Consider the following 55,585-nt stretch of genomic DNA (forward strand, 5'->3'; position numbering starts at 1 on the left):
GCGCGGTCGTCTGGGGGTCGGGGTTGCCCGGCCGCGGGCTCCCGGGGGCGCTCGCCGCGCGCGCCCGCCGAGCGCGCGACGGCGCGACGGCGGCGCAGCTCGCCGACGCGGCCGCCGAGCTGTGCCGGGCGGCCGAGCTGGACACCTTCGGTCGGCCGCGCTACCAGCTGCTGGTCGTCGAGCTGACCGGCCCGGCGGGCGCCCGCGTGCTGGCCTGCCGGGGAACCGGCGCGAACGCGCTCACCGGCGCGGCAGTCGCCCTCGGCGCCCTGGCGGTCGCCGCCGGCGACGTGCCACCGGGCGTGCACCACCTGGCCGAGGCGGTGGACCCGGCCTGGGCGGTGGACGTGCTGCGCACGAGTCCGGCGGTCACGTCGCTGCGCGTCGAGGACGGCCCGCTGGGGTCGTACGACCTGATCGAGGAGGGGGTGGCGTGAAACCGAGAGTGCTGGTCGCCGGCACCAAGTTCGGCCAGGTGTACCTGCAGGCGTTCCGGCAGCCGGACTTTCCGTTCGAGCTGGCCGGGATCCTCGCCGGGGGCAGCGCGCGGTCGGTGGCCTGTGCCCGGCACTACGGGGTGCCGCTGTGGACCGACGTAGCCCAGGTCCCCGAGGACGTGACGCTGGCCTGCGTGGTCATCCGTGGTGGCCTGCTGGGCGGGCCGGGCGGCGAGGTGGCCCGGGCGCTGATGCGGCGCGGCCTGCACGTGCTGCAGGAGCATCCGTTGCACCACGACGAGCTGGTCGAGTGCCTGCGCACCGCCGGCCGGGCCGGGGTCGTCTACCACCTGAACTCGTTCTACGTGCACACCGCGCCGGTGCGCCGGTTCCTCGCCGCCGCCCGGGCGCTGCTGGCCCGGCAACCGGCCCGCTACGTCGACGCGGCCTGCGGCTTCCAGGTCGCGTACGCGCTGCTGGACATCCTCGGTCAGGCCCTCGGCGGCGTCCGACCGTGGGGCCTCGGCCCGGCGGTCGACCTGCCCGAGCAGGTACGCCGGCTGTCCCGGGTGGACGTGCCGTTCCGCAGCCTCGACGGGGTGCTCGCCGGTGTGCCGCTGACCCTGCGGGTGCAGAACCAGATGGACCCGGCGGACCCGGACAACTACGCGCACCTGCTGCACCGGGTGACCATCGGCACCGAGGCCGGCAACCTGACCCTGGTCGGCACGCACGGGCCCACGGTGTGGAGCCCTCGGCCGGACTTCCCGCAGCAGGTGCAGGACCGGGGTGTGGGCCGACCGCACTTCGCCGACGGCGACGGCGACGAGCCGGACCACCTGGACGTGCCGAGCGCGCAGCCGCTGGCCGACGCGGTCGCGCCCAGCTATCGCAGGGTTTTCGAGGAGGTCTGGCCGGCCGGTGTCGGGTACGCGTTGGGCAACCTGCACGCCGCGGCGCTGGGCGGGAGGAAGCTGGCCCGCCACGGCCAGTACCACCTGAGCCTGTGCCAGCTGTGGCAGGACGTCACGGCCCGGCTGGGGCCACCCGAGCTGGTGCACTCCGTACCGCCGCGGATGTTCGTGGCGTCCGACGTGGCCGAGCTGGCCGACGCCGCGGCCGGGGCGGTCGACCCGCCGGTCGGCGCCGAGCCGCAGCGGATCGGTGCGCGTCCGTGACCCCCGTCGCGCGGACGTGGCTGCGCTGCTTCCGGCCGCTGCGCTGGCCCGGGCTGCGTCTGGTCTGCTTCCCGCACGCCGGCGGCAACGCCGCGTTCTACCGGTCGTGGTCGGCGCAGGTGCCCGACGACGTCGAGGTGCACGGCGTGCAGTACCCGGGCCGGATGGACCGGTCGGCGGAGCCGTTCGCGGCCGACCTGCCGAGCCTGGCCGAGGGTGTCGCGCAGGCGGTACGGGCGCTGCCGGCCGACGCGCCTGTCGTCCTGTTCGGGCACAGCCTCGGCGCGTCGGTGGCGTACGAGACGGCACGCCGGTTGGACGGGCCCGGCAGCGTGCTGCGGGCGCTTGTCGTCTCCGGTCGCCCCGGGCCGGGCCGGCTGCGCGCCACAAGCGTGCACCTGGCCGACGACGACACGCTGTGGGCGGAGACCGGCCGCCTCGGCGGCACCGGCCGCGAGGCTCTCGACCACGAGGGCGTACGCGCCATCGCACTACCGGTGCTGCGCGCCGACTACCGGATCGCCGAGACGTACCGCCCGCAACCACCCGTGCCGCTGCGAGCGCCGGTGCTGGCCTGCGTCGGCGCGGACGACCCCGAGGTCACCGCCGACGAGGCCGGCGACTGGGCGACGCGCACCCGGGGCGGGTTCACCCTGCACACCTTCCCCGGCGGGCACTTCTACCTGCTGGCACGCCGCAACCAGCTCATCGACACCATCCTGCGGACCACGCACCGCAGCCCGGTGCCCACCTGGTCGGCGGCCGGCCCGTGATCCCGGCGAGCGTGCACTACCACCGGGCCCGGGACCTCACCGAGGCGCTGGAGCTGCGCCAGGCGTACGGCGACCAGCTGCGGCCGCTGGCCGGCGGGCAGTCGCTGCTGCCGGCGCTCAAGCTGCGCCGGGACCGCGTCGACACCCTGCTGGACCTCGGCCGGGTCACCGAACTGTCGTACGTGGCGCACCGCGACGACCACCTGGCCGTCGGCGCGCTGACCCGCTACCACCGGCTGCTCGACGACCCGCTCGTCGACCGGCACGCCCCGCTGCTGGCGGCCGCGGCCGCGGCGGTCGGTGACCCACAGGTGCGACACCTGGGCACCGTGGGTGGGGCGCTCGCGCAGGCTGACCCGGCCGCGGACGTGCCGCTGGCCCTGGTCGCGCTGGACGCCGTGGTGGTGCTGCGCAGCGCTACCGGCGTACGGCAGGTGCCCGTCGCCGAGCTGGCCGTCGCGCCGGGTGTGACGGTCTGCCGGCCCGACGAACTCGTCACCGAGGTCCGGGTGCCGCTGCCCGGCCCGGCGCGGTGGCGCTACCGGACGTTCGCCCGGCCGGCGTTGGAGTGGTCCCTGGTAGCCGTCGCCGTCGCCGACTCCCGGGTGGCGCTGGCCGGGATGGGTCCGACCATCCGGCGGGCGTACGGGGTCGAGTCGGCCCTCGCGCAGGGCGCCGGTGTCACCCTCGCGGCGGCGCGGGCCGACGAGGGGTGCGACCCGCCCGACGACGGGCGGGCCTCGGTCCCGTACCGGCGGCACCTCAGCCGGGTGCTGGTGGCCCGTGCCCTGACCGATTCCGGCGCCACTGTGGAGGAACCACGATGAGCATCGACGCCCGGCCCGGTACGACGACCGTCGCCGTCACCGCCACCGTCAACGGCAGCCCGGAGAGCCGCCGGGTGCCGGCGCGCACCCTGCTGGTCCATCTGCTGCGCGAGGAGTTGGGGCTGACCGCCGCGACGGTGGGCTGCGACACCTCCTCCTGCGGTGCCTGCACCGTGCTGTTCGACGGGCGGTCGGTCAAGTCGTGCACCCTGCTGGCCGCGCAGGCCGACGGCGCCGACATCCGCACCGCCGAAGGGCTCTCCGACGGCGACCGGCTGCACCCGGTGCAGGAGGCGTTCCGGGAGCACCACGCCCTGCAGTGCGGCTTCTGCACCCCGGGGATGGTCCTCGCGGTGGTGAGCCTGCTGAAGGAGAACCCGGGGCCGCTCACCGAGCACGACGTGCGGCACGCCCTCAAGGGCAACCTGTGCCGCTGCACCGGCTACCACAACATCGTCCGCGCCGTGCTCGCCCTCGACGAGGCCCGACAGGCCGGATGACCGCCAGAGACCGGAAGGGAGGCCGACCATGTCGGCGCGTTACGTACTCGGGGTGAACATCGGCTTCCACGACTCCAGCGCCGCGCTGGTCCGCGACGGCGCGCTCTGCGCCCTGGTCGAGCAGGAGCGGGTCAGCCGCCGCAAGCACGCGGTGGGCCAGCCGCCCGCCGAGGCGGTCGCCGCGTGCCTGGCGATGGCGGGCATCGCCCCGCAGGAGGTGGACACCGTCGCCATCGGCTGGGACTTCCGGGACATCCCGCTGGGCCGCAACCGACGGTTCACCACCGAGGGGCTGCGGGCGATGCTCTTCCCCGACGACGAGGACCTGAGCATGCCGGCGGTCCGCTGGGTGCCGCACCACGTCGCGCACGCGGCCAGCGCGGCGTACAGCTGCGACTGCGACGAGGCCGCGGTCCTGGTCCTCGACGGCGCCGGCGAGACGCAGTCGACCTCGTTCGGCCGGTACGCCGACGGCGAGATCGAGATCCTGCGGGAGTGGCCCGTGGAGCAGTCGCTGGGCTTCTACTACAACGCCGCGGCCGAGTGGGCCGGGCTGGGCTACTGGGGCACCGGCAAGCTGATGGGCCTCGCCGCCTACGGCAGACCCGGTCCCGGAGCGCCGGTGCGACCCATTTCCGGCGGGTACGAGCTGGTCCGCGGCACGCCCACCGCCGAGGTCCCCACCCGACGCGCCGCGACGCTCGGCCCGCTGATGGCCTACTACCCGGCGGTCGCCGAGTCGCTCAAACCCGAGTTCGGCAAGCTGTTTCCGTACGCGCCGCGCACCGGCGAGGAACCCATCGCGTACGCGGACTTCGCCGCGACGATCCAGCAGGGGCTGGAGGAGACGGTGCTGTCCCTGGCCGCCGATCTGCGTCGGCGGGTGGACACCCCGGTGCTGGCGCTCGCCGGCGGGGTGGCGATGAACTGCACGATGATCGGGGTGCTGGTCCGCAGTGGACTCTTCGACCGGATCTACGTCCCGCCGGTGCCCACCGACGCGGGGGTGTCCCTGGGTGCGGCGCTGGTCGCCGCACGGGAGTGCGGGGAGTTCGCGCCCACCCGCCTCGACCACGCGTACTGGGGTCAGCCGATCACCACGGAGGCCGGCGAGGCGGCGGCCGCGCGCGCCGGCATGGTGCACCGCCGCCTCGGCGACGACGAGTTGGCCCGCTGCGTCGCCGGTGAACTCGCCCGGGGTCGGATCGTGGGCTGGGCGCGCGGGCGGGGTGAGATCGGACAGCGGGCGCTCGGCGCGCGCAGCCTGCTGGCCGATCCGCGATCCCGGCGCAACCTGGAACGGCTCAACGTGCTCAAGGGCCGGGAGATGTGGCGTCCGGTGGCGCCCAGCATCCTCGCCGAGCACGTGTCGGAGCTGATCGAGGGGCCGGTCGGCGAACCGTCGAGGTTCATGCTGGCCGCCGCGTCGCTGCGCCCGGACGGCCGGCTGCGGGTTCCGGCGGTGACCCACGTGGACGGCTCCGCCCGCCCGCAGACCGTGCACCGCGACACCAACCCCGGCTACTGGGCGCTGATCGAGCAGTTCCGGCAGCTCACCGGAGTGCCGGCGGTGGTCAACACGTCCTTCAACCTGGCCGGTGACCCGATCGTGAACTCGGCCGCCGACGCGGTCGACACCTTCGTACGGGCCAAGGAGATCGACCTGCTGGTGCTCGGGGACGCGGTGGTGGCCCGCAGCGAGGCCGACCTGCCGGCCTGACGTGCGAGGGGGCCGCCCGACCGGGCGGCCCCTCGCGTCGAGCGGCTCAGACGCGGGTCGTTCGGCGGTCGCGCCGCCACACCTGGCGGAGCCGGTCGACGAAGAAGTCCCGGTTCACCCAGTAGAACTCCAGCCAGATGTTGTCCGGGTCGCGCAGCCAGATCTGTGAGCCCGCCTCGTGCTTGGAGGTGGTGATGCCGGAGTGCGTGACGCCGACGGCGTCCAGGTGGGTCACCCACTCGTCCAGGTCGGCGCGCTCGGGCACGTGGTAGGCCAGATGGTGCAGCCCCGGGCGCCGCTCGTCGAAGCGGTCGCCGTCGACGCCGCCGTCGGGCGGGTCCACGAGGCAGCCCAGCACCACCGAGGCGAACGACGCCGTGTGCAGCAGGGTGCGGAAGCGGAAGCCGGACTCGGGTGGCGTGACGTCGTTGACCACCACCATCTCGAACACCGAGCAGTAGAACGCGGTGCTGCGTTCCAGGTCGACGACGGTGAGGTTGACGTGGTTGCGACCGTCCAGGCGTGGCATCGCCGCTCTCCTCAGGCCGTCCGGCCGGCCGCCGCGACGGCCGGTCTGCCCAGGGGCTGACCGCCGTCGGGCGCGGGCACCGCCGGCACGGCCTCCAGGACCGACATCGACGAGGTCGGCGTGATCCGCGACAGCCGGAACCCGGCGTCGTCGAGCAGCGCGCGGAACTCCGGCTCGGTCCGGGTCCGCCCGCCGAACAGCGCGAGCGCCTTGACGTCCATCACCTTGCCGGTGTCGTCGTGGTTGCCGTAGCGGCTCACCGACTCGACGATGACCAGTCGGCTGTCGGGCCGGGCGGCGGCGCGGACGTTGCGCAGGATCGCGGCGGCCTGCTCGTCCGGCCAGTCGTGGATGATCGTCTTAAGCAGGTACACGTCGGCGCCCTCGGGCAGCGGGTCGAAGAAGCTGCCGCCGCGGACCTCGCACCGGTCGGCGACATCCGCGCGGGCCAGCACGTCCGGCGCCTCGGTCACCACGTGCGGCAGGTCGAGCAGGATCGCGCGCAGCTCGCGGTGGCGGGCGAGCAGGCCGGCGACGAAGGTGCCGTGCCCGCTGCCCACGTCCACAAGCGTCCGGGCCGTGCCCAGATCCAGCGCCGGCGCCACGGTGCGCAGCACGAACGGGTTGACGCTCTCGGCCGACCGCTCGAACCGGACGCACTCGTGCCGGTGGTCGGCGAAGTGGTCGTAGTAGCGCGTGCCGCCGTGCACGTGCCCGAACGCGGTCTCGCCGGTACGCAGGCTGTGCGTCAGCCGCGCCCACGAGTAGATGTCCGGCGGCATGAGGGGGAAGCACTCGCGGACCGAGAAGGGGTGGTCGCTGCGCAGCGGTTCGGCCAGTGGGGTGAGCCCGAAGACCTCGGGCGTGACCTCGGTGAAGATGCCCCGCCCGGCCAGCGCGCGCAGGCCACGGGTCAACGCGCCGGGGTCGGCGCCGACGCGCCGGGCCAGCACGTCCACCGGCAACGGACCCTCGATGAGCTGGTCGGCGACCGCGAGGTCACACATGACCCGGATGGTGAACGGAACGATGTAGTCGGCCAGTTCGGTGAGGCGGGTGACCGACGCGAGGTCGATGCGAGGCGTCACGGACATGTCCGTACCGTATCCGGTCGAGCGTTGCCATACCAGATAGCATACGAGACACTTGATACGTGCATCTGAACCTGTTCACCCAGTGCTCGCCGTCGCCGCAGTTCAAGGGGTTCTGGCGGCACCCCGCCGACCGCAGCGCCACCGGCTACCGCGATCTCGGCTACTGGGTCGAGCTGGGTCGCCGGCTGGAGGCCGCCTGCCTGGACGCGCTCTTCTTCGCCGACGTGCACGGCACCTACGACGTCTACCAGGGCTCCTGGCGGGCGGCCGTGCGGCACGCCGTGCAGATCCCGTCGATCGACCCGCTGCTCGTGCTGCCGGCGATCGCGGCCACCACCTCCCGGCTGGGCCTCGCCGTCACCTACTCGACGACCTACCACGCCCCGTACGAGTGCGCCCGGGTGTTCAGCTCGCTGGACCACCTCACCGGCGGACGGGTCGCCTGGAACATCGTCACCTCGTATCTGCGGTCCGCGTCGGCGAACGGGCTCGGCTCGTACCTCAACCACGACGAGCGCTACGACCGGGCCGACGAGTACGTCGAGGTGGCCCGGCGGCTGTGGGAGGAGAGCTGGGACGACGACGCGGTCCGGCGCGACGTCGCGGCGAACGTCTTCACCGACCCGGACCGGGTGCGCGAGATCGGCCACGAGGGGCGCTGGTTCTCCGTGCGGGGCCCGCACCAGTGCGAGCCGTCGCCGCAGCGCACCCCCGTGCTGTACCAGGCCGGGGCGTCCGGACGGGGGATGACGTTCGCGGCCCGGCACGCCGAGGTGGTCTTCCTGACCATGGCGGAGCCGGCCAGCGGCGCGTCGCAGGTGGCCCGGCTGCGCGCCGAGGTGGCCGCACACGGGCGCGACCCGCGCTCGGTGAAGGCGTTGCAGGGCAGCATGGTGATGGTCGCGCCGACCCGGGCGGAGGCCCGCCGTCGTGCCGAGGAGTACGTGGCGCTGTGGAGCGGCGAGGGCCAGCTCGCCAAGTGGTGCGGCTGGATGGACGTGGACCTGGCGGCGTACCCGGACGAGACGCCGGTGGCGGAGATCGCCGGGCAGGGCAGCCAGAGCTTCGTGGGTTTCCTGCGCCGGCTCGGACCCGAGCGCACCTGGACGGTCGGCGACGTGCGCTACCTGGTGGCGACCGCCCGCCGGCCCCGCACCGGAGCGCCGGTCACCCTCTTCGGCACGGTCGAGCAGGTCGCCGACCGGATGGAGGAGTGGTGCGCGGTGGCCGACGTGGACGGTTTCAACCTGATCCCCTGCCCGACGACCCAGGGCATCGACGACATCTGCGACCTGCTCGTGCCGGAGTTGCAGCGCCGTGGCCTGTTCCGCACCGCGTACGACCCGGCGGAGCGGACGCTGCGGGAGCGCTACTTCGGCGCCGGCGCGTCCGGGCCGGCCCGGGTGCCGGCCCGGGATACGCAGGCGCCGGCCGAACCCGCCGCCGCGCGCGGCTGACCCGCTGAGCCCACGGCCGGCTCGCACGGCCGGCTCGCACGGCTGGCTGAAAAGCCGGCGCCGTGCGGTCAGAACATCGTGGTGTCGACGTCCGCGCCGGCCAGCAGCGCGCCGACAGTGGCGTAGCTGTCGCGGCTGTTGACGAAGTGCTGCGTCGCGGTGTTGATGTCGCGCAGCCGCCGTTGCAGAGGCGACGAGTCGAACACCGTCGACGCGCCGGCCAGCGCGTACGCCGTCTGCACGGCCTGTAGCGCGGTGGCCGTGACCTGCGTCGCGGTGGCGCGCAGGCAGGCGCGGTCCAGCGCGCTGAGCACCTCGCCACGCCGCGCGGTCTCCCAGGCGGTGGCGGCCTCGCGGTGCAGCAGCGCCCGGGCCGCGCGCAGGGCCACGTGGGCCTCGCCGAGCCGGTCGTGGAACACCGGGGAGTCCGCCAGTGAGCGGGTGCTGAACGTCCGCCGGCGGCCGGCGGCGGCGTGGGCCGCCGCGTCGTGCACGGCCCCCTGCGCGATGCCGAGGTCGACGGCGGCGATGAGCAGCCCGGCCTGGGCGATGCGAAAGACCGTGCGGCGCACGTCGTCACCGTCGCCGACCAGGCTGAAGCCGCGGTGCTCGGGGCAGATTCGGCTGGCCGCCCGCACGTCCTGGCTGGCCGTGCCACGCAGGCCCAGCACCTGCCAGGTGTCGACCTGCTCCAGCTCGGCGGCGGGGAAGAGCACCATCCGGGTCAGCGGAGCCCCGTTGGGCAGGGTGCGGGGGGTCCGGCCGTCGAGCACGATGCAGTTCAGGTAGATCCAGCTCGCCTGCGGGCTGCCGGTCACGAACGGCCACTGGCCGTTGACCCGCCAGCCGCCCGCGCCGTCCGGGGCGGCCCGGCCCTTCGGCGCGACCGCGCCGGCGCCCAGCACGTCCGGGCCGTGCGCGTAGATCTCGTCGCGGGCGGCCTCGGGAAAGCAGGCGAACAGCAGGTGCGCCAGGCCGACCTGGCCGATCAGCCAGCCGGTGGAGGCGTCCGCCGTGGAGAGCTGCTCGATGACGCGCAGCGCCTCGCCCAGCGGCAGGTCCGCGCCACCGTACGCGGCCGGCACCAGCATCCGCAGGCAGCCCGCGGCGCTCAGCTCGGCGAGAACGTCCTCGGGGACCCGGCCCGCCCGGTCAATTTCGGCCGCCCGCTCGGCGAGCGCGGGGAGCAGTCCGTCGACGCGGGGAAGCGTACTGGTCACGGTTGGACTCTATCGCCTTCCTCGTATCTTGTTTAGCCTTGTATCTGCTATCAATCTCGGATAGACGTACTGGGGGAGGAGGTGACGGGCCGATGACCGAACGCGCCGTTGCGGAATCGCCGCTGCTGAGCTGGCTGGAGCATCCCCGGCAGGACCGGGGCGTGCACTTCGCCGCCGCGGGCGACGACTGGACCTTCCTGTCGTACGCGGAGCTGGCCGAGCGGACCCGGGTGATCCTGGCCGGCCTGCGGGCGGTCGGGGTGGTCCCGGGCGACGTGGTGTCCATCGTCGAGCCCGCCGGCCCCGAATTCGTCGCCACACTGTTCGCCGCGATGGCCGCCGGGGCGGCGCCCTCACCGATCGCCCCGCCGCTGAACTTCCAGGACCGCGCGGTGTACGGCGAGCACGTGTCGGGCCTCCTGCGCGCCGCCGCGCCACGGGTGGTGGTCTGCGCGTCCACCCTCACCGCGGCGATCGCGCCGCTGGCCGCCACCGCCGGGGTCCGGCGGGTGCTGAGCGCCGACGAGCTGGCCGACGCCGCCGGCGGCTCCCGGGGAACGGTCGCGGCGCCCGGCCCGCTCGCGCTGCTGCAGTTCACGTCCGGCTCCAGCGGCCGCGCCCGGGGCGTGCAGGTGCCGCACGCCGCGCTGGCCGCCAACGTCGCGGCGATCCGGCGGTGGCTGGCGATGACCCCCGACGACCCGACCGCGTCCTGGCTCCCGGTGCACCACGACATGGGCCTCATCGGCTGCCTCGTCACCCCGGTGGTCAACACCAGCGACCTGTGGCTGATGCCGCCGGAGGAGTTCGTCCGCAACCCCGGGCGCTACCTGCGCTGCTTCGGGGCACGCGGGGCGCGGCTGACCTCGATGCCGAACTTCGGGTTGGAGTACATCGCCCGCCGCGTGCGCCCCGAGGCGCTGACCGGGCTGGACTTCTCCGCCTGGCGCGCGGTCATCGTCGGCGCCGAACGCGTCGACGCCGAGGCACTGCGCCGCTTCTGCGCGCTGCTCGGCCCGCACGGCTTCGACCCCCGCGCGCTGCTGCCCGCGTACGGGCTGGCGGAGGCGACCCTGGCCGTCACCGGGCTGCCGCTCGACGAGCTGTACCACGCCGTCGAGCTGCGCCCCGACCGGCTGCGGCTGGGCGCGCGGGCCGTCCCGGACCCGGCCGAGGGCGTCGACGGCGGCGTCGAGGCGTACCCGGTGGTGGGCTGCGGCCGGCCGCTGACCGGGGTACGGGTGCGGATCGTGGACGAGGCCGGCACACCGCTGCCGGACGGGGTGGTCGGCGAGATCGAGGTGCACGGCCCGTCCGTCGCCCAGGGGTACGTCAACGCCGACGACTCGGCGTCGCAGACCGCGCTGGGCGCAGGGGTGCTGCGCACCGCCGACGCCGGGTTCCTGCACGACGGGCAGTTGCACGTGCTGGGCCGGCTCGGCGACAGCATGAAGGTCCGCGGCCGGGCGGTCTTCGCCGAGGACCTCGAATGGGCCATCTGCCGCCCCGGGGTGCCGGCGCAGCGGATGGCCGCGCTGCTGGGCCACCGGGGCGGCACCGCGACAGTCGTGGCCGTGTTCGAGCAGGCCCAGCCGGAGTGGCTAGCCCAGGCGGAGCGCGAGCTGCGCCGCCGGGCGGAGGGCGCGCAGGTCGTCATCGTGGACGCCCCACGCGGCACCATCGCCCGCACCTCCAGCGGCAAACCCAAACGGCGCCAGCTGTGGCAGGCGTTCGTCGATGACCGGCTGCCCGGCACCGTGGTCACCACGGGAGCGGCCGGTCAGCGGGACCAGACCGAGCAGACGACGACGGCGTCCTGAGGGACGTTCGGACAGGAGGCGGGAATGACCGACGCGACCAGGTCGACGACAGCCGAGGTGCGGACCGAGGCGGAGGTGCGGGACTCGGTGACGGCGATCGTCACCGAACTGGCGCCCAACCCGGAGCAGACCGAGGGGGCGGGTGACTCGCGGCTGGTCGAGGACCTCGGTTTCCACTCCCTCGCGCTGCTGGAGTTGGCCTTCACCCTGGAGGACGAGTTCGAGCTGCCGCCGATCGACGAGACGACGGCCCGCAAGATCGTCACGATCGACGCGGTGGTGGAGCACGTGAAGGACATCCTGCGCTCGCGCGGCGAGCTGGCCAGTTGACCGGCCGCCCGGGGAACGCACCGGGCGCGGCGACACTGCGCGGCCCGACGCCCGGCGAGTCGGACCAGCGGGCCCGGGCGTTGTCGCTGCGGCTGTTCCTGGCCATGCTGCACACCCAGGAGCTGCTGGCCGGCTACCTCGGCGCCCGGCTGGGGCTGTACGAGGCGCTCGACCGGGGCCCGGCCGACGTGGCCGAGCTGTGCGCGCGTACCGGGATCGACAGCCGGTACGCGCGGGAGTGGCTGGAACAGCAGGCCGTCGCCGGGTTCATCGAGGTGGACGACGTGACGGCCGCCCCCGAGCGGCGGGTCTACCGGCTGCCGCCGGGGCACGCCGAGGTGCTGCTCGCCTCGGACAGCCCGCTGTCGCTGGTGTCGCTGACCATGCTGCCGCTGGGCGGGGTGGCCGGCGCGTTGCCGGCGCTGCTCGACGCGTACCGCACCGGCGCCGGGGTGCCCGACGAGATGTACGGCGACGACTGGCGGCACGGGCACTCGGGCGCCAACCGGGCGCTGTTCACGTACTCCCTGCCCGGTTGGCTCTCCTCGGCGCTGCCGCACCTTCACCAGCGGCTCGCCGCCGCGCCGAGCCGGATCGCCGACATCGGCTGCGGCGCGGGTTGGGCGGCGATCGCGCTGGCCGGGGCGTACCCCCTCGCCGAGGTCGACGGCTACGACCTGGACGCGCCGACGGTGGCCGCGGCGCAGGCGAACGCCGCGGCCGCCGGTGTGGCCGACCGCGTGCGGTTCCACCGGCGCGACGCCGTGGACCCGGAGCTGGCCGGCCGGTACGACCTGGTCTGCGTCTTCGACGCGCTGCACGAGATGAGCCAGCCGGTGTCGGTGCTGCGGGCGTGCCGGCGGCTGCGCGCCGACGCCGGCGCGGTGCTTGTGCTCGACGCCAAGGTGGCACACCGGTTCGTCGCACCCGGCGACGAGATCGAGCGTTTCCAGTACGCCACAAGCGTGCTGCACTGCCTGCCGGCCGGTCTGGCCGGGCCCGACTCGACGGCCAGCGGCACGGTCCTGCGGCCCGCGCAGGTCCGCCGGTTCGCCACCGAGGCGGGCTTCACCGACGTGCAGATCGTGCCGGTGGACGACCGGTTCCACCGGCTGTACCACCTGACCGGCTGAGAGGGGGCGGGGGAGGGCGGCGACGCCGTCCCCCGCGCCGGCTCAGCCCGCCAGCTCGGCGCCGAGCGTCCGCTTGTCCACCTTGCCCACCGGAGTGTGCGGCAGCGCCGTGCGCAGCTCCAACCGGTCCGGCAGCTTGTACGCGGCCAGCCCCCGCCCGGTGAGGAAGTCCCGCAACTGCCCCAGGGTGGGGGCGTCGGCGCGGGGCACCACCACCGCGCAGGTCTTCTCGCCCAGCACCCGGTCGGGGACGGCGAGCACGGCGACCTCGCGGACCCCCGGGTGGGCGAGCAGGTGCTCCTCGACCTCGCCGGCCGGGACCTTCTCGCCACCCCGGTTGACCACCTCCTTGATCCGGCCGACCACGACCAGCTCGCCGGTCGGGGTCCAGCGGACCAGGTCCCCGGTGCGCAGGAAGCCGTCCGGGGTGAAGGTGCGCGCGTTGTACTCCGGCACCCGGTAGTAGCCGCGCAGGGTGGTCGGACCGAGCACGATCAACTCACCCACCTCGCCGGGCACGACCTGCCGGCCGGCGTCGTCGACCACCTGGAACTCGTCGGCGTCGGACAGCGGACGGCCCTGGGTGTGCGCGGCCAGCTCCGGCGGGTCGTCCGGGCGGGTGCAGCAGATCGGGCCCTCGGCCATGCCGAAGAAGTGCGCCAGTCGGATCCCCAGCTCCCGGGTCACCCGCTCGGCCACCGCCGGGCTGAGGTTGGCGCCACCGACCTCGACCACCAGGCCGTTCAGGTCGGCGCCGAGCATCGGCGCGAGGTCGGCCCACAGCGGCAGGAAGGGCGGCATCAGCGTGGTCAGGGTGACTCGCTCGCGGGCGATCAGCCGGAACGCCTCGTCGGGGCTGGGACTGCCGGCCAGCACGGCGGTGGCGCCGACCCGCAGCGCGCCGAGGACGCCGGGGCAGCCGAGCGCCGCGTTGTGGGCGACCGGCAGCGCGGCGAGATAGACCCCGTCCGGCCCGAACCCCATCGCGGCCGCGGTCGCCCGCAGCTGGTACGCGTAGTCGTCGTGGGTACGGGGGATCAGCTTCGGCAGGCCGGTCGAGCCGCCGGAGAGCAGGAAGAACGCGACGTCCGACGGGTCCGGAGCGGGCAGCGGCACCGGGTCTGCGTCCACGTCGGACAGGGCGGTGAACTCGCCGGGGTCGCCGACGACGAACACCTCCCGCAGCGACGGCGTCTCGGCCCGTACGTCGGCGGCGAGTTTGCGCAGGTCGTAGCCCTGGACCTGGTCGACGGTCGCGTACGCGACCGCCTCGGTGTGCGCGCACAGGTGGCCGATCTCCGCGCGCCGGTGCGCCGGCAGGGCCAGGACGGGCAGCGCGCCCAGGCGGAACAGGGCCAGGCACAGCACCACGAACTCGACGCTGTTGGGCAGTTGGACCACCACCCGGTCGTGCCGGCCGATGCCGTGGGCGCGCAGCCCGGCGGCCATCCGGTCGGCCCGGCGGTCGAGGTCGCCGTAGCTCACCCGCTGCCCGTCGGTGACCAGCGCGGCGCGCTCCGGGTCGGTCCGTGCCCACTCCCGGCCCAGGTCAGCGAGGGATTCGCCGCGCCAGTAGCCCTGCGCGCGGTAGCGCTCGGCCAGCTCCCGCGGCCAGCTCACACATCCGTCCAGCATCCCGTGCCTCCCGTGAACGACGGTGACAGCGACCCGCTCACAAGCTAGTGTGCAGATACACGAGATACAAGACACGTGATAGTGGAGGCGGTTGATGCTGGCGGCGCGGCCCCGTACCGACCTCGGTGCGCTGACCCGGCTCACCGAACTCGCCGACTACATCGTGCCGCTCACCATCCGGGTGATCGCCCAGCTCGGCGTCGCCGACCAGCTCGTCAACGGGCCGCGCCCGGTGGCCGAGCTGGCCGAGGCCACCGGCGCGCACGCCCCGTCGCTGCTGCGCGCCCTGCGGGCGCTCGCCGGCAAGGGCATCTTCACCGAGGTCGAACCCGAGGTGTTCGGCCTGACCAAGCTCGCCGAGCCGCTGCGCACCGACCACCCGCTGTCGCTGCGCGACGCGTACCCGCTGCTGGAGCCCGACATCGAGGCGTGGGCCCACTTCGACCACAGCATCCGCACCGGAGAGGCGTCGTTCGACCAGGTCCACCCCGAGGGCTACTGGCCGTACATGGCCGCCCATCCGCACGACAGCGCCCGCTTCGACGCCTCCCAGCAGGCGGCCACGCGGCTGGAGCTGCGGGCCGCGCTGCCCGCGTACCCGTGGGGTGAGCTGACCACAGTCGTCGACGTCGGCGGCGGCAACGGCGCCTTCCTCGGCGGCATCATGGCCCGCTTTTCGCAGTTGCAGGGCACCCTGTTCGACCTGCCGCACGTGGTCGCCGAGGCCGAACCGGTGCTGCAGAAGCTCGGCGTGGCCGGGCGGTGCACGGTGACCGGCGGCAGCTTCTTCGAGACCATCCCGGCCGGCGCGGACGCGTACCTGCTCAAGCGGATCCTCTACGGCTGGGACGACGACAACGCCGTACGACTGCTGAGCGCCGTGCGGGCGGCGATGCGGCCCGACAGTCGGCTGCTGGTGCTGGAGCCGGTGGTCGAGGCCGGCGACCGCTTCGACGTGGGCCGCCTCTACGACCTGCTCCTGCTGGCCATGGTCGGCGGCGGCGCCCGCTCCCGCGAGCACATCGAACGGCTGCTGGACGCCGCCGACCTGCGGCTGGCGCGCAGCGTGCCCACCATGATGTTCCCCATCCTCGAGATCGTCGCGAAGACGGAGGCGTGAGCGATGCGACTGGTCGTGGACTTCTCCCGCTGCGAGAGCAACGCGGTCTGTGTGGGGCAGGCGCCGGAGGTGTTCGACGTCGGTGAGGACGACCGTCTGCACATCACCGAACAGCCCCTGGAGGGCTCGCTGGCCAACCGGGTGCGCGAGGCCGCCCGCCGCTGCCCGAAGCAGGCGCTGTCCGTCGTGGACGACTGACGACGTACCCGATCCCGGCACGCCCGTGCCTGCACCGGGTCGAGGACGTAGGGGCTACGCCTGCGCATCGGATCCTTTGCTCTGCTTCAACGGAGGCAACACCCGGTGTCCGGATAACGGACGCGTGGTGTTGCGTGGGTTGAAGCAGAGCAAAGGACGGGCCTAAACATCCCCCGCCGCCCGCCGCCCGCGAAGCGCGGTGGCGTCGGAGCTAGCGGACGGCGTACGCCTCCCGGATGGCCGTCCAGACCCGCTCGGCGGTCACCGGCATGTCGATGTGCCGCACGCCCAGGTGGCGGACGGCGTCGACCACGGCGTTCTGCACCGCCGGCGGAAGTCCCACCGCACCCGACTCGCCCAGGCCCTTGGCGCCCAGCGCGTTCACCGGAGTGGGGGTCTGCGTCGCCACCGTCTCGAACGAGGGCAGCTCGGCCGCGCCGATCATGGCGTACCGGTGCAGGTCACCGTGCAGGGGCGTGCCGTCGGCGGCGAAGCGGACCTCCTCCACCAGCGCCTGACCGGCGCCCTGCGCCAGGCCGCCGTGCACCTGCCCCTCGGCCAGCAGCGGGTTGAGCAGCACACCCGCGTCGTCGACGGCCACCACCCGCCGCAGGGTCACCTGACCGGTCTCGGTGTCGACAAGCACCACCGCCAGGTGCGCGCCGAACGGGCAGGTCGCCGCCGTTGGCTGGAAGGTCGCCACCGCCGACAGCCCACCGTCAGGCCCTTCGGCGGTGGCCAGCTCGGTCCAGTGGACGACGTGCCCGGTGGTCGAGCGGAACCGTCCCTCGGTGTACTCCACCTCGTCGCGGGCCACGCCCAGGTGTCCGGCCGCCGCGTCCCGGCCCCGCTCCATGAGGGCCAGGGCCGCTTCGCGGACCGCCATGCCGCCGGTCTGCAACGACCGGGACCCTCCGGTGCCGCCACCCGCCGGGACCGTCGCGGTGTCGGAGTGGCGTACGTCGACGCGGTCCAGCGCCACGTCGAGCACGTCGGCGGCGAGCATCGCCCACGCGGTGACGTGGCCCTGCCCGTGCGGGCAGGTGCCGGAGTGGACGGTGAACCGGCCGGTGGTGTCGACGCGGATCGAGGCGTACTCGCTGCGGGTGTCCGCGCCGGTGATCTCCACGAAGGTGGACAGGCCGATGCCGAGCTGCTGGACGTCGCCGCGCTCGCGGCGGGCCGCCTGCTCGGCGCGTAACGCCGGGTAGTCGGCCTCGGCGAGCACCCGATCCAGCGCCGCCGGGTAGTCGCCGGTGTCGTAGCGGGCGCGGGTCACCGTGGTGACCGGAAAGCTCTCCGGCGGCAGCAGGTTGCGCCGACGCACCTCGGCCGGGTCCAGGCCGATCTCCGCCGCGTACACGTCGACCATCCGCTCCAGCGCGGCGACGGCCTCCGGCTGCCCGGCGCCCCGGTACGACACCACGGGCGTGGTCGTGGTGGTGACGCTGGACGAGCTGAACTTCGCCCGGCTGATCGCGTACGGGCCGGTGAGCATCGTCCGGGTCCAGAACGGCAGGATCGCGCCGATGCGCGGGTACGCCCCGGCGTCCTGCACGACCTCCAGCGCGTACGACACGATCCGCCCGTCGCGGGTGCCGCCCAGCTCGGCGCTCTGGTGCTGGGCCCGGCCGTGCCCGGCGGCGGTCATGCTCTCGCTGCGGGTCTCCGCCCAGCGCACCGGGCGGCCGAGCCGACGGCTGGCCCAGGCGACGAGGACGTCCTCCCGGCTGGCGAACGCCTTGGAGCCGAACGCCCCGCCGACGTCGCCGTTGACCACCTGGACCCGGTCCTCCGGCTCACCGAGGGCCGCCGCGAGCTGGCCGCGCCACAGATGCACGGCCTGACTGCCGGCGCGGTAGCGCAGCCCGTCCGGCCCCCACTCGGCCTGCCCGGCGCGGGCCTCCAGGGGGCAGGGCGCGACCCGGGGGTTGCGCATCCGCTGCCGGACGACCACCTCGGCGCCCTCGTGCAGCTCGGCGCGTCCGGCCGGGCGCCGAAAGCCCAGTTTGAGCACCATGTTCGTGCCGGCCTCGGGGTGCAGCACCAGCTCGTCGGCGAGGGCCTCCTCGACGTCCACCAGGGCCGGCAGGGGCGCGATATCGGCCGCGACGAGGGCGGCGGCGTCGACCGCCTCGGCGCGGCTGGTCGCCAGCACCGCGGCGACGGGTTCGCCGACGAAGCGCACCACGCCGTCGGCGAGCACCGGGGTGGTCATCTTCTGGTTCAGCACCCCGGCCTCGGGGGGCAGCGGCGGCAGGTCCACGTCCGCCGCCGTGAAGACCGCGACCACGCCGGGGGCTCGGCGGGCGGCGTCGGTGTCCACGCCCCGCAACCGGCCGTGGGCCACCGTCGAGCGGACGATGACCAGCTCCAGCGAGTCGGGCACCCGTACGTCGTCGACGTACGTGCCGCCGGTGGTGAGCAGGGCGCGGTCCTCGGTACGCCGGACCGGTCGGCCGATCAGTGACATCTGCGACTCCTGGTTGCTGCGGCCCGGCGCCCGCTCAGGCGGGGGTGACGGCGAGCGGGATCGACGCGTACGACCGGAAGAGGGCGCTGGGCTCGCGGACCGGGTCGGCGGCCAGGTCGATGTCGGTGAGCCGGTGCGCGAGCCGCTCGAAGACGACAGCTCCCTCGATGCGGGCCAGCGCGGCGCCGAGGCAGCCGCGTACGCCCCCGCCGAAGCCGACGTGCGGGTTGGGGTGCCGGCCGATGTCGACGCGAGCGGGGTCGGCGAAGACGTCCTCGTCGTGGTTGGCGCAGCCGAGCAGGAGGAAGACCGACCGGCCGGGCCGGATCACCCGGTCGCCGACCGGGATCGGGGCCAACGCCAGCCGCGCGGTGTACTGGATCGGGGCGTCGAACCGGACGAACTCCTCGGCCGCGGTGGCGGCCAGCGACGGGTCGGCGCGCAGCCGACGCCACTCGTCGGGCCGGTCGGCCAGGGCGATGCTGCCGGTGCAGACCATGTTCATGGTCGTCTCGTAGCCGGTGAAGCAGAGGAAGACGATGTTGTCGACGACCTCGTCGATCCCCTCGGCGGGGTCCGCCACGGCGAGCATCCGGTCGAGCAGGTCGCCGTTCGGATCGGCGTGTCGGTCGGCGAGCAGGTCGCGGACGTACCCGCGCAGCCAAGCGAGGGCCTCGTCGGCCGCCGCGCGGTCGGCCTCGGGCACGAACGGCGTGAAGGCCCGGCCCAGCGCCGCCGAGCGGGGCCAGACCTCGGCCCGGGTCCGCGCCGCCGGCAGGCCGATGAGTTCGCACACGACTGTCGCGGCGACCGGAAACGCCAGGTCGGCGACGGCGTCCAGGCGGCCGGCGTCCAGCGCCGGGGCGAGCAGTTCGTCGACGAGGTCGCCGACGCGGCTCGCGGTGCGCCGGGCCACGCCGGGGCTGAACGCGCGGACGATCTGCTGGTGCAGCCGGCTGTGGTCGTCCGGATCGCGGGTGGGGATGATGCGGCGGAACACCTCGCGGGAGAGATCCTGTGCCATCCGGAACTGCGGGTCGTCCTCCGGGAAGGTGTTGCTCAGCCGGCGGTCGCGCAGCAGCGCGGCCACGTCCCGGTGCCGGGTCACGCCCCAGCTCGCCGGCCCGAAGCGGCACAGCGGGCCGGCCGCCCGCATCCGCGCGTACGTCGGGTAGGGGTCGGCGACGACCTCGGGCGCGAGCGGGTCCATCCGCGCCGGCAGGACGCGGCCGGCGGGGCTCACGGCCGCACCGCCACGGGCACGCTGGCGTACGAGCGCAGCGTCCCGTCGGTCTGCCGGCGGGCCGGGCCGGCCGGGGTCAGCGTGCCGAAGGTGCGCAGCAGGGTCTCGAACGCGACCTGCGCCTCCACCCGGGCCAGGTAGCCGCCGAGGCAGTGGTGGATGCCGCCGCCGAAGGACAGGTGCGGGTTCTCCGCGCGGGTGATGTCGAGGCGGTCCGGGGCGGCGAACTGGTCGGGGTCGCGGTTGGCGCTGCCCAGCAGCAGGATCAGCACCCGGCCGGCGCGGATGGTGCGCTCGCCGACGTCCAGATCCTCCCGGGCGAGGCGGGCGACGCCCTGGATCGGGGCGTCGTAGCGCAGGAACTCCTCGACGGCCCGGGGGGTCAGGGTCGGGTCCGACCGGAGCAGGGCGAGCTGGTCGGGGTGATCGAGCAGGGCGGCCACCCCGGTGGCGATCAGGTTGGTGGTGGTCTCGAAGCCGGCGAAGAAGGCGAACACCGCGTTGTCCACGATCTCGTCGTCGCCGAGCACGGCGCCGTCGTCGTCGGTCGCGGCCAGCATCCGGGACAGCAGGTCCTCACCGGGTTCGGCGCGACGCCGCTGAAGGATCTCACCGAGGTAGCCGCGCAGCCACTCGACCGCCCGGTCGGCGGCCGGGCGGTCGTCGTCGGGCACGATCGCGGCGAACGCCTTGCTCAGGTCCAGCGCGTACGGGCGGATGCGCTCGTGGTCGGCCGGCGGGATGCCCATCAGGGCGCAGACCACCATCACCGGCAGGGGAAAAGCGAGATCCGAGACCGCGTCGAAACGTCCGGTGCGGGTCGCCGGGGCCAGCAGCTCGGTGACCATCTGCTCGATGCGGGGGCGCAGCCGGCGGACCAGGGCGGGGCTGAACGCCTTGGCCATCAGGCGCCGCAGCCGGCCGTGCTCGGGCGGGTCGCGGTAGAGGATGATGCTGCCGAAGAAGTCGCCGGCCGCGCCGTCGCCGGCCGACATCCGGTGGTAGGCGGCCGGGAACTCGCTGCCCAGGCGCGGGTCGCGGACCAGCCGGGCGACGTCGGCGTAGCGGGTGACACCCCAGCTGCCGGGGCCCATCCGGCACAGCGGGCCGGCCGCCCGCAGCGCCGCGTAGGTGGGATAGGGGTCGGCCACCACCGCGGGATCACGGGCGTCGAATCTCGGCGGCATGCCGGTACGGGCCGAGGTCATGCCCGCCAGTATGCTCAACCAAAGATACGAGAAACAAGTACTTCCGAGATACGCGAAACACTATTAGGCTTCCGAGCCATGACCGAGACCGTGGTGAGCGCTGACCCCCGGATCATCGCGATGGAGTTGCTGATGAAGGCCCCGGCCACCGTCAGCAGCCCGTACCCGCACTACCACGCGCTGCGGACCGCGGCGCCCAAGTACCGGATGGAACAGCCCGGTCAGGGTGTGGGTTGGGTGCTCACCGCGTACGACGACTGCCGGGCCGCGCTGCGCAACCCGTCGCTGGACAAGTCCGCGCAACGCCCCCGGATGGGCGACTCCCGTGGCCGCGAGGGCGCCCGCACCCTGCTGTTCCTCGACGGGCCGGAGCACACCCGGCTGCGCGGGCTGGTCAGCCGGGTGTTCACCCCGCGGCGTACCGAGACCCTGCGCCCCCGACTGACCGCCTTCGTCGACGGGCTGCTCGACGACATCACCGCCCGCATCGGCCCCGGTGGCGGCGAGGTCGACATCGTCGGCTCGTTCGGCTTCCCGCTGCCGGTCATGGTGATCGGCGAGCTGGTCGGCGTGCCGCCGGAGGACTGGCCGCTGCTGCGCCGGCTCACCCGCGCCGCGTCCGGCGGGCTGGAGATCTTCGCCCCGGAGGAGGTGCTCAAGGCATCCGATCAGGCGCTCGGCGAGATGGAGGAGTACTTCGCCGACCTGGTCCGCAAGCGCCGTGAGGATCCCCGCGACGACCTCGCCTCCGCGCTCGGCCAGGTCGAGATCGACGGTGACCGGCTCTCGGTCGACGAGCTGATCCAGGTGATCGTGCTGCTCTTCGGCGCCGGCTTCCAGACCATGACCGACCTGATCGGGCTCGGCACGCACGCGCTGTGCCGCAACCCCGACCAGTTGCAGCGGCTGCGCGCCGAACCGGAGCTGACCCGCTCCGCGGTCGAGGAGCTGCTGCGTTTCGACTCCCCGGTGCACGTGCTGGGCCGGGCCGCCTTCGAGGACACCACCTTCGTCGACGGCACCCCGCTCAAGAGCGGCGAACACGTCATCACCCTGATCGGCGCGGCCAACCGTGACCCGGCCCGCTACGCCGACCCGGACCGGCTCGACATCGCCCGTTTCGCCGGCGCCGAACCGCCGGAGACGCCGCTGTCGTTCGCCTGGGGCCCGCACCACTGCCTCGGCGCGCAGCTCGCCCGCGCCGAGGGGCAGATCGCCTTCCGCCGCCTGGTGGACCGGTTCGCGGTCATCGAGCTGGCCGACCCGGACGCCGACGAGATCGACCTCGAATGGCGGCACAGCAGCACGTTCCGGGGCCTGGAGGAGCTGCGCGTCCGGCTCGTCCCGGCCTGAGCACCAGCGAACCACCACGCGCCGACCAGGAGGGGGAGTCCATGCCGGAGGCGGTGATCGTCGAGGCGGTGCGGACGCCGATCGGCCGGCGCGAGGGTGCGCTGTCCGGCCTCAAGGCCGTGCAGCTGCTGCGGCACGTGCAGGTCGAGGTGCTGCGCCGCTCCGGCATCGCACCCGGCGAGGTGGAGCAGATCATCGGCGGTTGCGTCACGCAGGTCGGCGAGCAGAGCCTCAACGTCACCCGCAACGCCTGGCTCAACAGTGGACTCGACTACGAGGTCGCGGCGAGCACCGTCGACGCCTCCTGCGGCTCCGCGCAGCAGGCCAACCACCTGATCGCGGCGCTCATCACCGCCGGCGCCATCGACGTGGGCATCGCCTGCGGCGTGGAATCGATGAGCCGGGTGCCCGTCGGCACCAACCTCTACCAGGGGCCCGGCCACTACAAGACACCCGACTACCCGTACGACGATCCGCCGAAGGCGCAGTTCGGCGGCGCCGAGCGGATCGCGGCCCGGCAGGGGCTGACCCGCGCGGACGCCGACGCCTACGGGCTGCGCTCGCAGCAGCGCGCGGCGCGGGCCCGCGACGAGGGCCGCTTCGACCGGGAGATCACGCCCGTGCCGCTGCCCGACGGCAGGTCGGTCGACGCCGACGAGGGCATCCGCGACACCACGGCGGAAGGGCTGGCCGCCCTGCGTCCGGTGCTCCCGGACGGCATCCACACCGCCGGGACCACCTCGCAGATCTCCGACGGCGCCGCGGCGATCCTGTGGATGTCGCGGGAGCGGGCCGACGCGCACGGCCTGCGGCCCCGGGCCCGGCTGGCGCACCAGGTCGTCACCGGCGCCGACCCCTACTACCTGCTCGACGGCCCCACGGTGGCCACCCGCAAGCTGCTCAAGCGCGCCGGCATGACCCTCGACGACATCGACGTCGTGGAGGTCAACGAGGCGTTCGCCGCGGTCGTGCTGTCCTGGGCCGCGCACCACGACGCCGACCTGGACCGGGTCAACGTCAACGGCGGCGCCATCTCGCTCGGGCACCCGCTGGGCAGCAGCGGCACCCGGCTGCTGGTGACCGCCCTGCACGAGCTGGAACGCGCCGACGGCGAGGCAGCCCTGGTCACCATGTGCTGCGGCGGCTCGCTCGGCACGGCGTCGCTGCTGGTGCGGGAGTAGGCGGCATGGACACCGAGACGCGCACCGCGCCGGCCCGCGACGCCGCGGCCTTCTACGCCGACGCCCGCCACGACCTGACCGGGCCGTTGCACGGCGTACGGGTCCTGGACGTCACGAAGGTCTGGTCCGGCCCCATCGCGAGTTGCGTCCTGGCCGACCTCGGCGCGGACGTCCTGCGCGTGGAGATGCCCGGCAACCGGGAGGGGTTGATGCCCCCGGACATTCCCGGCACCGGCCTGTCCTGGTTCCGCCAGAGCGTGCACCGCAACAAGCGCAGCATCGGGCTCGACCTGCGCCGCCCCGGCGCGGCCGAGGTCTTCCTGCGGCTCGTCGCCACCGCGGACGTGGTGGTGGAGAACTACAAGCCCGGCACGCTGGACGCCTGGGGCGTCGGCTACCAGGCGTGCCATGCGGTCCGGCCGGACGTGGTGCTGGTCTCCGTCTCCGGCTACGGCCAGTACGGCCCGGACGCGCAGCGACCCGGGTACGACCCGACCACCCAGGCGGCCGCCGGCTGGATGGCGCTCAACGGCGACCCCGACGGCGCTCCGCTGAAGGCGCCCACCTTCCTCGCCGACGACCTCGCCGGGCTGCACGCGGTGATCGGCGCGCTCGCCGCGCTGCGCCACCGCGACCGCACCGGCGAGGGTCAGCACGTCGACGTGAGCATGCTCGACTCGCTGCTGTTCTCCAGCAACGGCTACCTCACCCTCGGTGCGACCGGGGTGCCGCTGCGCCGCTGGGGCGACCAGGCCGACTTCGTGGTGCCGGCCGGCTGCTTCCGGTGCGCCGACGGCCACGTCTACGTGGCGGTCGCCCTGGACCGCTCCTGGCGTCGCCTGGCCGAGGTCGTCGGCCGCCCGGAACTGGCCCGCGCGCCCGGGTACGCGACGAACGAGGAACGCCGCGACAACCGCGCCACGGTCAACGCTGTCCTCGCCGACTGGTGCGCCGGGCGGAGTTGCGCCGAGGTGGTCGACATCCTCGACGCCAACGGGATCACCGCCGAGCGGGTGCGGACCTTCGCCGAGGCCGCGACCGACCCGCAGGTGCACGCCCGGGCCATGGTGCAGGAGACGGTGCTGTCCAACGGCAGCACCGCGCCACTGACCGGGCCGGCGGTCAAGTTCTCCCGGACACCGACCGCCGTCCGCTCCGGCGCCCCCGAGCCCGGCGCGGACACCGACCGGGTTCTCGACGAGGTGGGCGTCGACGCGGCCACGCGGGACCGGCTGCGCGCGCAACGGGCCATCGGATGAGCAGGGGGTGACATGACAACGGCAGGCGACGCGCCGCGCTGCGCGCTGGTGACCGGGGTGTCCCGGGGAATCGGCCGGGCCGTCGCGCTGCGACTCGCGGCGCAGGGGTATGCGGTGGCGGGCTGCTACAGCGCGCCGAGCGAGGCCGCGGACAAGACCCGGGCGGAGGTCGAGGCGTACGGGGTCGGGTCGTGGTTCGGGCCGTGCGACGTGACCGACCCGAACGCGGTCGACGCGTTCGTCACCGCCGCCGAGCGGCACCTCGGGCCGCTCACCGCGCTGGTCAACAACGCCGGCATCACCCGGGACCGGCCGCTGGTGCTGATGGCCCCGGACGAGTGGCACGACGTGATCGGCACCAACCTCACCGGCACCTGGAACACCTGCCGGACCGTCGCGTTCCGCTTCCTCAAGCGACGCCGCGGCGCCATCGTCAACCTGTCCTCGGTGGCCGGGGTCACCGGCAACACCGGGCAGACCAACTACGCCGCCAGCAAGGCCGGCATCATCGGGCTCAGCCTGTCGCTGGCCAAGGAGGTCGCCGGGTACGGCGTACGGGTCAACGTCGTCGCCCCCGGTTTCATCGAGACCGACATGACCGCCGCGCTGCCGGCGAAGCTGCGCGAGCAGGCGTTGGGGCAGATCCCGCTGGGCCGCTTCGGTGCGCCCGCCGACGTCGCCGACCTGGTCGAGTTCCTGCTCTCCGACCGCGCCGGCTACGTCACCGGCCAGGTGATCCGGGTGGACGGGGGGATCGTGCTGTGACCGCCGCACCCGCGTTCAGCGCCGCGACCCGCCCCGTCGACACGTACGAGGCCGCTGCGGCGCCTCTGCCGGCCATCGACTGGGTCGAGGTTTCCGCCGGGCCGCGCGGCGGGATCAGCCTGCGCGCCGGCACCACAGTCGACGCCGCCGACGTCTACCTGGCCGGGCACTTCCCCGAGCTGACCGTCTATCCGGGCGTGTTCACCCTGGAGACGATCGGGCAGGCCGTGACGTCGGCCGTCGGCTACTGCGCCGGCCGGCTGCCCCAGCTGCACCGGTTGCGCTCCGCCCGGTTCCTCGCCCCGCTGCTGGCCGGCGACACGCTCACCGTCGAGGCGTCGGTCGGCCCGGTCGGCGACGACCAGTCCTTCGACGTCGCCGCCCGGTGCGTACGCGGCGACGGGGTCCACGCGGCGACGGTGCGCGCCGTCTACCGCTGGCCGAGCGCGGACGGCGGGAACGCCTGATGAGACTCGAACACGGCGAGCTGCGGGCCCTGCTGCCGCACCGGTACCCGATGCTGCTGCTCGACCGGGTCGACAGCGTCGAGCCGGGAGTGCGCCTGGAGGCCGTGAAGGCGGTCACCGGCTGCGAGCCCTGCTATCGGGGGATCGCCGAGGGGCAGGCCCCCGACCGGTACGCCTACCCGGCCTCGCTGCTGATCGAGTCGTTCGGTCAGGGCGCGGCGGTGCTCTGGCTGCTGTCGCGCGGGCCGGGCACGACCGGGCTGCCGATGTTCACCGCGGCCCGGGACTGCGTGCTGCTGCGCCCGGTGTACCCGGGCGACGTGATCCGGCACCGGGTTCGACTGGAACAGGTCGTGCACGGTGCCGCGTTCGCCGCCGGATCCAGCTGGGTGGGGACCGACCAGGTGGCGGAGTTCGGCTCGATGATGGCGGTCGTCCGACCGGTCGACGCCATCGCGGAGCGGAAACGATGAGAGGAAGAGGGAACCCCGATGAGTGAACGCGACCAGCACATGGCGGAGCTGCGGGAGATCGTGGCGGAGGTGCTCGAGTTGGAACCCGAGGAGGTCGCCGACACCGCCGACTTCGTCGAGGAGTACGAGGCGGACTCGTTGCGGGCGATCGAGATCCTGGCCCGGATCGAGAAGAAGTACAAGGTGGAGATCCCGCAGGCCGAGTTGAACGAGATGCGCAGCCTCAAGGCCGTCCACGAGGTGGTGGCGCGACACGCCGGCTGGCAGGACTGACCGTGCACCGCGTGGTCGTCACCGGGCTCGGGCCGGTGTCCGGCATCGGCATCGGCGTGAACGAGTTCACCGCCGGGCTGCGCTCCGGCCGGTCGGCCGCCGCGCCCATCACGAGCTTCGACGCGAGCGGATTCCCGCACCACTTCGCCGGTGAGGTGCCCGCGTTCCGGCCGGAGACGCTGCTGCGGAGGCTGCGGGTCGCCGACTGGGGCCGCTCGGCGCTGTTCGCGGCGGCGGCCGCCCGGCTGGCCGCGATGGACGCGGGTCTGTCGCTGCCGGCCACCGACCCGGCGCGCGTCGGCGCGGTCGTCGGCACCACCAGCGGCGAGTCCACGGTGGTGGAGCAGCTGACCGCCGAGCTGGTGGCCGGCGGGTACCCGGCCATGTCCGCCGAGGCGCTGCGGCAGGCGCCGGCTGAGCGGCTGTCCTACGCGGTGAGCGCGGAGCTGGGGCTGGCCGGGGAGTCGGTCACCCTCACCACCGCCTGCTCGGCCAGCAACTACGCCATCGGGTACGCGTACGACCTGTTGTGCTGGGGTGAGGCGGACGTGATGGTGGCCGGCGGCGCCGATTCGGTGTGCCGGTGGGCGCATGCCGGCTTCTACCGGCTCGGCGCGCTGACCGAGCGGGCCTGTCGACCGTTCGACCGGGACCGCTCCGGCATCCTCACCGGTGAGGGCGGTGCGGCTCTGGTGCTGGAGACCCTGGAGCACGCGCAGGACCGGGGCGCCCGGATCTACGCCGAGGTGCTCGGGTACGGCGTCAACTGCGACGCCCACCACATGGTCGCGCCCAACGAGGAGAGCGTCGCGGCGTGCATGCGGCTGGCCCAGGAGAACGCCGGCGTCAAACCGGAGGACATCGACTACATCAGCACGCACGGCACCGGCACACCCGCCAACGACCTGTGCGAGGCGCGGGCCATCCGGGCGGTGTTCGGCGACCGGGTGCCGCCGGTCAGCTCGATCAAGTCGATGCTCGGCCACACGATGGGCGCGGCGAGCGGGTTCGGCGCGATCGCCACCACGCTGGGCATCCGGCACGGGTTCCTGCCCCCGACCATCAACTGGGCCACCCCCGACCCGGAGCTGTCGTGGATCGACCCGGTGCCGAACACGGCCCGGCCGGCCACGGTGCGGGTCGCGCAGAACAACGGCTTCGCGTTCGGCGGCAACAACGCCATCACGATCTTCGGGGCGATCCGGTGACCGGCCTGGTGACCGGCTGGGGAGTGCTCAGCGCGGCCGGGGACTCGGTCACCGAGCTGCTGGCCGCCGTCCGCGCCGGCACGGTCGTCGGCGTCGACGTGCGCGACCGCTTCGACGAGCCGCTGCCCACCGAGCAGGCGCCGGCGATCGCCGACTTCGACGTACGCCGGCTGCTGGGCCGCAAGGGCACCAGCTTCCTGGACCGGGCGACCGCGCTGGCCATGGTGGCCTGCGGGCGGGCGCTGGCCGACGGGGGCCTCACCCCCGACGACGACAACCGGCACCGCGTCGGCGTGGTGCTGGGCACCACCACCGGCAGCCTGAAGTCGACGATGGACTTCTCCCGCGAGACGCTGGTGCAGGACAAGCCGTACCTGGTCAACCCGGTGTTGTTCCCGAACACGGTGATGAACTGCGCCAGCGGCCAGGCCGCGATCCGCTACGGGCTGCGCGGCGTCAACGCCACAGTGGCCGGCGGCCCGCTCGCCTTCCTGTACGCGCTGCGCTACGCGCTCAACGCCCTGCGCCGGGGGTACGTCGACGCCCTGCTTGTCGGCGGGGTCGAGGAGTACACGCCGAACACGGCGTGGGCGGCGCAGCTGACCGGCGCCGGCCCGGCCGGTGAGGCCGCGGCGGTCTACCTGCTCTGCCGCCCGACGCCCGGCCGCACCGGGGCGCCGCGCGCCCAGGTGCTCGCGGTGGCCACCGGTTTCCAGCCGGAGCCCAGCGTCGACGGGCTCGCCGGCTGCGTACGTCGGGCGCTGGCCACGGCGAAGGTCCGACCGGCCGACGTGTGGGCGATCGCGAGCGGCGATCTCGACGCCGACAGCCTGTCCGAGGTGGTGCCGACGGCCGCGCAGCGGTTGTCGGTGCGTCCGGCGCTCGGTGACTGTCAGTCCGCCACCGGCGCGCTGGCGCTGGGCGTGCTGCTGGGCCGCTACGCCGAGGACCCGGACGCGCGCGGTCGGCCCGCGCTGATCGTCGGGCGGTCCCGCGACGGCGCGGTCGCCGCGGCCGTGGTGCGGGGGTAGGACATGGCCGCCACCATCACCGCCACAGCGGTCCGTACCTGCTTTGGCGACGGCCCGGCCACCGTCGCGGCGCTGCTGCGCGGCGCGTGCGGCGCCGCCGGGCTGCGGCGGTCGGACCCGGCCCGGGTGGGGGTCGGCCACGGCTACCCGATCGACGACGATGGCCCGTTCGGCCCGAGCCGCTGGCTGACCGACTGCGTGGCCGAGGCCGTCGCCGCCGCCGGCCTCGATCCCCGTCGACAGCGGGTGGTCGGTCTCGTCGGCACCGGGCTGCGCGAGTCGGCCGAGGTGGAACGGGCGGCGCTGGCGGGCTCGGTGGACTTCCCCACCGAGCGGCTGCACTTCGCCGCCGCCGTCGCCAGCGCGGCACCCGGCGTGCGGCAAGTGGTCACCCTGGCCAACGCGTGCAGCGCCGGCGGTTCCGCCCTCGCCCTGGCCCAGGACCTGGTGGAGACCGGCGAGGCGGACGCCGTGCTGGTCGGCGGCACCGACGGCAGCAGCGCCTCCATGCTCGCGATGATCGGCCGGGTGGCCGCCCGCCCGACCAGCCGGGTGCAGCCCTTCGACGCCGACCGGGCCGGTGTGCTGCTCGGCGACGGCGCGGCGGTGCTGGTGGTCGAGCCGGAACGACCCGGCGGGCTGGCCCGGCTGCTCGCCACCGGGCTGTCCTGCGACGCCGGACACGAGACGGCGCCCGATCCGGCGGGCATCCTGCGGGCGGTCCACGACGCCCACCACCGCGCCGCGCGCCGGCCCGACCAGGTCGACCTGGTGCTGGCGCACGGCACCGGCACGACGCTGAACGACGAGACCGAGGCGCGGGTCATCGCCGAGGTGTTCGCCGGTTGCGAGCCCGGCCCCCTGGTCACCGCCCTCAAGGGCGCCGTCGGCCACACGTCGGGAGGATCGGCGCTGCTCAGCGTCGCTGTCGCCGTCGAGATCCTGCGCACCGGCCGGGTGCCGCCGGTGGTCGGGCTGACCCGGCCGGCGTCCGAGGCGGCCGCGCTGCGGCTGGTCCGCGACGCGGCCGTGCGGGCGGACGTCCGGGTGGCTCAGGTGGACGCGTTCGGCTTCGGCGGTCTCAACGCCGTCACCCTCCTGGAGGCGGTGCGATGACCGGCCGCGCCCACGCCGGGCACCTCGCCCCGACGCCGGATCGCAGCGTGCCGCCGTCCGCGTCCCGCCGGCCGGGCCAGGTGACCCGGCCGGGACGGTCCACGGCGGACACGCCGCCCGGGGCCGACCCGGATCGACCGGTGGCCGCCGTTCTCGCGGCGGCACTGCATTTGCCGGGAGTCGACCTGCCGACCGGTGTGGGCGAGGCGTGGGCCGCTGAGAATCCCGCCTGCCCACCCGAGCGGGCCGCCGACCTGCTGGGCCGCAAGGGTCTGCTGGCCAAGGAGCCGGCCACCCGGCTCGCCCTGTGCGCCGTGCATCGGGCGCTGGGCCGCGCGCCGAAGGCGCCCCGCCCGAGCGGGCCGGCGGATCCGCGTACCGCCGTGGTGGTCAGCTCCAACCTGGGCAACGTCGCCACCGTCGGCGACATCGCCCGCCGACTGCGCGAGGGCGGCCCGCGCGAGGTCGGCCCGTTGGAGGCGCCGAACGCCTCCAGCAACGTCATCGCCGGCGCGATCGCCATCTGGTTCCGCTTCGGAGGCCCCAACCTCACCGTCTGTTCCGGGGCCACCGCCGGCCTGGACGCGATCTGGCTGGCCGGGCTGCTGCTTCGTACCGGCCGCGCCGACCGGGCCGTCGTGGTCGGCACCGAGCCGGACGACCCGCAGGCCCAGGCCCTGCACGCCGCCCGGGACGGCGCCACCGCCGCCCGCCCGCTGCGCGCCGGGGCGGCCTGCCTGCTGCTCGGCCGGGTCGACGCCGCGCCGCACCCGTTGGCCCTGCTGGGGCCCGTGCGGGCGGGCGTACCCGTCGACGGCACACCACGCGGCCCGCTGGTCGACGCGGCCGCCGTGGCGGGCGACCACTACGGCGCCGCGGGGGTCGTGCACACCGCCCTGGCCGTACGCCTGGTCGGCGCCACCCCGAACGTCACGGTCCGCTGCGGCGACCCCGTCGACGGCATGCGCGAACTCGACGTCCGGACGGCGCGGCGATGAGCGGCACGCCACCGGCGGTCGCCGTGCACCGGCTCGCCGGCCCGGACACCGGAACGCCGACCGTGCTGCTCGCGCACGGTATGTCCGACGCCTGGCGCAGCTGGCGACCCCTGGCGCAGCGGCTGCCCACCGGTTGGCGGCTGCTCGCGGCCGAGTTGCCGTGGAAGGCCGGCACCGATCACCGCTGGCGGCGTCGGGGCACCCCGGGCGCCTGGCTCGCCGCCGCCATCCGTGCCCTGGCCACGCCCCCCGACGTCGTGGTCGGCCACTCGCTCGGCGCGAACGCGGTGCTGGAGATGCTCGCCACCGAACCGGACGTCGCGCCGCGCGGGGCGATGCTCATCGCGCCGTTCTACTGCCCGCCCGACCTGGCGGTCACCTGGGCGGTGCACGAGCGGGCGCAGGCCAACTTCGTCCAGATCATCGACGAGGGGCTGCGCCACCGCCTCGGCCCCCGGCTGGCCGACCTGGACGCGGAGACCCTGACCGCCATGCGGGACATCATGGTGGACCGGATCGGGCCGGTCGGCTTCACCACGCTGTTCGACCACTTCACCGCGACCGCCGGCCTGCCGCTGCACGCGGTGACCGTGCCGACCATGGTGCTCACCGGTGGCCGGGACCCCGGCCTCGACGGCCCGCGCGTCGGCGCGCTGCGGGCCGAACTTCCCGACGCGCACGTCGTCGTGGAGCCGGATTTTCACCACTTCTGTCATCTCGACCGGGCGGCCGAGGTGGCCCGACACGTCGCGGGCTTCGTCGAGAAGGTCTGCCCCGACTCCGCGATCCGAGGAGGTACGCCGTGACCACGGCGGTTGAGAACGCATCCGTGACACTGTCGGCCCGGCCCGGGTTCGAGGGCGCGAACATCCGCACCTGGATCGGCTTCAAACACTTCGCGTACCTGGTGGAGCAGGGTGTGCTGCAGTGGTTCCGGGAGCGGGGGCACGGGCCCGGCCGGCTCTACCACGAGCACGGGGTGGGGCTGTCGATCCGGGACTGTTCGCTGCTGCTGCCCGCCGTCCTCGACGTCGACGACACCGCGACGGTGGTGGCGAGCACCGCCGCCAACGGTCGGTTCGCGGTGCGGATGGGTGTGCGCCGCGACGCCGACGTGACCGTGTGCCGGGCCCGGGTGCGGGTGGCCCTGGTGCGGGAGGCGGACGTACCGCAGGCGGCGCCGCTGCCGGCGGAGCTGGCCGGCCTGGTCGAGGAGCCGGCCCCCGGCGAGCCGGGCGCCCCCGCCGGCGCGGACCCGGCCGATGAGTTGCGCGCCGCCGGGGCGGGATTCGTGTGGCCGTGGCGGGTGCCCTACTTCTACTGCCAGTACTCGCAGCGGATGCAGCACTCCGGGTACGTCCGGCTGCTGGAGGAGGTGGTGGACCGCTACCTCGCCGACCGGGGTGTGTCGGTGGGCCGGATGCTGCGCGAGCGGGGCTGGATCCCGGTGGTCTCCCGCGCCCGCATCGAGGTGCTCGGCGACGCCCACCTCGACGAGCCCGTGTGGGTCAGCTTCACCGTCACCGACGTGCTCAAGGACGTCACGTACGACGCGCGGATGGACTGCCACGTCGTCCGCGACGGTCGCCTGGTCCGGGTGGCGACGGCCAGCATCCTGCACGGGTACGCGGTCAGCCGCGGCCCGGAGGCGGGCCGGCTCGCCACCCTCGACGGGGACACCGTGGCGGCGTTGACCGGCGGGCGGCGGTGATGGCCACCAAGCAGCCCCGCCTGTACTTCTCCTTCCGCAGCCCGTACAGCTGGCTGGCCGTGGAGCGGCTGACCCGGGCGCTGGGCCGGCCGCAGGAGGTGCTGGAGTTCATCCCCTACTGGGACCCGGACGCGCGGACCGAGGAGGCGCTGACCGCCCGTGGCGGCGCCTTCCACTACGTGCAGATGAGCAAGCCGAAGCACCTGTACCTGCTCCAGGACGCCAAGCGGCAGGCCCAGCGGCTGGGCCTGGCGATGCGCTGGCCGATCGACATCGACCCGTGGTGGGAGGTCCCGCACCTGGGCTGGCTGGCCGCCCGGGAACAGGGCGCGGGGGAGGCGTTCTACCGGGAGGTGATCGCCGCCCGCTGGCAGCGGGGCGAGGACGTGTGCACCCCCGAGGTGATCTCCGAGGTGGCCGAGCGGGCCGGGGTGGACCCGGCGGTGGTGCTCGGCGCGGTGGAGGACGAGACCGTCCGGGCGGCCGGGGCGCAGTGCCTGCTGCGGGCGTACGAGGAGGACATCTTCGGCATCCCCTACCTGCGGCTGGGTCCACACCGGTTCTGGGGCGTGGACCGGGTCGACGACTTCCTCGCCGCGTACGCCGAGCGGACCGGCGCGCCGGTCGCGCCCCCCGCGGTGCCGGCGGGCGTGGGCGGGTACGACACCGACACCGGAGGCGGCTGTGGCTGAGCGACGAGACCCGGAACAGGAACGCGCCCACCGCCGCCGGCAGTTGGTCCTCACGCTGCGCGCGTTCGCCCTCGCGGGGTTCGACGAGGGCGCTGGCGGCCACGTCACCGCCCGGGACCCGATCGAGCCGGACACCTTCTGGATCAACCCGTTCGGCCGGCACTTCGCCCATGTGCGCGACGACGACCTGCTGCGCGTCGACCACACCGGCGACGTGGTCGACGGCTCCGGCCGGATCAACCCCGCCGGGTACGCCATCCACTCGGCCATCCACAAGGCCCGCCCGGACGTGGTGGCCGCCGCGCACACCCACTCGATCCACGGTCGGGCGTTCTCGGCGCTCGGCCGGCCGCTCGCGCCGATCACCCAGGACGCGTGCGCCTTCTTCGAGGACCACGAGGTCCACGACGAGTACGGCGGCGTCGTCCTCGACGGCGCGGAGGGTGACCGCATCGCGGCGACGCTGGGCACCGGCAAGGCCGTCGTCCTGCGCAACCACGGGCTGCTCACCGTCGGCGGCTCGGTGGCCGAGGCGGCCTGGTGGTTCCTGGCGATGGACCGCTGCTGCCAGGTGCAGCTGCTCGCCCAGGCGGCCGGCGAGCTGGTGGTGATCCCCGCCGACGCGGCTCGGGCCGCGCGGGCGGACATCGGCACCGCGCAGATCGCCCGACTGAACTTCCGGCCGGTCGCGGAGCACGTCCTGGCTGTCAGCCCCGACCTCACGCACGGCACCACGCCCAGACAGGAGTGACGAGTGGCCGAGCTGCTGAAGACCATGGTCCGGGACCGGGCCGGCGACGTCGCGCTGACCGACGAGCGGACCACCCGGACGTGGGCGGAGCTGGACCGGTCGGTGGACCGGTGGATCGGCGTGCTGCGCGGGGCCGGCCTGGACGTCGGTGACCGGGTGGCGTTCGTGCTCGGCAACCGGCACGAGACGTTCGAGGCGCTGCTCGCCTGCGTGCACGCGGGTCTGGTGGCGGTGCCCGTCAACTGGCACCTCACCGCGCCGGAGATCGCCCACATCCTGACCGACTGCGGCGCGCGGGCGGTGCTCACCGAGGCGGCGTACGCGCCGACGGTGCGCGACGCGGTGGCGCGTACGCCGGGCGGCCCCGACCTGCTGGTGACTGTCGACGGCGGGGACGGGTTCACGGCGGTGGACGACCTGCCGGCGGGCCCGGGCGTCCCGGCGCTCTCCGGCGGCGTGCTGCTCTACACCTCGGGCACCAGCGGACGCCCCAAGGGAGTGGTCAACCCGCTGCTCAAGGTGGGCGCCCCGATCGACCGGGTGGCCGCCACCACCGAGGCGCTCGGCGGCGGCCTGGGCATTCCGACGCAGGGGCAGGCGCTGCTGGTCGGTCCCTGGTACCACTCGGCGCAGTTGTTCTTCGCCCAGTTTCCGCTGCTGCGCGGCTGTGGGCTGGTGCTGCGCCGCGGGTTCGACCCGGTCGAGGTGCTGCGCGTGATCGACGACGAGAAGATCACCATCAGTCATCTGGTGCCGACCCAGTTCATCCGCCTGCTGCGGGTCGACGCGGGGACCCGGGCGGCGTTCTCCGGCGCCAGCCTCGCCCGGATCTGGCACGGCGGCGGCCCCTGCCCGCCGGAGACCAAGCGGGCGATGATCGAGTGGTGGGGGCCGGTGTTCGTGGAGTACTACGCCGCGACCGAGGCCGGCATCGTCACCCTGGCCGACTCGCACACCTGGCTGGCCCGGCCGGGCACGGTGGGCCGGCCGGCGCCGCCGACCGAGGTGGTGGTGGTCGACGACGAGGGCCGGCCGGTGCCCGCCGGGCAGGAGGGCCGGGTGGCCGTGCGGCGGCCCCCGGGCCGGGGGTTCCACTACCACAACGCTCCGGAGCAGACCGAGCAGGCGCACGTCGCCCCGCACACCTTCACCGTCGGCGACCTGGGCCACCTGGACGCCGACGGCTACCTGTTCCTCACCGGCCGCTCGGCGGAGCTGATCGTCACCGGCGGCGTGAACGTCTATCCCGCCGAGGTGGAGGCGGTGCTGTCGACGCACCCCGCCGTGCAGGACAGCGTGGTCATCGGGGTGCCGGACGACGAGTTCGGCGAGCAGGTCCGGGCGGTGGTGCAGCTCGACCCGACGTGGCCGACCCGGGGCGTCGAGCAGGCCCTCGACGCGCACTGCCGGACCAGCCTGGCCGGCTTCAAGGTGCCGCGCTCGTACGAGGTGGTCGACCGGATCCCGCGCGAGCCCACCGGCAAGGTGCCCCGCCGGGCGTTGCGGGACCGCTACCGGCGGGCCACGGTGTCGCCGGGCCTGCTCGCGGACCCGGCGACCTTCCTGACCGGCGTGCCGCACGACGAGTTCGCCCGCCGCCGACGGGAGGCGCCGGTGGCCTGGGTCGAGGAGGTCGAGCTGACCCGCACCGACCAGGACCGGTCGGTGCGGTCCCGGGGGCCGGGTTTCTGGGCCGTCACCCGCCACGCCGCGGTGTCCGCGGTGTCCCGTGACCCGGCGACGTTCTCGTCGGCGGCCGGCGGGGCGTTCCTCGCCGACCCCCGGACCCCGGAGGATCTCGACCGCAACCGGCAGCTTCTGATCAACATGGACGCGCCGGAGCACGCCTGGGTGCGGCGGCTGGTGGCGGGGGCGTTCACACCCCGCGCGGTGGGTCGCCTCGGTGAGCTGGTGACCGGGCATGCCGAGGAGGTCGTCGCCCGGGCGGTGGCCGCGCGCGACATCGACGTGGTGGCGGACCTCGCGGCCGAGCTGCCGCTGCTCGTCCTCACCGACCTGCTCGGTGTGCCCCGGGCGGACCGGCGGTTGCTGTTCGAGTGGAGCAACAACCTGGTCGGGTTCGACGATCCCCGCTACGGCGGTGGCAGCGTGCAGCGCTACCGGGACACCTTCGCGGCGGCCTTCTCCTACGTCCGGCAGCTGGCGGCCCAGCGACGGGCCGCGCCCACCGACGACCTGCTGAGCCTCCTCGTGCACGCCGAGGCCGACGGCCGGGGCCTGACCGACGCGCAGCTGTGCCAGCTGTGGCTGCTGCTGGTCATCGCCGGCAACGAGACCACCCGGCACCTCATCTCCAACGGGGTGCAGGCGTTGCTGGAGCATCCCGAGCAGCGGGACCGGCTGATCGCCGAGCCGGACTTGACCGCGAGCGGGGTGGAGGAGCTGCTGCGCTGGGTCACGCCGATCATGCAGTTCCGGCGCACCGCCACCCGCGACACCGTCCTCGACGGAACCCGCATCGCCGCCGGGGACAAGGTCGTCGTCTACTACATCTCGGCCAACCGGGACCCGGCGGCGTTCACCGATCCCGACCGGCTGGATCTCGCCCGCGATCCCAACCCGCACCTGGCGTTCGGTATCGGTCCGCACTTCTGTCTGGGCGCGCACCTGGCGCGGCTGGAGATGGCGGCCTTTCTCACCGCGATCCGTCCGCATCTGGGCCGGCTCCGACTGACCGGGCCGGTACGCCGGATGCGGACCAACTTCATGAACGCCGTCACCGCGATGCCCGCGCGCTTCGACGTCGCGCCGGAAGGGGAGTGACCCCATGCCACTGGACCTGCACTGGTTCCTGCCGACGCACGGAGACGGCCGTGACCTGGCCGAGCCCGCCCGCGGTGGCGGAAGCCGGCCGGCCCGGATCACCCGCCGCCCGCCGGATATCGGCTATCTGGCGCAGGTGGCGCGCGCCGCCGACGGGTTGGGTTTCGCCAGTGTGCTCACGCCCGCCGGGCTTTTCTGCGAGGACCCGTGGGTGGTGGCGTCCGCGCTGGCCGCGCAGACGCAACGGCTGAAGTTCATGATCGCGTTACGGCCGGGGCTCGCCTCGCCCACGCTTGTCGCCCAGATGGCCGCGTCCCTGCAACGTGTCTCGGCGGGCCGGGTGCTGCTCAACATCGTGGCCGGCAGCGACCCGGACGAGCAGCGCCGCTACGGCGACTGGCTGGACCACGACGCCCGCTACGCCCGCGCGGAGGAGTTCCTCACCGTGCTGGGTGGACTGTGGACCGGCCAGCCGGTCGACCACAGCGGCGAGCACTACCGGGTGAAGGCCGCCCTGCTGGCCCGGCCGCCGGCCACCGCCCCGGCCGTGTTCCTGGGCGGGTCCTCGCCAGCGGCGCAGCGGGCGGCCGCCCGGCACGCGGACGTGTACCTGGCCTGGGGTGAGACACCGGCCCAGCTCGGCGAGCTGCTGGGTCGGGCACGTGAGCAGGCGGCGGAGGCCGGCCGCACGCTGCGCACCGGGAGTCGACTCCACGTGATCACCAGGGACACCGCGCGGGAGGCGTGGGCCGAGGCGGACCGTCTCCTCGCCGGCGTCGACCAGGCGCGGATCGCCGCCGCTCGGCAGCGCTTCGCGCGTACCGACTCGGAGGGCCAGCGGCGGGCGGCGGCGCTGCACGCGGACGGCAACGCCCGGATGGAGGTGTACCCGAACGTCTGGGCGGGCTACTCCCTGATCCGGCCCGGTGCCGGCGCGGCGCTGGTGGGCAGCCACGAGGAGGTCGCGGAGCGGATCGCCGAGTACCACGCCGCCGGGGTGGACCATCTGATCCTGTCCGGGCAGCCACACCTGGAGGAGGCGTACTGGTTCGGCGAGGGCGTGCTGCCGCTGCTGCGCCACGACGGTCTCCTGAGTGGCGGGGCCGACGCGGACGACGGGGCCGGCACGCACGACGGGGCCGCCCGGCGGACCCCGGAGCTGGCGGTGGGCCGATGACCGGGCCGGTCGCGGAGTTGCCGATGACCGCGCTGATCGGCAACCCGAAACCCCATTCCCGTACGCGGACCGTCGCGTTGGCCACCGCGGCGGCACTGCATTCCCGACTGACCCACGGCCCGACCCCCGTCGGAACGCCGACGGTGATCGACCTGGCCGAGCTGACGGCCGAGCTGGTCGGTCAGGGCAGCCGGCCGGAGACGCTCGACGAGGTGCTGGAGGCGGTACGCCGACCGGGGCTGCTGCTGGTGGCCAGCCCCACGTTCAAGGCGGCGTACAGCGGCTTGCTGAAGCTCTTCGTCGACGTGCTGCCCCGGGGTGCGCTCACCGGGGTGGTGGCGGTGCCGTTGATGACCGCCGCCCGGTCCGGTCACCGGCACATCGTCGACACCTACCTGGGCGCCCTGCTGGCCGAGGTGGGCGCGTGCGTGCCCACGGCGGGCCTGTGCGTGCTGGAGCGCGAGTTCGACACGGCGGAGGTCGGCATCGAGCGCTGGTTGGACCGGGCGACGCCGGCGGTGGTGGACGCGCTGGCCGTGGTGCCCGGCGTGCCGGCCGAGCCCGGAGTCAGCCGGCGCTGACCTCGGTGTCGTGCTTGCGGCGCATCCGGCTGATCCAGCCCTGTGCCGTGTGCACCGGAACGTCGAAGTGCTCGGCGACGCGGCTGATCGTGCCGACCTGCTCGTAGACCGCCTCCAGGTCCGCCGGGTCGGGCGCGCGGCGGTACGCGCGACCGGCCTTGAGTCGGCTGAGCCGGTCCGGTTCGCCGGCCCGGCGTGCCGGTCGGGGCGGCTGCGGCCGGGGTGCGGTGGTCGTCGCGGTGGTCGCGGGGACCGGCCCGACCGTCACGGCCGGACGGGGTGCGGCCTCGGCGCGACTCCGGTCCCGGTCCTGCGGGGGGATGAAGGCGCGCAGCAGGGCATCGAAGTCGACGTACGGCAGCTCGCCGGTCAGACCGGCGCTCTGCGGCGCGCGGACGGTGAGCTCCCGCACGACCGGGTGGCCGTTGCCGGTCTCCAGACGCACGACGGTCTGGGCCACCGGGCCGGTGATCTCCTCACCGTCGTCCTCCACGGGCACGATGGTGATGATGTATTGACTCACGACGATGCCTTTCCTGCGCATCTCCGGGCGAGCCAGTGCGGCTTCCGGCCCCCCGGTCAGCCCTGTCGGGTTTGACCGGTGGTGGGAGACAAGATATCAGATTCCCGCAGGCAGAAGGCGAGATATCCGACACTCGCCACGGGACGCCTATCCTTCATCTCCGTTTTATTGTGGGCATCAACGCTCAAATCGGGCCCTGCGGGTCGCAGACCCTCGATCCGCGACAGCGGATCGCGGGTCGACAGCCCGGGACACCAGCAACGCGGCCAGCCCGGCCCGCGACGACACCCCCGTCTTGCGGAAGATCCGGGTCAGGTGAGCCTCCACCGTCTTGACTGTCACGTACACCTGGTCCGCCGCCTCGGCGTTGCTCGCACCGGCCGCCACCAGGCGGGCGATGTCCCACTCCCGCCGCGTCAGGGTCAGCTCCCCGCCCGCGGCCGCGGCCGGCAGACGGCCCGCGGCCCCGGCCGCGCGGCTCTGCTCGCCGGCCACCGAGCGGCGCAGCGGCGGGGAGTCGACCAGCTCCGCGATGCGGCGGGTCTCGGCGAGTTCGACCTCCGCCGCCGACCACTCCCGGGCCTCGCACAGAGCCCGCGCCCGCACCAACCGCGCCGACGCCTCCTCCAGCCTCCACCCCAGACTCGCGAACGAGTCCGCGGCCGCGGCGGCCAGCTCGGCGGCGCAGCGCGGATCCGCCTCCAGGGTCAGCCGCGCCCGGGCGGTCCGGGTCAACGCGGTCTGCCCCCGCAGCCCCAGCCGCTCGGCGTACCCCTCCGCCACGTCCAACCAGCGCCTGGCCTCGTCGCACCGACCGGCCTTGTGGGCCATCTCGGCCAGGGCCGAGGCCCAGCAGGCCCGGTTGGTCAGCTCGACCTGGTCGAGACCATCCCCGCCGCAGGCGCGCAGCAACGTCGCCGTCGAGCCGGCCCGGTCCCCGGCCAGGAAGCGCAGACGCACCGACACGCGCTGACTCGCCCCGTCGTACCAGTTCTCGCGGCGGGTGCTGGCGTCCAGCACGGCGGTGTCAGCCAGGTGGCGGGCCGCCTTCGGGCCGCTGCGCCAGGCCACCGCGATGGCCCGGTACGCGCGCGCCAGCGCCACCATCGGGTCGATGCCCATGGCGACGGCCACCTCCTCGGCGTCCTCACCCTCGACCCGGGCCCGGTCCAGGCTGCCCAGTCGGGCGGTCACCGCGCAACGGCCGACCAGCAGCCAGGGAGTCAGCGCCACGAGACCCGCGCGGCAGCAGATGTCCAGCGCGCGGTCGAAGTGGTGCAGGGCCGAGCGCTCCCGCTCGTGGAAGTATTCGGCCCAGCCCAGCAGGGCCAGCAGGTCCGGGTGCCGGGCAAGGTCGGTGTCGGCGAACGCGTCCACCTCGGACGACGCCCGGTCCAGCGTCTCGGGCGCCCGGATCCCACAGTCGGTGTACGCGGCCACGAACGACTGCACCACCGCGGCCGTGGTCGAGCAGACCGCCGAGCCGGTCCGCTCCGCCAGCAGGCTCAGACTCCGGGCGTGCTCGGCCGCGTCGGGCGCTGCACAGAGGGCGCCGGCGATCGCCGCCTCGACGGTCAGCAGGAACTGAGTGTGCGGCTCCACCCGCCCGTCCCGGTACGGCAGCAGCAGCGCGTACGCGTCGAACGGCCGGCCCAGCAGGCGCTCCACCCGCGCCCGTGCGGCCACCGCCCGCAGCCGCTGGTCGCAGTCGGCGAGAGGGCGGCGGGTGAGTTCCTGTAACAGGGTGCGGGCCTGGCGCAGCTGACCCGCGCCGACCAGCGCGTCCGCCATCGCGAACTCCAGCCGCGTACGGCGTGGCTCGGTGACCTCGGCGGCGGGCAGCAGCCGCTGGACGTTGGTCAACCACCGGATCGCGTCGAGCCGGGGCACGAGACCGCTCTCCGCCGCCTCGATCAGCGCGTCGGCGGTCGCCGGTTCGGCGCACTGCCCGCTGGCCGACAGGTGTTCGGCGTACCGGGTGACCGGATGCCCGAGCTCGCGCAGGACGCGGGCCGCCGTCGCGTGCAGGCGTCGCCGCCGGCCCGGGGACAACGCGCGGTACACCACGGTGCGGTCCACCTCGTGACGGAACCGCAGGGTCGACGCCTCGGTGGGGTCGGTCCGCAGCAGGTCGGCGGCCACCAGCGCGTCGAGCAGGTCGCTGGTGACCTCGGGGCCGCGATCGGCGAGCGCCGCGGCCAGCGCCGGCTCGAACCCGTCCGGGCACACCGAGACGGCCTCCAGCATCTGCCGTTGCTCGTCGGTCAGCGCGTCGAGATCGAGCTGAACCGCGCCGGTGACGTCGACGGGCAGCTCGGCGGGCAGGCCCCGCAGGGCGGCGACCGGGCCGTCCAGGGCGCCCGGGCGGTAGGCGAGGACGTAGCGGGGGACGCCGCCGGAGAGCACGTGCACCCGCTGGGCGGCGCGTCCCTCCACCAGCCCGAGCAGCGCGGCGACGCTGGCCGGATCCAACGGTGTCAGGGTGACCGCCCGGCGGCTCAGGTGGATGCCGGCGGCGAGCGCGGTGGTCACGCACGACGGCATCTGCCGCGGCCGGTACGCGGTGACCCACAGCAGACCCGGGGGCGGCGCCTGCGCGAGCCGACGCAGCAGCGTGGCCGTCGCGGGTGACGCGCTGTGCAGGTCGTCCAGGAGCAGCAGCAGCGGCCCACCGGCGCGGACCGGCGCCGACGGCTCGTCGGTCAGCGCCGCGAGGGCCTGCCCGACCTGGTGGCCGTCGCGGCCGGCGGCGGCGAGCACCGGCACCCCGGCTCGTCGGGCTCGCGCGGCGACCTCGCGCAGCAGCCGCGTCTTGCCGGTGCCGGGGTCACCCACGAACTCGATCATGGCGGGTTGGCCGTCGCGGACCCCGGCCAGGGCGCGGTCGAACAGGTCGAGCGCGCAGTTGCGCCCGACCAGGGGGTCGAGAGGGTCGCCCGACGGCGGCGGGGCGAACTCCTCCTCGCTGATGTTCATCGGCGCTCCACGACGGGCGCCCGCGCGCCGCGGTCCACCGGCGTACGCCATCGGTCGGTCGTGGTCGGACTCGGCCCGGCGGCGGCCCGACGGCCAGGTCGGACGCGAGAATGCGGCGAGTGTTGGCCCAGCTTCAACTGCCACCCCCAGGATCTGTCCCGTTCGGGCCTCTCGGCGTGCCCGATGCCAGCGGTGCCAATTGCCGGCGCTCGGGCGAGCGGCAGATGCAACTCTAGGTCCGCGCGACAAGAACTGCGATCGCGGGACCGGTTGGTCCTATTGCCTAAGAGAGCAAATGTTGCTGCCCAAAAACCGAAATAGCGGACTTGGTTCTTGACACAGCGCACACCGGCGGTTGCGGTGAGTTCACGACAATGTGGGGTTTCCCCTACTGTCGCATCGTTCCCCGTCGCTTAATGTCGACCCCGGCGGTGCGACGCCTTCTGGGGGGACTTCGGATGACCGTTCATTATCGATCCTATCTGGACAATTCGTCAGATGCGGAGGTGATGCTGAGCGAGCCGGAACGATGGCACGCATTTCAGTGTCTTTTGCCGCCGCGCGCCGCGGTGGCCGACGCGTTCCTCACCCGGGGCATCAGTCCGCTGCTGCACGGCCTACAGGCTGCCGGTGAGCTGTCCGCCTGGTCGTTCACCCGGCAGTCGCCGCGGGTGGTCTGTCTGCACCTGCTCGGCAGCGCGCCGCGACTGCTGGCGGCCCGACTGGCGGGGCTCTGCGTGGCGGTCGGGGCGGAGGGGCCCGTGCACGTGCCGCACCTCGCCGCTCCGCCGGCGCGCGATCCACGGCTGGTCGACGTGGCCGTCGATCTGATCGGGATGACCCCGGGGCGGCAGGCCCGCCTCGGCGCCGCCGTGGACCTGGCGATGGTGGCGGCCATGCGCAACTGCCCCGCCCTGCGGGGCGACAGCGAGCTCGTCACGTCCGAGGCGGTGGCCGCCCTGCCGAGCGTCCGCTGGCAGCGGATCACCACCGCGCTCAAGACCGAACGCCACCCGCTGACCTGCTGGGCACACCTGCTGGAGGCGTTCCGTCGTGCACCGGGATACGAGGGCAGGATGACGTTCGACCTGGTCCACCTGCTGCACAATCAGCTCGGGCTCAGCACCCGTGACGAGCAGCGGGTGCACGCCGACCTGATCCGTTCGCTGTCGCGGCGCCGGGCCGGAGCGCGGCGGTCGCCCCGCTCGCACCTGGGCGTCCAGCATCCCGGGCCGGTCCGCCCGAAGAGGTGAACGACCGCGCGACCTGCCGGTCGGGGCCGCCGACCGACCGGCAAGGAGTCGACGTGATCGCGCAACGGCTGCGGGTCGCCGCCTACGCGGTGTGCACGCGGGACGAGCACGTGCTGCTCGCCCGCTTCGTGTCGGCGGACAGCTCGGCGTGCCACTGGACGCTGCCCGGCGGCGGGGTCGAGCACGCCGAGGACCCGTACGACGCCGTCGTCCGGGAGGTGGCCGAGGAGACCGGTTACCAGGTGCGGGTCGAGCATCTGCTCGGTGTGCACTCGCGGACGAGGTACGTGCCGTTGGGCGACGCCGATGCCGCCGAGCTGCACATGCTGGCCATCTATTACCGGGTGCGGATCACCGGCGGCGACCTTCGGCACGAGACGGGCGGCTCGACCGACCGGGCCCAGTGGACACCGCTGGCGAGCGTCGCCGAGCTGGAACGCTCCGTCGTCGTCGACGCGGGGCTCGCGTTGCATCGTGGCCTGCCGCCCAGCGGCCACGTGCCGCCGATCGAGATGAGCGAGCTCCTGCGGCACTGAGGTGTGCGGTGTTCCGGCGCGGGGCGTACGCCGGAACACCACGGGTGGAAAGTCAGCGCGCCAGCCACTCCCGGTAGGACGTCGGCGCGAGCACCGCGCCCTCCTTGGCGATCAGCGCGTCGCCGGGAGCGGCCGCGAACATGCCGGCGCTGTCGTCGGTGGTAACGGTGCGCTGGTCGCCGTGCGCGGCGAGGGTGATCCGGCCCAGTTCGTCGAGCCCGAACACGTCGGGGCCGGCGACGTTGCGGACGCCCCGCAGGGGGGCGCCCACGCTGACGTCGACGACGGCCTGGGCCACGTCGGCCGCGGCCATCGGCTGCAGGGGGGTGCTGGGCAGGCGGACGCCGTTGTCGTCGGCGGTTCAGGAGATGACCGCGTCGATGAACTCGAAGAACTGGGTGGCGCGGACGATCGAGTACGGCACCTTGCCGGCCTTGAGGATGTCCTCCTGGAGCACCTTCGCGCGGTAGTAGGCCAGGTCGGGCACCTGGTCGACGCCGACGATGGACAGGACGACCGGGTGGCCGACGCCGGCCCGCTCGGCGGCGGTCAGCAGGTTGTCCATGGTCGTCTGGAAGAAGGCGGGGGAGGCGTCGTCGAAGGTCGGCGAGTTGGTCAGGTTGACGACGACGTCGGCGTCCTTGAGCGCCTCGGGCAGACCCTGCCCGGTGAGGAGGTCGACTCCGGTCGACTGCGAGTGCGGTACCGCGTCGTGCCCGGCCGCCTGCAGGATCTGGACGACCTGGGACCCGATGAGGCCCGTCCCGCCCATCACGGCGATCTTCATGTCCGTTCCACCTTCCCTGTCTGTTTTGTCCGCCATGCCGCTACGGCACTTAACTCGGACTTCCTATGGGTGGAGTGGGCGCTGCACTGCTGCGTCGTGCTCACGGCCAGCAGCAGGCCCGTCCCGGCGGCCCGGCTCGCTGAGCTGCACGACGTCTCCGGCAGCTACCTGGCCAAACAGCTCCAGTCGCTGGCCCGCGCCGGGCTCATCCACTCCGTGCAGGGCAAGTCGGGCGGCTACGCGTTGACCCGCGCTCCGGAGAGCATCAGCCTGCTCGACGTGGTCCACGCCGTCGACGGGCCCGGCCCCGCCTTTGTCTGCACCGAGATCCGCCAGCGCGGCCCGCTGGCCAGCCCACCCGAGTCCTGCACCCGCGCGTGTCCCATCGCCCGCGCCATGTCCACGGCGGAGAAGGCGTGGCGCGAGGCCCTGGCCGGGATCACGATCGCCGACCTCGCCCGCGACGTGGACGTCGACTCCGGCCCCGAGGCCCTGGCCGGCGTCAGTGCCTGGCTCACCGGCGACCGCGCCGGCTGAGCACGCTCAGCCGGTGTGGCGTACCTCGGTGTCCCAGATCTGCGCCCACGGCCGCCGCAGCCCCCGGCACACGAGGATCGGGCCGCCGTTCTCGTCGTTGTCCACCTCGACCCGCTGGTCCACCCGCCCGGCGGGCGTGCACTCCTGGAACCAGGCGTTCAGCGCGTCGGGGCGCTCCCAGCCGACCACGATCGCCACGTCCGCGTCGGCGGGTGGGCGGCCGAAATCCACCATGCTGTTGTGCCCGGAGTACGCCCGGGGGAGCCCTCGGGCCGGCCCGTAGCGGGCGATCGCCCCGGCCTCTCCGTAGTTGCCGGTGAGGATGACCGCCCGCGAACGTTCCTGCGGCGGCAGGGCACGATGGACGGTGGCCACCGAGTCGGCGAACTCCGGCCAGCCGATGGTCTCGCCAGCGTCGTAGTTGACGTCGACCACGAAGCTGGGCAGCCGATCGGCCGGCAGCACCGGCAGCAACAGCACGACGGTGGGCAGCAGGAACGGCACCGCGAGCACCCCCCGACGCAGCCACGCCGACCCGCGCGAGGCCCGGGCGGCGCTCACCACCGCGCCCGCGGCGGTGAGCACGAGCAGCAGAGGCGCGTCGTAGTAACCCTTGCCGCCGGCCACCAGGACGATGCCGACCACGACCACCCAGGCCCACCCCACCGCGCGGTACGCCCGCCACGCCGGCCGGCGCAGCAGCGCGACGAGACCGGCGATCCAGATCGGCACGGCGTACGGGCTGATGATGACGAACTGCAGGGTGAGCGCGTCGAGGCGACCGCTGTAGGAGCTGTCGCCACCGGAGATGGAGGCCGCCACACCGAGCTGCGGGAAGCCGTGCGCGGCCTGCCAGATCAGGTTCGGCGCGGCCAGCAGCACGGCGATCCCGGCGGCGGCGAGCACCCACTTGTCGCGCAGCAGCCGACGCGGCCCCGCGATCGCCACCCCGGCGAGCAGACCCACGGCCAGCAACGCGGGCAGCAGCTTGTTGAGCATGCCCACGCCGAGCACCAGCCCGAGCGCGAGCGCCCACCGGCTGTCCCCGGTGCGCAGCAGCCGCACCGCGCACCACGCGACGCCGAGCCAGACCAGCAGGTCGACGGTCGTGGTGCTGAGCAGGTGCCCGCCGGCGAGCACGATGCCGGACAGCGCGGCCAGCACCGCGGCGAAGGTCTGCCCGCCCCGGCCACCGCCCAGCTCGCGGGCGATGGCGGCGACCAGGAGGACCGCGACGCCGGCCAGCAGCGCCGACGGCGTACGCAGCACCACCAAATTGCCCGGCGCGATCGTGTCCAGAAGTCGGGCCAGCGCCGGGACGAGCGGGCCCTGGTCGACGTAGCCCCAGGCCAGGTGCCGGCCGCAGAGCAGGAAGTACAGCTCGTCGCGGTGATAGCCGTAGCGGCCGGCGAGCAGCAGCAACGTCACGCTGGTCGCGGCGGCGACCAGCCACGGGCCGAGCGCACGGGGACCGGGCTGCGGCAGCTCGGCCGGCGCGGACGACCGCGCCGGCAGGTGCGGTCGATCGGTGTCGATGGCGGGCTCGCTCACCGACCCATCATCGCCCGCAAAGCGGCCGCGTGGGTGCCCCGACGCCTGCGGATGCAGGTGGTCTGACCAGGTGCGAAGATCAGCTTGGTAACTCGGACCGAGAGGACGACATGCGATACCGCACTCTGGGCGCCACCGGCACGGTGGTGTCGACCCTGTGTCTGGGCACGATGACCTTCGGCGCGGAGACCGACGAGGAGGGCAGCTTCGCCCAGCTCGACCGGTTCGTCGAGGCCGGCGGCACCTTCCTCGACACCGCCGACGTCTACTCCACCGGCGTCTCCGAGGAGATCATCGGTCGCTGGCTGCGCTCCCGCCCCGACCTGCGCGACCGCCTCGTCATCGCCACGAAGGGCCGATTCCCGATGGGCCCCGGGGCGAACGACGCCGGCCTGTCCCGCGTGCACCTCACCCGCGCCCTGGACGCCAGCCTCCGGCGGCTCGGGGTCGAGGCCGTCGACCTCTACCAGGCGCACGCGTGGGATCCGCTGACCCCGCTGCCGGAGACGCTGCGCTTCTTCGACGACGCGGTCCGCGCCGGCAAGATCCGCTACGCGGGAGTCAGTAACTTCACCGGTTGGCAGTTGCAGAAGGCCGCCCTGCTCACCCAGCACCTCAACCTCACCCCGATCGTGACCCTCCAGCCGCAGTACAACCTGCTGGCCCGGGAGATCGAATTCGAGCTGGTGCCGGTCTGCGAGAACGAGGGCATCGGCATCCTGCCGTGGTCGCCGCTGGGCGGCGGCTGGCTGACCGGCAAGTACCAGCGCGACACCACGCCCACCGGCGCCACCCGGCTCGGCGAGAACCCGCAGCGCGGCGTCGAGGCGTACGCGGGTCGCAACGCCGAGGAGCGCACCTGGCGGGTGCTCGACGCGGTCCGCCAGGTCGCCGGGGAACACGGCGCTTCCATGTCGGCGGTGTCGCTGGCCTGGCTGGCGGCCCGACCGGCGGTCACCTCGGTGATCCTCGGCGCGCGGACCACCGACCAGCTCCACGACAACCTGACCGCCGCCGACCTGGTCCTCGACGCCGAGCAGATGCGGCTGCTGGACGAGGCGAGCGCCCCGCTGGTGGGCGACTACCCGTACGGCGGCGCGGGTGTGCGCCAGCGCGGTCGTGACCTACCGACCGGCTCATGACGGCGTTCCCCGAACCCACCACCCCGGCCGGCAGCCGCACCGAGGTCTTCCTGCGCTACCTGGATTACTTCCGGAGGTCCGCGGTGGCCAAGGTGTCGGCGCTGGCGGAGCCGGAGCTGCGGCGCAGCCGGCTGCCGTCCGGATGGACCCCGCTGGAGCTGCTCACGCACCTGCGCCACGTCGAGCTGCGCTGGATCGAATGGGGTTTCGAGGGTCGGGCGGTCGCCGAGCCGTGGGGCGACCGCCGCGACGACCGGTGGTACGTCGCCCCCGAGGAGACCCTCGCCGACCTGGTGGCGGCGCTGCGCGCGCAGGGCGCGCACACCAGCGCGGTGGTCTCGGCGCACGACCTGGCGGAGATCGGCGCGCCGGGCCCGCGCTGGAACGGCGCCGACCCGGCGTCACTGGAACGGGTGCTGTTCCACCTGGTGCAGGAGTACGCCCGCCACCTCGGCCACCTCGACGTGGTCGCCGAGCTGGCGGGCGGCCCGACCGGGGAGTGAGACCGCCTGCTCGATAATGGACCGATGCCGCTGCTCGTCGCGCCCGCACTGCCCGCCGGAAGCCTCGCCGCGCAGGAACAACCCCACCTTCCGGTACGCCCCGGGCTGGCGCTGCGACCGTGGCGCGACGACGACGCCCCGCTCGTGCGGGCGGCGTTCGACTGCCCGGCGATCCAGCGCTGGCACGTTCGCAGGCTGGACAGCGACGACGAGGCGCGGGCGTGGACGGCGCAGTGGGCGGCCCGCTGGAGCGCCGAGACCGCCGTGAGCTGGGCGATCGTCGAGGACGACGACCGGCCGGTCGGTCAGGTGGGGTTGCGGCAGGTGTCACTCGCCGAGGCGTCGGCGGACGTGTCGTACTGGGTGCTGCCCGCCGCGCGTGGCGCGGGCGTCGCCACCGAGGCGCTGCTCGCACTGACCCGGTGGAGCTTCGCGGCGGGGCTGCACCGGCTGGCCCTGGAGCACTCCACCGCCAACGCGGCGTCGTGCCGGGTGGCCACGCGGGGCGGCTTCGCCCTGGAGGGGGTGACGCGCGAGTCGGTGCGCCACGCCGACGGCTGGCACGACATGCACCTGCACGCCCGCCTGGCTTAGCGGGCTTGCGCCCAGCCGACGAAACGCGGGGTCAGGTCGGGCAGCGCCACGCCGGGGTTGAGCGCGGTGAGGTCCGCTTCGGCCTCCTGCTGCACCGTCGCCAGGTGCGTCAACAGGCCGGGCCGATCCTCGCGGTACTCGCCGAGCAGGCGCAGCTTCGCGGTCGAGCACGGCCAGAGGATGCCGCAGACCGGGCAGCGCCACGACGGGCGCAACGGGGAGTGCGTCGACTTCCTGGCCTTTCCTTCGGTGTGTGGCACGGGTCCTCCTCCTGGGTCGGCTGTTGGAAGCGGGGCCGCTTCTGGTCGCGGAAGCGGCCCCGCCACGAACGCGTCCGCCGGGTTCGGGTCCCTGCCGGCCGCGCCGTCGATACCCCACTTTGCCGGGAGTCTCTGGACAACCACACAGCGTTACGTAATCTTCTTGGCGCAGCCCATTTGCTCCCAGGGAAGGGACGGCATGAACCACGCGTTTGTCGCAGCGCTCGCCGAGGCGGGTCACACCGCCGAGAGCCTCGCCGATCGGATCGGTGTGCATCCGAAGACCGTCGCCCGGTGGGCGAACCCGGGCCACGTTCCCCAGAGTCGACACCGCGCGACCGTCGCGGAGCTGCTGGCCCGCGACGCCGAGGCACTGTGGCCGGACGCATTCCGGCGCCGCGAACCGGTGTGGTTCCGACCCTGGGTCGACCTCGAACGCGAGGCGCTGACACTGCGGTCGTTCCAGTTGGCGTGGGTGCCGGGGCTGCTCCAGACCGAGGCGTACGCCCGGGCGACCCTGGCCGGCGGGGTTCTGACGCCGGACGCGGTCGACGAGTTCACCGGGGCGCGGAGCAGCCGGCAGTCGATTCTCGACCGGGAGAGCGACGGGCCGCTGCTCATCGCCGTGCTCGACGAGGGGGTGCTGCGCCGGCGCGTCGGCGACGACCGCGCGTTGATGGCGGCGCAGCTCACGCACCTGCTCGGGTACGCCGAGACGGACACCGTCCAGCTCCAGATCGTCCCGGCGGACGCGCCCAGCTACCCCGGGCTCGACGGGCCGTTCACCATCGCCGACCTGCCGGACGGCTCGCGGGTCGCGCACGTCGACAGCGCCGCGCAGGCGCAGATCCTCGACCAGACATCGGAGCTTGTTAGCCTGGAGCGGCGGTGGGAGCGCATTCGCGGCGAGGCGCTACCCCGGGGGCGTTCCCTGGACCTTCTCAGAGAAGCGGCGGCATCATGGACCTGACCGACGCGCGGTGGCGCAAGAGCACGAAGAGCGGCGGCAACGGCGGTGACTGCGTCGAGGTCGCCGACAACCTCCCGGGCGTGGTCCTCGTCCGCGACACGAAGGATCGCGACGGCGCGACGCTCACGTTCAGCCCGCAGTCGTGGCGCAGCTTCGTCGCCATGGCACGCGACGCCCGCTGACCGTCCACATCGCACGCGGGGCTCCCGGCGGCGCCGGGAGCCCCGCGCACGGCCGGCCCGATCTGATCAGCGCACGCCGGCCGGTTCGGCCGGTTGCGGTTGTGGGGCCGCCGGCCAGGTGAGCCGGCGTACGCCGGGCACGAGCGCGGTGCCGGCGCAGGAGGCGAGCACCAGCAGGCCGGCGACCGCCAGGGGTACGGGCGCGCCGAACGCGTCGGCGGCCAGCGGCGCCAGCGCGTAGCCAAGCGGCATCGCGGCCAGCGACACCAGCCAGTCGTACGAGGTGACCCGGGCCAGGACCTCCGGTGGGAAGTGGTGCTGCACGACGGTCTCCCAGACCGGGTTGAGGTAGCCGAGGGCGGTCAGCGCCACGGCGTACGTGACGATCACGGCCGGGGCGGGCGCGGCGACGGCGAGCAGGAACAGCGGCGCGGCGTAGCTGGCGAGCCCGAGGTTGGCCAGCAGCACCGGCCGGCGGAGCCGTACCCGCCCGGCCAGCAGCGAGCCGGTGAGCATGCCGACCGCGCCGGCCTGCAACAGCAGCACCCACGTCGCCTCCCCGCCGAGGCGGTTGATGGCGACGGCCGGGCCGAGGGTCATCAGCACGGCGGCGGCACCGTTCCACACGCCGTGCCCGAACAGGCTGGTCCAGAACCAGTCGCGGGCGCGCACCTCGCCGAAGCCGTGCCGCAGGTCGGCGAGGACCGAGCGGCGGGGCACCGGCACGTGTCGGACCCGGACCAGCGCGAGCAGGGCGGCGCTGAGCGCGAACGACGCGCTGTCGATCACGAACGCCCAGCCGGGCCCGGCGGCCCAGATCAGCGCGCCGGCCAACGCCGGGCCGAGCAGCCGGCTGGCGTTGGCGGTGACTCCCATCAGGGCGTTGGCCCGTTGCCGGTCGGCGGGCGCGACGGTGCCGGCGACCAGGGGAGACGCGGTCGGGATGGCGAACGCCGACGCGGTGCCGCCGAGCGCGGAGGCCACCACGACGGTGGTCAGCGACACCTCGCCGCCGAGCAGTTCGACGCCGATCGCGAGTTGGGTCGCGCAGCGGACCAGGTCGGTCAACAGGGCGACGCGTCGGGCGGCGAACCGGTCGGCGACGACGCCGCCGAGGGGCAGCAGGAGCAGCCGGGGCACCATCGCCGCGGCGAGGACGACGGCCAACGCCCCGGTGGAGCCGGTGGCCCGCAGCACGGCCAGCGCGAGCGCGGCGGGCACCACCGCGTCCCCGACGGCCGAGACGGTACGGCCGAGGAACAGCAGCCGGAAGGAGCGGGTGCGTAGGGGGTGAGCCATAGCCGCAATCTAGTTCGACGCCGAACCTTTCGGCAATGAATATTTCGCTGGTGAGCTAAGCTGGCGATCGTGACCGACACTCCGGACGCCGTCGACCGGCACGTCGAGCGGTGGCTGCCCGTGGTGCCCGACCTCGACGCGGACGTCGAGGGCACGGTCGTCCGGATGATCCGCCTGACCCGGCACCTGCGGGCGGTCAAGGAGCGGGCCCTCGCCGACTTCGACCTGCCCGCGCACGAGTACGACACCCTGCACGCCCTGGCCGGCCGGCGCGGCCGGGCGGCTCCCTCGGACCTCGCCGCGGACCTGTCCGTGGCACCCGCCTCGATCACCGCGCGCGTCGACACCCTGCTGCGACGAGGCTTCGTGCGCCGGATTCCGTCCACCGTGGACCGCCGTCGGGTGGACGTGGAGCTCACCGACGCGGGCGAGGCCGCCTGGCGCGCGGCGATGGAGGTCCAGGGCGCCGAGGAGCACCGGCTGCTCGGCGCGCTGACCCCGGCCGAACGGCGACTGCTCTCCGACCTGCTGCGCCGGGTGCTGCGCGTCGCCGAGCAACCGTAGCCGCGTCCTACTCCTCTGGCTCCCAGGCGATCAGCTGGTCGAAGACGCGCCGGTCGCCCTCGACCTGCAGCGAGTCCATCTGAATGCGGCCGTAGCAGAACATGACCAGCTCACTGGCCGTACCCCGGGCCGAGACATAGGCCGTCCCCGGGCCCGCGTCGGCGACCGGCGCGACGAGCCGGGCGGTCCGTGCCCCGTCGGCGGAGAACCAGATCCGCCAGGAACGGCCCTCGGTGGCGTGATAGTCGACGATTGCGGGCTCGTGCGGCCACGTGGCCGTCGTCGCGACGCAGGTGGTCAGGAACTCGTCGACACCGTCGAGGGCCACCTCGTCCGCTAGCGGCTGCGAGGCGCCCACGGCGACCTGGGCGTCATAGGTGTGCACGGCGACCTGCTGAAGCTGGTGCCGGGCAACGGCACCGGCGGTCTGCGGCGCCTGCGATGAACCCCACCACGTCCAGCAACCACGATCCGGGCCGGCTTCCCGCAACGCGGCCAGCAGCTCTGCCGTCGACGCGGCGAACCAGGCCAGCAGGGCCTCGCGCTCGCGGGGCGGCGCCGGGGTGGAGATGGCCGGCGGGGCGTCGGCGGGCCCCGCGGCCACGATCGCCGCCCACCTGAAGCGTCCCTCTCCCAGGTGCTGCACCAGGTCGAACAGCGTCCACTCGGGACAGGTCGGCACCCGTACGTCGAGGCTGGGCGCCGCGGCGACCGCCGCCCGGAAGGCGGTGGACCGCTCGTCCATCAGCCGCAACAGGTCGGCGAACTCCAGGGTCTCTTTCACCGCGGCTTTGTACCACCGCCCCTCGACAACCGACAGCGGTTTTCCGCGCCCCCGACGGCGAGGCCACCCGGAAATCCGTTGCCCGGCAGCCCCGGGTTGACCATGCTGACGGGCATGGATCAGTGACCAGTGGCGCACGTGCGCGATGAGGACGGGTTCGAGTCACCTCCCCGTCTGCCCCTCCGCGCCGAGACGCCGGCTACCCGCCACTGGATCCGGGAGGCCCCCAGTGCCTCCTGCCGAGAGCTTGGAATCGCCGAAACCATGAATGGTTCCCGCCATATCCGTGTGCCAGCCTTCGCCCGCACGGATACTCCTGCCGTCGAATTCGACGCTTCAGTCGTCTTCTCGCCCCCACCGCTGCCACGCACCCCGCGCGGCGCCTGCGGGGTTCACTTCGCCGCGGTGAACCCGTCGCCAGGATCAATCCCACAGCTGACCGCTGAACCGATCTTCCTCAACCTCGAGGTGCGGACCAGCAGGCCGGCGACAGCTGGCGTGGGCGCGTACTCGGAAAATCGCCTGGCGGCGCTCGTACGCCGATGGGAGGGTGACCGGCATGACTGCGCACGCTCTGGCCGGGGCCCTGGCCGACGACGGACGGCGACGGGTCTTCGCGGCGGTCGCGTTGGGATCGACAAGCGTGGCCGAGGTCGTGCAGCGCTCCGGCTTGGCGGCGCGGGTCGTGCTCACCGGGCTCAGGCGGCTCGCCGACGCGGGTCTGGTCACCGGCGCTGACGGCGCGCTCGCGGTCGACGAGGCGTCGCTGCGGGCGGCCGCGCGCGACAGCCGCCCGGCCGACGACGCCGCGCCGGCCGACGATCCGGTGCTGCGCACGTTCCTGCGCGGCGGCGTCCTGACGGGCATGCCGGCGCAGCTCGGGCGGCGACGGGTGCTGCTGGCACACGTCGCCCGGCAGTCGTTCGAGCCGGGCACGCGCTATCCGGAGCGGGCCGTCGACGACGCGCTCAAACCGTGGTGCGCCGCCGGCGCGTCGGACCACGCCACCCTGCGCCGCTACCTGGTGGACGAGCGGTTGCTCACCCGTGAGCAGGGCGTCTACCAGCTGACGGAGGCCGAAAATCCGTTGACCGGGCAGTGACGATCGACGGGTGACCGCGACCGTTCGACCCTCCTGGGTGACCTCCACCGTCCGTCCCGACCATCCGGACGCAACAGTCCTGCTGCGCGAGTACATGACCGAGATGGTGGTGCGCTACCACCGCCGCCCGGCCCGACCCGGCGAGGTCGACGCGGCGCTGGCCGAGATGCCCAGCGACGACCTGGCGTACCCCGGTGGTCTGCTCCTGCTCGCCCACCGCGGCACGGACCTGGCCGGTTGCGCCGGGCTGCGGTGGCGCCCGGACTGTGCCGAGCTGACCCGCGTGTACGTCCGGCCCGCGCACCGGGGCGCCGGCGGGGGCGCGGCGCTGCTGGCCGCCGTCGAGCAGCGGGCGCGGGCGGTCGGGGCGGACCGGATCCGGCTCGACACCCGATCCGACCTGGTCGAGGCCCGCGCCCTGTACGCCCGGCACGGCTACGCCGAGATCCCCGCGTACTCGCACGGCCCGTACGCCGAGCACTGGTTCGAGAAGCAGTTGACGTCCGTCGCGGAAGGCGCTAAATAAGAAGAGGAAGTTGAGTCACCACGGCTCAACTCATCACCTTCGGCCAGGAGAACCGAGGAGGCACAGCGATGTTGATGCGTACCGACCCGTTCCGCGAGATCGACCGGCTCGCCGAGCAGTTCTTCGGTACGGCAGCCCGTCCCGCGATGATGCACCTGGACGCCTACCGCGACGGGGACCACTTCTACGCGGCGTTCGACCTGCCGGGCGTCGACCCGGACACCATCGACTGCACCGTCGAGCGCAACGTGCTCACCGTCCGCGCCGAGCGCCGCCGGCCCACCGGCGACGGTGTCGAGCTGGTCGCCGCCGAACGCCCGATGGGCACCTTCACCCGGCGGCTGTTCCTGGGTGACACCCTGGACACCGACCGGCTGGAGGCCGGTTACGAGAACGGGGTGCTGACGCTGCGCATCCCCGTCGCCGAGCGGGCCAAGCCCCGCCGGGTGACCATCAGCGCCAACGGCGACGCACGTCGACAGATCAACGCCTGACCGCGACGACGCCCTCGACGGCCGGCACCCGCCCCGAGGTGCCGGCCGTCGGCGCGTCGCCGGACTCCCGCTCCCCGGCGGGCGCGTCGCCGCGCTTCGGCTCTGCGGCGGGCGCGTCGCGCTCCTCGGCGGGTCCGTCGCCGGGCGGTGGGTAGAGGGCGGCGAGCGCGTGGGCGGTGCTGGCGAGTAGCTCCCGCAGCTCGGGCGGGGCGAGCACCTCCACCTGCGCGCCGAGCTTGAGCATTTCGACGCAGCCGTGTCGGACCGACTCGATCGGCACGGTCGTG

General features: G+C 74.1%; 57 protein-coding genes and 1 pseudogene (1 of these 58 cut by a window edge). 42 read left to right on the top strand and 16 right to left on the bottom strand.

The genetic code is table 11. From position 1 onward, the window contains the following. The 6 genes and pseudogenes from ABZU46_RS05315 to ABZU46_RS05340 form a co-directional block, all read left to right on the top strand. A pseudogene (locus ABZU46_RS05315) lies at positions 1-437 on the top strand (hypothetical protein); the annotation flags it as partial. Continuing rightward, positions 434-1,615 carry a Gfo/Idh/MocA family oxidoreductase gene (locus tag ABZU46_RS05320; RefSeq protein WP_354855219.1) on the top strand — a complete coding sequence of 394 codons (1,182 nt, stop codon included), beginning with the start codon at positions 434-436 and terminating at the stop codon, positions 1,613-1,615. The pseudogene ABZU46_RS05315 and the gene ABZU46_RS05320, both read left to right, overlap by 4 nt. Continuing rightward, complete coding sequence (locus tag ABZU46_RS05325) at positions 1,612-2,388, top strand: alpha/beta fold hydrolase (protein WP_354855220.1); 777 nt, start codon at positions 1,612-1,614, stop codon at positions 2,386-2,388. Before ABZU46_RS05320 ends, ABZU46_RS05325 begins: the two co-directional genes overlap by 4 nt. Beyond that, a complete protein-coding gene (locus tag ABZU46_RS05330; RefSeq protein WP_354855221.1) occupies positions 2,385-3,215 on the top strand; it encodes an FAD binding domain-containing protein in 831 nt (276 codons plus the stop codon). Before ABZU46_RS05325 ends, ABZU46_RS05330 begins: the two co-directional genes overlap by 4 nt. Beyond that, entirely contained in the window at positions 3,212-3,715 is a 504-nt protein-coding gene (locus ABZU46_RS05335; RefSeq protein ID WP_354855222.1) for a (2Fe-2S)-binding protein, read from the top strand. Before ABZU46_RS05330 ends, ABZU46_RS05335 begins: the two co-directional genes overlap by 4 nt. Positions 3,716-3,743: 28 nt before the next feature. After that, positions 3,744-5,435 carry a carbamoyltransferase C-terminal domain-containing protein gene (locus ABZU46_RS05340; RefSeq protein WP_354855223.1) on the top strand — a complete coding sequence of 564 codons (1,692 nt, stop codon included), beginning with the start codon at positions 3,744-3,746 and terminating at the stop codon, positions 5,433-5,435. Positions 5,436-5,481: 46 nt separating this feature from the next. Here the strand turns inward: ABZU46_RS05340 and ABZU46_RS05345 are convergent, their stop codons facing one another. Continuing rightward, complete coding sequence (locus tag ABZU46_RS05345; protein ID WP_354855224.1) at positions 5,482-5,964, bottom strand: VOC family protein; 483 nt, start codon at positions 5,962-5,964, stop codon at positions 5,482-5,484. Positions 5,965-5,975: 11 nt separating this feature from the next. Continuing rightward, on the bottom strand, positions 5,976-7,058 hold the full coding sequence (locus ABZU46_RS05350) for a methyltransferase (protein WP_354855225.1): 1,083 nt from the start codon (positions 7,056-7,058) through the stop codon (positions 5,976-5,978). A gap of 59 nt (positions 7,059-7,117) precedes the next feature. Here ABZU46_RS05350 and ABZU46_RS05355 point away from each other — a divergent pair, with 59 nt between their 5' ends. Next, positions 7,118-8,515 (top strand): LLM class flavin-dependent oxidoreductase, encoded by a 1,398-nt coding sequence (locus ABZU46_RS05355; protein WP_354855226.1) that lies wholly within the window; start codon positions 7,118-7,120, stop codon positions 8,513-8,515. 68 nt (positions 8,516-8,583) lie between these two features. Here the strand turns inward: ABZU46_RS05355 and ABZU46_RS05360 are convergent, their stop codons facing one another. Further along, positions 8,584-9,735 carry an acyl-CoA dehydrogenase family protein gene (locus ABZU46_RS05360; RefSeq protein WP_354855227.1) on the bottom strand — a complete coding sequence of 384 codons (1,152 nt, stop codon included), beginning with the start codon at positions 9,733-9,735 and terminating at the stop codon, positions 8,584-8,586. Between the two features lie 92 nt (positions 9,736-9,827). Between ABZU46_RS05360 and ABZU46_RS05365 the strand changes: the two genes are divergently transcribed. The 3 genes from ABZU46_RS05365 to ABZU46_RS05375 are packed head-to-tail and all read left to right on the top strand — an operon-like array spanning position 9,828 to position 13,018. Then, positions 9,828-11,555, top strand: a complete 1,728-nt coding sequence (locus ABZU46_RS05365; RefSeq protein WP_354855228.1) for an AMP-binding protein — start codon at positions 9,828-9,830, stop codon at positions 11,553-11,555. A 24-nt stretch (positions 11,556-11,579) separates the two neighbouring features. Beyond that, positions 11,580-11,885 (top strand): phosphopantetheine-binding protein, encoded by a 306-nt coding sequence (locus ABZU46_RS05370; protein WP_007460186.1) that lies wholly within the window; start codon positions 11,580-11,582, stop codon positions 11,883-11,885. After that, positions 11,882-13,018, top strand: coding sequence for a class I SAM-dependent methyltransferase (locus ABZU46_RS05375; protein WP_354855229.1), 1,137 nt, complete (start codon positions 11,882-11,884; stop codon positions 13,016-13,018). Before ABZU46_RS05370 ends, ABZU46_RS05375 begins: the two co-directional genes overlap by 4 nt. A 42-nt stretch (positions 13,019-13,060) precedes the next feature. Here ABZU46_RS05375 and ABZU46_RS05380 read toward each other — a convergent pair whose 3' ends face one another. Beyond that, complete coding sequence (locus tag ABZU46_RS05380) at positions 13,061-14,653, bottom strand: AMP-binding protein (protein ID WP_354855230.1); 1,593 nt, start codon at positions 14,651-14,653, stop codon at positions 13,061-13,063. Positions 14,654-14,747: 94 nt separating this feature from the next. Here ABZU46_RS05380 and ABZU46_RS05385 point away from each other — a divergent pair, with 94 nt between their 5' ends. Both ABZU46_RS05385 and ABZU46_RS05390 read left to right on the top strand, forming a co-directional pair. Continuing rightward, positions 14,748-15,773, top strand: a complete 1,026-nt coding sequence (locus ABZU46_RS05385; protein ID WP_354855231.1) for a methyltransferase — start codon at positions 14,748-14,750, stop codon at positions 15,771-15,773. A 3-nt stretch (positions 15,774-15,776) separates the two neighbouring features. Then, on the top strand, positions 15,777-15,971 hold the full coding sequence (locus ABZU46_RS05390; RefSeq protein WP_234584997.1) for a ferredoxin: 195 nt from the start codon (positions 15,777-15,779) through the stop codon (positions 15,969-15,971). Positions 15,972-16,182: 211 nt separating this feature from the next. Here the strand turns inward: ABZU46_RS05390 and ABZU46_RS05395 are convergent, their stop codons facing one another. From ABZU46_RS05395 to ABZU46_RS05405, 3 genes are read right to left on the bottom strand one after another with little or no spacing between them, the layout of a single operon-like run. Next, positions 16,183-18,444, bottom strand: a complete 2,262-nt coding sequence (locus tag ABZU46_RS05395; RefSeq protein WP_354855232.1) for a xanthine dehydrogenase family protein molybdopterin-binding subunit — start codon at positions 18,442-18,444, stop codon at positions 16,183-16,185. 34 nt (positions 18,445-18,478) lie between these two features. After that, on the bottom strand, positions 18,479-19,687 hold the full coding sequence (locus tag ABZU46_RS05400) for a cytochrome P450 (RefSeq protein WP_354855233.1): 1,209 nt from the start codon (positions 19,685-19,687) through the stop codon (positions 18,479-18,481). Continuing rightward, on the bottom strand, positions 19,684-20,895 hold the full coding sequence (locus tag ABZU46_RS05405) for a cytochrome P450 (protein ID WP_354855234.1): 1,212 nt from the start codon (positions 20,893-20,895) through the stop codon (positions 19,684-19,686). The genes ABZU46_RS05400 and ABZU46_RS05405 overlap by 4 nt, the downstream gene beginning before the upstream one ends. A 78-nt stretch (positions 20,896-20,973) precedes the next feature. On the opposite strand from ABZU46_RS05405, the gene ABZU46_RS05410 reads away from it, so the two are divergent. The 18 genes from ABZU46_RS05410 to ABZU46_RS05495 are packed head-to-tail and all read left to right on the top strand — an operon-like array spanning position 20,974 to position 38,715. Beyond that, entirely contained in the window at positions 20,974-22,248 is a 1,275-nt protein-coding gene (locus tag ABZU46_RS05410; RefSeq protein WP_354855235.1) for a cytochrome P450, read from the top strand. Between the two features lie 41 nt (positions 22,249-22,289). After that, positions 22,290-23,429, top strand: a complete 1,140-nt coding sequence (locus tag ABZU46_RS05415) for a steroid 3-ketoacyl-CoA thiolase (protein WP_354855236.1) — start codon at positions 22,290-22,292, stop codon at positions 23,427-23,429. 5 nt (positions 23,430-23,434) lie between these two features. Beyond that, positions 23,435-24,688, top strand: coding sequence for a CoA transferase (locus ABZU46_RS05420; protein ID WP_354855237.1), 1,254 nt, complete (start codon positions 23,435-23,437; stop codon positions 24,686-24,688). A gap of 12 nt (positions 24,689-24,700) precedes the next feature. Then, complete coding sequence (gene fabG / locus ABZU46_RS05425; RefSeq protein ID WP_354855238.1) at positions 24,701-25,453, top strand: 3-oxoacyl-[acyl-carrier-protein] reductase; 753 nt, start codon at positions 24,701-24,703, stop codon at positions 25,451-25,453. Next, the gene (locus ABZU46_RS05430; RefSeq protein WP_354855239.1) at positions 25,450-25,920 is read left to right on the top strand and encodes a hypothetical protein; all 471 of its coding nucleotides are present in this window, start codon (positions 25,450-25,452) and stop codon (positions 25,918-25,920) included. The genes fabG and ABZU46_RS05430 overlap by 4 nt, the downstream gene beginning before the upstream one ends. Next, the gene (locus tag ABZU46_RS05435; protein ID WP_354855240.1) at positions 25,920-26,393 is read left to right on the top strand and encodes a beta-hydroxyacyl-ACP dehydratase; all 474 of its coding nucleotides are present in this window, start codon (positions 25,920-25,922) and stop codon (positions 26,391-26,393) included. Before ABZU46_RS05430 ends, ABZU46_RS05435 begins: the two co-directional genes overlap by 1 nt. A gap of 18 nt (positions 26,394-26,411) precedes the next feature. After that, positions 26,412-26,666, top strand: a complete 255-nt coding sequence (locus ABZU46_RS05440) for an acyl carrier protein (RefSeq protein ID WP_354855241.1) — start codon at positions 26,412-26,414, stop codon at positions 26,664-26,666. A gap of 2 nt (positions 26,667-26,668) precedes the next feature. Further along, positions 26,669-27,874: a beta-ketoacyl-[acyl-carrier-protein] synthase family protein gene (locus ABZU46_RS05445; protein WP_354855242.1), complete on the top strand. Its 1,206-nt coding sequence runs from the start codon at positions 26,669-26,671 to the stop codon at positions 27,872-27,874. Then, positions 27,871-28,905, top strand: a complete 1,035-nt coding sequence (locus tag ABZU46_RS05450) for a beta-ketoacyl synthase N-terminal-like domain-containing protein (protein ID WP_354855243.1) — start codon at positions 27,871-27,873, stop codon at positions 28,903-28,905. The genes ABZU46_RS05445 and ABZU46_RS05450 overlap by 4 nt, the downstream gene beginning before the upstream one ends. Positions 28,906-28,908: 3 nt before the next feature. Continuing rightward, positions 28,909-30,021: a beta-ketoacyl synthase N-terminal-like domain-containing protein gene (locus ABZU46_RS05455; RefSeq protein ID WP_354855244.1), complete on the top strand. Its 1,113-nt coding sequence runs from the start codon at positions 28,909-28,911 to the stop codon at positions 30,019-30,021. Next, the gene (locus tag ABZU46_RS05460) at positions 30,018-31,019 is read left to right on the top strand and encodes a beta-ketoacyl synthase N-terminal-like domain-containing protein (protein WP_354855245.1); all 1,002 of its coding nucleotides are present in this window, start codon (positions 30,018-30,020) and stop codon (positions 31,017-31,019) included. Before ABZU46_RS05455 ends, ABZU46_RS05460 begins: the two co-directional genes overlap by 4 nt. Then, entirely contained in the window at positions 31,016-31,825 is an 810-nt protein-coding gene (locus ABZU46_RS05465; RefSeq protein ID WP_354855246.1) for an alpha/beta hydrolase, read from the top strand. Before ABZU46_RS05460 ends, ABZU46_RS05465 begins: the two co-directional genes overlap by 4 nt. Beyond that, the gene (locus tag ABZU46_RS05470) at positions 31,822-32,730 is read left to right on the top strand and encodes a thioesterase family protein (RefSeq protein ID WP_354855247.1); all 909 of its coding nucleotides are present in this window, start codon (positions 31,822-31,824) and stop codon (positions 32,728-32,730) included. The genes ABZU46_RS05465 and ABZU46_RS05470 overlap by 4 nt, the downstream gene beginning before the upstream one ends. Then, entirely contained in the window at positions 32,730-33,422 is a 693-nt protein-coding gene (locus tag ABZU46_RS05475) for a DsbA family protein (protein WP_354855248.1), read from the top strand. Before ABZU46_RS05470 ends, ABZU46_RS05475 begins: the two co-directional genes overlap by 1 nt. Beyond that, positions 33,415-34,173: a class II aldolase/adducin family protein gene (locus tag ABZU46_RS05480; RefSeq protein ID WP_354855249.1), complete on the top strand. Its 759-nt coding sequence runs from the start codon at positions 33,415-33,417 to the stop codon at positions 34,171-34,173. Before ABZU46_RS05475 ends, ABZU46_RS05480 begins: the two co-directional genes overlap by 8 nt. A 3-nt stretch (positions 34,174-34,176) precedes the next feature. Beyond that, complete coding sequence (locus ABZU46_RS05485; protein ID WP_354855250.1) at positions 34,177-36,957, top strand: cytochrome P450; 2,781 nt, start codon at positions 34,177-34,179, stop codon at positions 36,955-36,957. A 4-nt stretch (positions 36,958-36,961) separates the two neighbouring features. Further along, on the top strand, positions 36,962-38,134 hold the full coding sequence (locus tag ABZU46_RS05490) for an LLM class flavin-dependent oxidoreductase (RefSeq protein WP_354855251.1): 1,173 nt from the start codon (positions 36,962-36,964) through the stop codon (positions 38,132-38,134). Next, positions 38,131-38,715, top strand: coding sequence for an NAD(P)H-dependent oxidoreductase (locus tag ABZU46_RS05495; protein ID WP_354855252.1), 585 nt, complete (start codon positions 38,131-38,133; stop codon positions 38,713-38,715). The genes ABZU46_RS05490 and ABZU46_RS05495 overlap by 4 nt, the downstream gene beginning before the upstream one ends. Here ABZU46_RS05495 and ABZU46_RS05500 read toward each other — a convergent pair. Both ABZU46_RS05500 and ABZU46_RS05505 read right to left on the bottom strand, forming a co-directional pair. Beyond that, the gene (locus ABZU46_RS05500) at positions 38,702-39,238 is read right to left on the bottom strand and encodes a hypothetical protein (protein ID WP_354855253.1); all 537 of its coding nucleotides are present in this window, start codon (positions 39,236-39,238) and stop codon (positions 38,702-38,704) included. The two genes, ABZU46_RS05495 and ABZU46_RS05500, sit on opposite strands and share 14 nt — an antisense overlap. A 177-nt stretch (positions 39,239-39,415) precedes the next feature. Then, entirely contained in the window at positions 39,416-42,214 is a 2,799-nt protein-coding gene (locus tag ABZU46_RS05505; RefSeq protein WP_354855254.1) for a LuxR C-terminal-related transcriptional regulator, read from the bottom strand. A gap of 569 nt (positions 42,215-42,783) precedes the next feature. On the opposite strand from ABZU46_RS05505, the gene ABZU46_RS05510 reads away from it, so the two are divergent. Next, complete coding sequence (locus ABZU46_RS05510; protein ID WP_354855255.1) at positions 42,784-43,467, top strand: hypothetical protein; 684 nt, start codon at positions 42,784-42,786, stop codon at positions 43,465-43,467. Between the two features lie 53 nt (positions 43,468-43,520). After that, positions 43,521-44,003 (top strand): NUDIX domain-containing protein, encoded by a 483-nt coding sequence (locus tag ABZU46_RS05515; protein ID WP_354855256.1) that lies wholly within the window; start codon positions 43,521-43,523, stop codon positions 44,001-44,003. A 52-nt stretch (positions 44,004-44,055) separates the two neighbouring features. On the opposite strand, the gene ABZU46_RS05520 is transcribed toward ABZU46_RS05515, so the two are convergent. Both ABZU46_RS05520 and ABZU46_RS05525 read right to left on the bottom strand, forming a co-directional pair. Next, positions 44,056-44,316 (bottom strand): NmrA family transcriptional regulator, encoded by a 261-nt coding sequence (locus ABZU46_RS05520; protein WP_354855257.1) that lies wholly within the window; start codon positions 44,314-44,316, stop codon positions 44,056-44,058. A gap of 48 nt (positions 44,317-44,364) precedes the next feature. Then, positions 44,365-44,790: an NAD(P)H-binding protein gene (locus ABZU46_RS05525; protein WP_354855258.1), complete on the bottom strand. Its 426-nt coding sequence runs from the start codon at positions 44,788-44,790 to the stop codon at positions 44,365-44,367. Positions 44,791-44,859: 69 nt separating this feature from the next. Between ABZU46_RS05525 and ABZU46_RS05530 the strand changes: the two genes are divergently transcribed. Next, a complete protein-coding gene (locus tag ABZU46_RS05530) occupies positions 44,860-45,327 on the top strand; it encodes an Rrf2 family transcriptional regulator (protein ID WP_354855259.1) in 468 nt (155 codons plus the stop codon). Positions 45,328-45,333: 6 nt separating this feature from the next. Here the strand turns inward: ABZU46_RS05530 and ABZU46_RS05535 are convergent, their stop codons facing one another. Then, the gene (locus ABZU46_RS05535) at positions 45,334-46,878 is read right to left on the bottom strand and encodes a glycosyltransferase family 39 protein (RefSeq protein WP_354855260.1); all 1,545 of its coding nucleotides are present in this window, start codon (positions 46,876-46,878) and stop codon (positions 45,334-45,336) included. Positions 46,879-46,988: 110 nt separating this feature from the next. Between ABZU46_RS05535 and ABZU46_RS05540 the strand changes: the two genes are divergently transcribed. The 3 genes from ABZU46_RS05540 to ABZU46_RS05550 are packed head-to-tail and all read left to right on the top strand — an operon-like array spanning position 46,989 to position 49,117. Continuing rightward, on the top strand, positions 46,989-48,020 hold the full coding sequence (locus ABZU46_RS05540) for an aldo/keto reductase (RefSeq protein WP_354855261.1): 1,032 nt from the start codon (positions 46,989-46,991) through the stop codon (positions 48,018-48,020). Next, entirely contained in the window at positions 48,017-48,523 is a 507-nt protein-coding gene (locus ABZU46_RS05545; RefSeq protein ID WP_354855262.1) for a DUF664 domain-containing protein, read from the top strand. Before ABZU46_RS05540 ends, ABZU46_RS05545 begins: the two co-directional genes overlap by 4 nt. A 24-nt stretch (positions 48,524-48,547) precedes the next feature. Next, the gene (locus ABZU46_RS05550; RefSeq protein WP_354855263.1) at positions 48,548-49,117 is read left to right on the top strand and encodes a GNAT family N-acetyltransferase; all 570 of its coding nucleotides are present in this window, start codon (positions 48,548-48,550) and stop codon (positions 49,115-49,117) included. On the opposite strand, the gene ABZU46_RS05555 is transcribed toward ABZU46_RS05550, so the two are convergent. Continuing rightward, on the bottom strand, positions 49,114-49,377 hold the full coding sequence (locus ABZU46_RS05555; RefSeq protein WP_354855264.1) for a flavin reductase: 264 nt from the start codon (positions 49,375-49,377) through the stop codon (positions 49,114-49,116). The two genes, ABZU46_RS05550 and ABZU46_RS05555, sit on opposite strands and share 4 nt — an antisense overlap. 199 nt (positions 49,378-49,576) lie before the next feature. Here ABZU46_RS05555 and ABZU46_RS05560 point away from each other — a divergent pair, with 199 nt between their 5' ends. Together ABZU46_RS05560 and ABZU46_RS05565 are read left to right on the top strand one after the other, a co-directional pair. After that, on the top strand, positions 49,577-50,347 hold the full coding sequence (locus tag ABZU46_RS05560) for a Scr1 family TA system antitoxin-like transcriptional regulator (protein ID WP_354855265.1): 771 nt from the start codon (positions 49,577-49,579) through the stop codon (positions 50,345-50,347). Next, positions 50,338-50,529, top strand: a complete 192-nt coding sequence (locus ABZU46_RS05565; RefSeq protein ID WP_354855266.1) for a DUF397 domain-containing protein — start codon at positions 50,338-50,340, stop codon at positions 50,527-50,529. The genes ABZU46_RS05560 and ABZU46_RS05565 overlap by 10 nt, the downstream gene beginning before the upstream one ends. 66 nt (positions 50,530-50,595) lie before the next feature. Here ABZU46_RS05565 and ABZU46_RS05570 read toward each other — a convergent pair whose 3' ends face one another. After that, entirely contained in the window at positions 50,596-51,828 is a 1,233-nt protein-coding gene (locus ABZU46_RS05570) for an MFS transporter (protein ID WP_354855267.1), read from the bottom strand. Between the two features lie 69 nt (positions 51,829-51,897). Here ABZU46_RS05570 and ABZU46_RS05575 point away from each other — a divergent pair, with 69 nt between their 5' ends. Beyond that, positions 51,898-52,392 carry a MarR family transcriptional regulator gene (locus ABZU46_RS05575; protein ID WP_354855268.1) on the top strand — a complete coding sequence of 165 codons (495 nt, stop codon included), beginning with the start codon at positions 51,898-51,900 and terminating at the stop codon, positions 52,390-52,392. A gap of 7 nt (positions 52,393-52,399) precedes the next feature. On the opposite strand, the gene ABZU46_RS05580 is transcribed toward ABZU46_RS05575, so the two are convergent. After that, complete coding sequence (locus ABZU46_RS05580) at positions 52,400-53,176, bottom strand: maleylpyruvate isomerase family mycothiol-dependent enzyme (protein WP_354855269.1); 777 nt, start codon at positions 53,174-53,176, stop codon at positions 52,400-52,402. Between the two features lie 559 nt (positions 53,177-53,735). On the opposite strand from ABZU46_RS05580, the gene ABZU46_RS05585 reads away from it, so the two are divergent. The 3 genes from ABZU46_RS05585 to ABZU46_RS05595 all read left to right on the top strand — a co-directional run bounded on the left by ABZU46_RS05585 (position 53,736) and on the right by ABZU46_RS05595 (position 55,298). Beyond that, positions 53,736-54,278, top strand: a complete 543-nt coding sequence (locus ABZU46_RS05585; RefSeq protein WP_354855270.1) for a DUF2087 domain-containing protein — start codon at positions 53,736-53,738, stop codon at positions 54,276-54,278. A 10-nt stretch (positions 54,279-54,288) separates the two neighbouring features. Further along, positions 54,289-54,804, top strand: a complete 516-nt coding sequence (locus ABZU46_RS05590; protein ID WP_354855271.1) for a GNAT family N-acetyltransferase — start codon at positions 54,289-54,291, stop codon at positions 54,802-54,804. Positions 54,805-54,872: 68 nt separating this feature from the next. Then, positions 54,873-55,298 carry an Hsp20/alpha crystallin family protein gene (locus tag ABZU46_RS05595; protein ID WP_354855272.1) on the top strand — a complete coding sequence of 142 codons (426 nt, stop codon included), beginning with the start codon at positions 54,873-54,875 and terminating at the stop codon, positions 55,296-55,298. Here the strand turns inward: ABZU46_RS05595 and ABZU46_RS05600 are convergent. Continuing rightward, on the bottom strand, positions 55,288-55,585 hold the final stretch of the coding sequence (locus ABZU46_RS05600; protein WP_354855273.1) for a WYL domain-containing protein. Its footprint extends 830 nt past the window's final position; only the last 298 of its 1,128 coding nucleotides appear in the window; its start codon lies off the right edge, out of view; it ends in the stop codon at positions 55,288-55,290. The two genes, ABZU46_RS05595 and ABZU46_RS05600, sit on opposite strands and share 11 nt — an antisense overlap.

Origin of the sequence: Micromonospora sp. NPDC005197 (genome assembly GCF_040608295.1) — a bacterium.
Taxonomy (GTDB): domain Bacteria; phylum Actinomycetota; class Actinomycetes; order Mycobacteriales; family Micromonosporaceae; genus Micromonospora.

Coding starts and splice junctions, on each gene's coding strand:
- ABZU46_RS05595 (WP_354855272.1), top strand. CDS start 54,873: ATGTTGATGCGTACCGACCCGTTCCGCGAGATCGACCGGCTCGCCGAG.
- ABZU46_RS05380 (WP_354855230.1), bottom strand. CDS start 14,653: ATGCTGGACGGATGTGTGAGCTGGCCGCGGGAGCTGGCCGAGCGCTAC.
- ABZU46_RS05520 (WP_354855257.1), bottom strand. CDS start 44,316: ATGGCCGCGGCCGACGTGGCCCAGGCCGTCGTCGACGTCAGCGTGGGC.
- ABZU46_RS05420 (WP_354855237.1), top strand. CDS start 23,435: ATGGACACCGAGACGCGCACCGCGCCGGCCCGCGACGCCGCGGCCTTC.
- ABZU46_RS05570 (WP_354855267.1), bottom strand. CDS start 51,828: ATGGCTCACCCCCTACGCACCCGCTCCTTCCGGCTGCTGTTCCTCGGC.
- fabG (WP_354855238.1), top strand. CDS start 24,701: ATGACAACGGCAGGCGACGCGCCGCGCTGCGCGCTGGTGACCGGGGTG.
- ABZU46_RS05455 (WP_354855244.1), top strand. CDS start 28,909: ATGGCCGCCACCATCACCGCCACAGCGGTCCGTACCTGCTTTGGCGAC.
- ABZU46_RS05545 (WP_354855262.1), top strand. CDS start 48,017: ATGACGGCGTTCCCCGAACCCACCACCCCGGCCGGCAGCCGCACCGAG.
- ABZU46_RS05335 (WP_354855222.1), top strand. CDS start 3,212: ATGAGCATCGACGCCCGGCCCGGTACGACGACCGTCGCCGTCACCGCC.
- ABZU46_RS05490 (WP_354855251.1), top strand. CDS start 36,962: ATGCCACTGGACCTGCACTGGTTCCTGCCGACGCACGGAGACGGCCGT.
- ABZU46_RS05415 (WP_354855236.1), top strand. CDS start 22,290: ATGCCGGAGGCGGTGATCGTCGAGGCGGTGCGGACGCCGATCGGCCGG.
- ABZU46_RS05465 (WP_354855246.1), top strand. CDS start 31,016: ATGAGCGGCACGCCACCGGCGGTCGCCGTGCACCGGCTCGCCGGCCCG.
- ABZU46_RS05505 (WP_354855254.1), bottom strand. CDS start 42,214: ATGAACATCAGCGAGGAGGAGTTCGCCCCGCCGCCGTCGGGCGACCCT.
- ABZU46_RS05395 (WP_354855232.1), bottom strand. CDS start 18,444: ATGTCACTGATCGGCCGACCGGTCCGGCGTACCGAGGACCGCGCCCTG.
- ABZU46_RS05540 (WP_354855261.1), top strand. CDS start 46,989: ATGCGATACCGCACTCTGGGCGCCACCGGCACGGTGGTGTCGACCCTG.
- ABZU46_RS05560 (WP_354855265.1), top strand. CDS start 49,577: ATGAACCACGCGTTTGTCGCAGCGCTCGCCGAGGCGGGTCACACCGCC.
- ABZU46_RS05460 (WP_354855245.1), top strand. CDS start 30,018: ATGACCGGCCGCGCCCACGCCGGGCACCTCGCCCCGACGCCGGATCGC.
- ABZU46_RS05390 (WP_234584997.1), top strand. CDS start 15,777: ATGCGACTGGTCGTGGACTTCTCCCGCTGCGAGAGCAACGCGGTCTGT.
- ABZU46_RS05350 (WP_354855225.1), bottom strand. CDS start 7,058: ATGTCCGTGACGCCTCGCATCGACCTCGCGTCGGTCACCCGCCTCACC.
- ABZU46_RS05370 (WP_007460186.1), top strand. CDS start 11,580: ATGACCGACGCGACCAGGTCGACGACAGCCGAGGTGCGGACCGAGGCG.
- ABZU46_RS05525 (WP_354855258.1), bottom strand. CDS start 44,790: ATGAAGATCGCCGTGATGGGCGGGACGGGCCTCATCGGGTCCCAGGTC.
- ABZU46_RS05345 (WP_354855224.1), bottom strand. CDS start 5,964: ATGCCACGCCTGGACGGTCGCAACCACGTCAACCTCACCGTCGTCGAC.
- ABZU46_RS05340 (WP_354855223.1), top strand. CDS start 3,744: ATGTCGGCGCGTTACGTACTCGGGGTGAACATCGGCTTCCACGACTCC.
- ABZU46_RS05585 (WP_354855270.1), top strand. CDS start 53,736: ATGACTGCGCACGCTCTGGCCGGGGCCCTGGCCGACGACGGACGGCGA.
- ABZU46_RS05385 (WP_354855231.1), top strand. CDS start 14,748: ATGCTGGCGGCGCGGCCCCGTACCGACCTCGGTGCGCTGACCCGGCTC.
- ABZU46_RS05550 (WP_354855263.1), top strand. CDS start 48,548: ATGCCGCTGCTCGTCGCGCCCGCACTGCCCGCCGGAAGCCTCGCCGCG.
- ABZU46_RS05495 (WP_354855252.1), top strand. CDS start 38,131: ATGACCGGGCCGGTCGCGGAGTTGCCGATGACCGCGCTGATCGGCAAC.
- ABZU46_RS05440 (WP_354855241.1), top strand. CDS start 26,412: ATGAGTGAACGCGACCAGCACATGGCGGAGCTGCGGGAGATCGTGGCG.
- ABZU46_RS05405 (WP_354855234.1), bottom strand. CDS start 20,895: ATGACCTCGGCCCGTACCGGCATGCCGCCGAGATTCGACGCCCGTGAT.
- ABZU46_RS05410 (WP_354855235.1), top strand. CDS start 20,974: ATGACCGAGACCGTGGTGAGCGCTGACCCCCGGATCATCGCGATGGAG.
- ABZU46_RS05565 (WP_354855266.1), top strand. CDS start 50,338: ATGGACCTGACCGACGCGCGGTGGCGCAAGAGCACGAAGAGCGGCGGC.
- ABZU46_RS05365 (WP_354855228.1), top strand. CDS start 9,828: ATGACCGAACGCGCCGTTGCGGAATCGCCGCTGCTGAGCTGGCTGGAG.
- ABZU46_RS05435 (WP_354855240.1), top strand. CDS start 25,920: ATGAGACTCGAACACGGCGAGCTGCGGGCCCTGCTGCCGCACCGGTAC.
- ABZU46_RS05475 (WP_354855248.1), top strand. CDS start 32,730: ATGGCCACCAAGCAGCCCCGCCTGTACTTCTCCTTCCGCAGCCCGTAC.